The 54,346-nt window shown below is 61.5% G+C and carries 65 protein-coding genes, 1 tRNA gene and 1 riboswitch (2 of these 67 cut by a window edge); of the genes, 35 read left to right on the plus strand and 31 right to left on the minus strand.

The features are described from left to right. Positions 1-163 carry the 5' end (the start) of a DUF1489 family protein gene (locus BM216_RS15895; RefSeq protein WP_093000188.1) on the minus strand. Its footprint begins 275 nt before the window's first position, so the window shows 163 of its 438 coding nt (coding positions 1-163); its start codon is at positions 161-163; its stop codon lies beyond the left edge, outside the window. A gap of 73 nt (positions 164-236) precedes the next feature. Next, the gene (locus BM216_RS15900) at positions 237-1,637 is read right to left on the minus strand and encodes an L-serine ammonia-lyase (protein ID WP_093000452.1); all 1,401 of its coding nucleotides are present in this window, start codon (positions 1,635-1,637) and stop codon (positions 237-239) included. A 279-nt stretch (positions 1,638-1,916) separates the two neighbouring features. Here BM216_RS15900 and BM216_RS15905 point away from each other — a divergent pair, with 279 nt between their 5' ends. The 3 genes from BM216_RS15905 (at position 1,917) to BM216_RS15915 (ending at position 4,588) form a co-directional block, all read left to right on the plus strand. Then, positions 1,917-2,615: a DUF599 domain-containing protein gene (locus BM216_RS15905; RefSeq protein ID WP_093000189.1), complete on the plus strand. Its 699-nt coding sequence runs from the start codon at positions 1,917-1,919 to the stop codon at positions 2,613-2,615. A 35-nt stretch (positions 2,616-2,650) separates the two neighbouring features. Further along, positions 2,651-3,643: a heparan-alpha-glucosaminide N-acetyltransferase gene (locus BM216_RS15910; protein WP_093000190.1), complete on the plus strand. Its 993-nt coding sequence runs from the start codon at positions 2,651-2,653 to the stop codon at positions 3,641-3,643. Positions 3,644-3,808: 165 nt separating this feature from the next. Further along, positions 3,809-4,588, plus strand: a complete 780-nt coding sequence (locus BM216_RS15915; RefSeq protein ID WP_143102779.1) for a hypothetical protein — start codon at positions 3,809-3,811, stop codon at positions 4,586-4,588. A gap of 5 nt (positions 4,589-4,593) precedes the next feature. On the opposite strand, the gene BM216_RS15920 is transcribed toward BM216_RS15915, so the two are convergent. Next, positions 4,594-4,980, minus strand: coding sequence for a MerR family transcriptional regulator (locus BM216_RS15920; RefSeq protein WP_093000192.1), 387 nt, complete (start codon positions 4,978-4,980; stop codon positions 4,594-4,596). A gap of 94 nt (positions 4,981-5,074) precedes the next feature. Then, the gene (mgtE, locus tag BM216_RS15925; RefSeq protein ID WP_093000193.1) at positions 5,075-6,490 is read right to left on the minus strand and encodes a magnesium transporter; all 1,416 of its coding nucleotides are present in this window, start codon (positions 6,488-6,490) and stop codon (positions 5,075-5,077) included. Positions 6,491-6,664: 174 nt separating this feature from the next. On the opposite strand from mgtE, the gene BM216_RS15930 reads away from it, so the two are divergent. The 3 genes from BM216_RS15930 to BM216_RS15940 all read left to right on the plus strand — a co-directional run bounded on the left by BM216_RS15930 (position 6,665) and on the right by BM216_RS15940 (position 8,099). Next, a complete protein-coding gene (locus tag BM216_RS15930) occupies positions 6,665-7,156 on the plus strand; it encodes a peptide deformylase (protein ID WP_093000453.1) in 492 nt (163 codons plus the stop codon). 66 nt (positions 7,157-7,222) lie between these two features. Continuing rightward, a complete protein-coding gene (locus tag BM216_RS15935) occupies positions 7,223-7,474 on the plus strand; it encodes a BON domain-containing protein (protein WP_093000194.1) in 252 nt (83 codons plus the stop codon). Between the two features lie 127 nt (positions 7,475-7,601). Then, positions 7,602-8,099 carry a BON domain-containing protein gene (locus tag BM216_RS15940; protein ID WP_093000195.1) on the plus strand — a complete coding sequence of 166 codons (498 nt, stop codon included), beginning with the start codon at positions 7,602-7,604 and terminating at the stop codon, positions 8,097-8,099. Positions 8,100-8,110: 11 nt separating this feature from the next. On the opposite strand, the gene BM216_RS15945 is transcribed toward BM216_RS15940, so the two are convergent. Continuing rightward, on the minus strand, positions 8,111-8,533 hold the full coding sequence (locus tag BM216_RS15945; RefSeq protein WP_093000196.1) for an OsmC family protein: 423 nt from the start codon (positions 8,531-8,533) through the stop codon (positions 8,111-8,113). A 1-nt stretch (position 8,534) separates the two neighbouring features. Further along, positions 8,535-9,257, minus strand: a complete 723-nt coding sequence (lipB, locus tag BM216_RS15950; protein ID WP_093000197.1) for a lipoyl(octanoyl) transferase LipB — start codon at positions 9,255-9,257, stop codon at positions 8,535-8,537. 188 nt (positions 9,258-9,445) lie between these two features. On the opposite strand from lipB, the gene BM216_RS15955 reads away from it, so the two are divergent. Continuing rightward, a tRNA-Leu gene (locus tag BM216_RS15955) sits at positions 9,446-9,530 on the plus strand. 103 nt (positions 9,531-9,633) lie between these two features. Here BM216_RS15955 and BM216_RS15960 read toward each other — a convergent pair. Both BM216_RS15960 and BM216_RS15965 read right to left on the minus strand, forming a co-directional pair. Next, positions 9,634-9,933, minus strand: a complete 300-nt coding sequence (locus BM216_RS15960) for a hypothetical protein (protein ID WP_093000454.1) — start codon at positions 9,931-9,933, stop codon at positions 9,634-9,636. Between the two features lie 67 nt (positions 9,934-10,000). Beyond that, positions 10,001-10,540 carry an acyloxyacyl hydrolase gene (locus BM216_RS15965; protein WP_093000198.1) on the minus strand — a complete coding sequence of 180 codons (540 nt, stop codon included), beginning with the start codon at positions 10,538-10,540 and terminating at the stop codon, positions 10,001-10,003. Between the two features lie 174 nt (positions 10,541-10,714). Between BM216_RS15965 and BM216_RS15970 the strand changes: the two genes are divergently transcribed. The 9 genes from BM216_RS15970 to fghA all read left to right on the plus strand — a co-directional run bounded on the left by BM216_RS15970 (position 10,715) and on the right by fghA (position 17,202). Continuing rightward, positions 10,715-11,647: a DMT family transporter gene (locus BM216_RS15970; RefSeq protein ID WP_093000199.1), complete on the plus strand. Its 933-nt coding sequence runs from the start codon at positions 10,715-10,717 to the stop codon at positions 11,645-11,647. 85 nt (positions 11,648-11,732) lie between these two features. Then, on the plus strand, positions 11,733-12,440 hold the full coding sequence (locus tag BM216_RS15975; RefSeq protein ID WP_093000200.1) for a hypothetical protein: 708 nt from the start codon (positions 11,733-11,735) through the stop codon (positions 12,438-12,440). Between the two features lie 75 nt (positions 12,441-12,515). Then, a complete protein-coding gene (locus tag BM216_RS15980; protein WP_093000201.1) occupies positions 12,516-13,130 on the plus strand; it encodes a GNAT family N-acetyltransferase in 615 nt (204 codons plus the stop codon). Positions 13,131-13,240: 110 nt separating this feature from the next. Further along, entirely contained in the window at positions 13,241-14,368 is a 1,128-nt protein-coding gene (locus BM216_RS15985; RefSeq protein ID WP_093000202.1) for an S-(hydroxymethyl)glutathione dehydrogenase/class III alcohol dehydrogenase, read from the plus strand. Further along, positions 14,365-14,841: a GNAT family N-acetyltransferase gene (locus BM216_RS15990; protein ID WP_244530201.1), complete on the plus strand. Its 477-nt coding sequence runs from the start codon at positions 14,365-14,367 to the stop codon at positions 14,839-14,841. Before BM216_RS15985 ends, BM216_RS15990 begins: the two co-directional genes overlap by 4 nt. 99 nt (positions 14,842-14,940) lie before the next feature. After that, entirely contained in the window at positions 14,941-15,129 is a 189-nt protein-coding gene (locus BM216_RS15995; RefSeq protein WP_093000203.1) for a YegP family protein, read from the plus strand. A 51-nt stretch (positions 15,130-15,180) separates the two neighbouring features. Beyond that, on the plus strand, positions 15,181-15,627 hold the full coding sequence (locus tag BM216_RS16000) for a YaiI/YqxD family protein (RefSeq protein ID WP_093000204.1): 447 nt from the start codon (positions 15,181-15,183) through the stop codon (positions 15,625-15,627). Positions 15,628-15,656: 29 nt separating this feature from the next. Beyond that, the gene (locus BM216_RS16005) at positions 15,657-16,340 is read left to right on the plus strand and encodes a DUF1345 domain-containing protein (protein WP_093000205.1); all 684 of its coding nucleotides are present in this window, start codon (positions 15,657-15,659) and stop codon (positions 16,338-16,340) included. Between the two features lie 28 nt (positions 16,341-16,368). Beyond that, positions 16,369-17,202: an S-formylglutathione hydrolase gene (fghA, locus tag BM216_RS16010; RefSeq protein WP_093000206.1), complete on the plus strand. Its 834-nt coding sequence runs from the start codon at positions 16,369-16,371 to the stop codon at positions 17,200-17,202. A gap of 57 nt (positions 17,203-17,259) precedes the next feature. On the opposite strand, the gene BM216_RS16015 is transcribed toward fghA, so the two are convergent. The 6 genes from BM216_RS16015 to crcB form a co-directional block, all read right to left on the minus strand. Further along, entirely contained in the window at positions 17,260-17,655 is a 396-nt protein-coding gene (locus tag BM216_RS16015) for a DoxX family protein (protein WP_093000207.1), read from the minus strand. Positions 17,656-17,779: 124 nt separating this feature from the next. Then, entirely contained in the window at positions 17,780-18,280 is a 501-nt protein-coding gene (locus BM216_RS16020; RefSeq protein WP_093000208.1) for a hypothetical protein, read from the minus strand. Between the two features lie 54 nt (positions 18,281-18,334). Next, complete coding sequence (locus BM216_RS16025; protein ID WP_093000209.1) at positions 18,335-19,126, minus strand: ATP12 family chaperone protein; 792 nt, start codon at positions 19,124-19,126, stop codon at positions 18,335-18,337. A gap of 13 nt (positions 19,127-19,139) precedes the next feature. After that, the gene (locus tag BM216_RS16030; protein ID WP_093000210.1) at positions 19,140-19,787 is read right to left on the minus strand and encodes an HAD-IA family hydrolase; all 648 of its coding nucleotides are present in this window, start codon (positions 19,785-19,787) and stop codon (positions 19,140-19,142) included. Beyond that, a complete protein-coding gene (locus BM216_RS16035; protein WP_093000211.1) occupies positions 19,784-20,773 on the minus strand; it encodes an RluA family pseudouridine synthase in 990 nt (329 codons plus the stop codon). The genes BM216_RS16030 and BM216_RS16035 overlap by 4 nt, the downstream gene beginning before the upstream one ends. Positions 20,774-20,809: 36 nt before the next feature. Continuing rightward, positions 20,810-21,187: a fluoride efflux transporter CrcB gene (gene crcB, locus BM216_RS16040; protein WP_093000212.1), complete on the minus strand. Its 378-nt coding sequence runs from the start codon at positions 21,185-21,187 to the stop codon at positions 20,810-20,812. Between the two features lie 134 nt (positions 21,188-21,321). Here crcB and BM216_RS16045 point away from each other — a divergent pair, with 134 nt between their 5' ends. Further along, the gene (locus BM216_RS16045) at positions 21,322-21,600 is read left to right on the plus strand and encodes a hypothetical protein (protein WP_093000213.1); all 279 of its coding nucleotides are present in this window, start codon (positions 21,322-21,324) and stop codon (positions 21,598-21,600) included. A gap of 33 nt (positions 21,601-21,633) precedes the next feature. Here BM216_RS16045 and BM216_RS16050 read toward each other — a convergent pair whose 3' ends face one another. The 3 genes from BM216_RS16050 to BM216_RS16060 all read right to left on the minus strand — a co-directional run bounded on the left by BM216_RS16050 (position 21,634) and on the right by BM216_RS16060 (position 24,416). Further along, on the minus strand, positions 21,634-22,815 hold the full coding sequence (locus BM216_RS16050; protein WP_093000214.1) for a GNAT family N-acetyltransferase: 1,182 nt from the start codon (positions 22,813-22,815) through the stop codon (positions 21,634-21,636). A 159-nt stretch (positions 22,816-22,974) separates the two neighbouring features. Next, positions 22,975-23,982, minus strand: coding sequence for a copper chaperone PCu(A)C domain-containing protein (locus BM216_RS16055; RefSeq protein WP_093000215.1), 1,008 nt, complete (start codon positions 23,980-23,982; stop codon positions 22,975-22,977). A 71-nt stretch (positions 23,983-24,053) separates the two neighbouring features. Then, a complete protein-coding gene (locus tag BM216_RS16060) occupies positions 24,054-24,416 on the minus strand; it encodes a hypothetical protein (RefSeq protein WP_143102781.1) in 363 nt (120 codons plus the stop codon). Between the two features lie 183 nt (positions 24,417-24,599). Continuing rightward, a riboswitch (glycine riboswitch) is annotated at positions 24,600-24,688 on the plus strand. 161 nt (positions 24,689-24,849) lie between these two features. Between BM216_RS16060 and gcvT the strand changes: the two genes are divergently transcribed. From gcvT to BM216_RS16100, 8 genes are all read left to right on the plus strand, one after another. Continuing rightward, a complete protein-coding gene (gcvT, locus tag BM216_RS16065) occupies positions 24,850-25,986 on the plus strand; it encodes a glycine cleavage system aminomethyltransferase GcvT (protein ID WP_093000217.1) in 1,137 nt (378 codons plus the stop codon). 20 nt (positions 25,987-26,006) lie between these two features. After that, positions 26,007-26,369, plus strand: a complete 363-nt coding sequence (gcvH, locus tag BM216_RS16070; RefSeq protein ID WP_093000218.1) for a glycine cleavage system protein GcvH — start codon at positions 26,007-26,009, stop codon at positions 26,367-26,369. Further along, the gene (gene gcvP, locus BM216_RS16075) at positions 26,366-29,230 is read left to right on the plus strand and encodes an aminomethyl-transferring glycine dehydrogenase (protein WP_093000219.1); all 2,865 of its coding nucleotides are present in this window, start codon (positions 26,366-26,368) and stop codon (positions 29,228-29,230) included. Before gcvH ends, gcvP begins: the two co-directional genes overlap by 4 nt. A gap of 219 nt (positions 29,231-29,449) precedes the next feature. Then, positions 29,450-29,659 carry a cold-shock protein gene (locus tag BM216_RS16080; protein WP_093000220.1) on the plus strand — a complete coding sequence of 70 codons (210 nt, stop codon included), beginning with the start codon at positions 29,450-29,452 and terminating at the stop codon, positions 29,657-29,659. A 212-nt stretch (positions 29,660-29,871) separates the two neighbouring features. Beyond that, positions 29,872-30,114: a 30S ribosomal protein S21 gene (gene rpsU / locus BM216_RS16085; RefSeq protein WP_093000221.1), complete on the plus strand. Its 243-nt coding sequence runs from the start codon at positions 29,872-29,874 to the stop codon at positions 30,112-30,114. A gap of 93 nt (positions 30,115-30,207) precedes the next feature. After that, complete coding sequence (locus BM216_RS16090) at positions 30,208-30,438, plus strand: hypothetical protein (RefSeq protein WP_093000222.1); 231 nt, start codon at positions 30,208-30,210, stop codon at positions 30,436-30,438. A gap of 219 nt (positions 30,439-30,657) precedes the next feature. Further along, positions 30,658-30,915 carry a hypothetical protein gene (locus BM216_RS16095; protein WP_093000223.1) on the plus strand — a complete coding sequence of 86 codons (258 nt, stop codon included), beginning with the start codon at positions 30,658-30,660 and terminating at the stop codon, positions 30,913-30,915. A gap of 178 nt (positions 30,916-31,093) precedes the next feature. Beyond that, complete coding sequence (locus tag BM216_RS16100; RefSeq protein ID WP_093000224.1) at positions 31,094-31,354, plus strand: hypothetical protein; 261 nt, start codon at positions 31,094-31,096, stop codon at positions 31,352-31,354. A gap of 77 nt (positions 31,355-31,431) precedes the next feature. Here the strand turns inward: BM216_RS16100 and BM216_RS16105 are convergent, their stop codons facing one another. Further along, positions 31,432-31,830 carry a RidA family protein gene (locus BM216_RS16105; protein WP_093000225.1) on the minus strand — a complete coding sequence of 133 codons (399 nt, stop codon included), beginning with the start codon at positions 31,828-31,830 and terminating at the stop codon, positions 31,432-31,434. Between the two features lie 159 nt (positions 31,831-31,989). On the opposite strand from BM216_RS16105, the gene BM216_RS16110 reads away from it, so the two are divergent. The 4 genes from BM216_RS16110 (at position 31,990) to BM216_RS16125 (ending at position 35,222) form a co-directional block, all read left to right on the plus strand. Next, the gene (locus BM216_RS16110; protein WP_093000226.1) at positions 31,990-32,589 is read left to right on the plus strand and encodes a TetR/AcrR family transcriptional regulator; all 600 of its coding nucleotides are present in this window, start codon (positions 31,990-31,992) and stop codon (positions 32,587-32,589) included. Positions 32,590-32,683: 94 nt separating this feature from the next. Beyond that, positions 32,684-33,607 (plus strand): DMT family transporter, encoded by a 924-nt coding sequence (locus tag BM216_RS16115; RefSeq protein ID WP_093000227.1) that lies wholly within the window; start codon positions 32,684-32,686, stop codon positions 33,605-33,607. Positions 33,608-33,695: 88 nt separating this feature from the next. Next, positions 33,696-34,820: a metallophosphoesterase gene (locus BM216_RS16120; RefSeq protein WP_093000228.1), complete on the plus strand. Its 1,125-nt coding sequence runs from the start codon at positions 33,696-33,698 to the stop codon at positions 34,818-34,820. Between the two features lie 144 nt (positions 34,821-34,964). Beyond that, positions 34,965-35,222, plus strand: coding sequence for an acyl carrier protein (locus tag BM216_RS16125; protein WP_093000456.1), 258 nt, complete (start codon positions 34,965-34,967; stop codon positions 35,220-35,222). 287 nt (positions 35,223-35,509) lie between these two features. On the opposite strand, the gene prmB is transcribed toward BM216_RS16125, so the two are convergent. Beyond that, positions 35,510-36,436, minus strand: a complete 927-nt coding sequence (gene prmB / locus BM216_RS16135; protein WP_093000230.1) for a 50S ribosomal protein L3 N(5)-glutamine methyltransferase — start codon at positions 36,434-36,436, stop codon at positions 35,510-35,512. Between the two features lie 165 nt (positions 36,437-36,601). Here prmB and BM216_RS16140 point away from each other — a divergent pair, with 165 nt between their 5' ends. Beyond that, a complete protein-coding gene (locus tag BM216_RS16140; protein ID WP_093000231.1) occupies positions 36,602-37,396 on the plus strand; it encodes a pseudouridine synthase in 795 nt (264 codons plus the stop codon). A 64-nt stretch (positions 37,397-37,460) separates the two neighbouring features. Here BM216_RS16140 and BM216_RS16145 read toward each other — a convergent pair whose 3' ends face one another. Both BM216_RS16145 and dusA read right to left on the minus strand, forming a co-directional pair. After that, the gene (locus BM216_RS16145; RefSeq protein WP_093000232.1) at positions 37,461-39,818 is read right to left on the minus strand and encodes a bifunctional diguanylate cyclase/phosphodiesterase; all 2,358 of its coding nucleotides are present in this window, start codon (positions 39,816-39,818) and stop codon (positions 37,461-37,463) included. A 121-nt stretch (positions 39,819-39,939) separates the two neighbouring features. Then, complete coding sequence (gene dusA / locus BM216_RS16150; protein WP_280141684.1) at positions 39,940-40,974, minus strand: tRNA dihydrouridine(20/20a) synthase DusA; 1,035 nt, start codon at positions 40,972-40,974, stop codon at positions 39,940-39,942. A 28-nt stretch (positions 40,975-41,002) separates the two neighbouring features. On the opposite strand from dusA, the gene BM216_RS16155 reads away from it, so the two are divergent. Both BM216_RS16155 and BM216_RS16160 read left to right on the plus strand, forming a co-directional pair. Then, on the plus strand, positions 41,003-41,503 hold the full coding sequence (locus tag BM216_RS16155; protein WP_093000234.1) for a hypothetical protein: 501 nt from the start codon (positions 41,003-41,005) through the stop codon (positions 41,501-41,503). A 153-nt stretch (positions 41,504-41,656) separates the two neighbouring features. Further along, on the plus strand, positions 41,657-43,252 hold the full coding sequence (locus tag BM216_RS16160; RefSeq protein WP_093000457.1) for a GMC family oxidoreductase: 1,596 nt from the start codon (positions 41,657-41,659) through the stop codon (positions 43,250-43,252). A 41-nt stretch (positions 43,253-43,293) separates the two neighbouring features. Here BM216_RS16160 and BM216_RS16165 read toward each other — a convergent pair whose 3' ends face one another. Further along, positions 43,294-43,596, minus strand: a complete 303-nt coding sequence (locus tag BM216_RS16165) for a hypothetical protein (protein ID WP_093000235.1) — start codon at positions 43,594-43,596, stop codon at positions 43,294-43,296. Positions 43,597-43,824: 228 nt separating this feature from the next. Between BM216_RS16165 and BM216_RS16170 the strand changes: the two genes are divergently transcribed. Next, positions 43,825-44,511: a fumarylacetoacetate hydrolase family protein gene (locus BM216_RS16170; RefSeq protein WP_093000236.1), complete on the plus strand. Its 687-nt coding sequence runs from the start codon at positions 43,825-43,827 to the stop codon at positions 44,509-44,511. A 24-nt stretch (positions 44,512-44,535) separates the two neighbouring features. Further along, a complete protein-coding gene (locus BM216_RS16175; RefSeq protein WP_093000237.1) occupies positions 44,536-45,063 on the plus strand; it encodes a gamma carbonic anhydrase family protein in 528 nt (175 codons plus the stop codon). Here BM216_RS16175 and BM216_RS16180 read toward each other — a convergent pair whose 3' ends face one another. Genes BM216_RS16180 through BM216_RS16190 form a run of 3 tightly spaced genes read right to left on the minus strand, consistent with a single transcriptional unit; the run spans position 45,064 to position 47,295 of the window. Further along, complete coding sequence (locus BM216_RS16180; RefSeq protein WP_177230816.1) at positions 45,064-45,480, minus strand: Fur family transcriptional regulator; 417 nt, start codon at positions 45,478-45,480, stop codon at positions 45,064-45,066. It lies immediately after the preceding gene. 8 nt (positions 45,481-45,488) lie between these two features. Further along, a complete protein-coding gene (gene znuB, locus BM216_RS16185; protein ID WP_093000458.1) occupies positions 45,489-46,316 on the minus strand; it encodes a zinc ABC transporter permease subunit ZnuB in 828 nt (275 codons plus the stop codon). Then, positions 46,309-47,295, minus strand: a complete 987-nt coding sequence (locus BM216_RS16190) for an ATP-binding cassette domain-containing protein (RefSeq protein ID WP_093000239.1) — start codon at positions 47,293-47,295, stop codon at positions 46,309-46,311. Before BM216_RS16190 ends, znuB begins: the two co-directional genes overlap by 8 nt. A 98-nt stretch (positions 47,296-47,393) precedes the next feature. On the opposite strand from BM216_RS16190, the gene BM216_RS16195 reads away from it, so the two are divergent. After that, the gene (locus BM216_RS16195; RefSeq protein ID WP_093000240.1) at positions 47,394-48,371 is read left to right on the plus strand and encodes a zinc ABC transporter substrate-binding protein; all 978 of its coding nucleotides are present in this window, start codon (positions 47,394-47,396) and stop codon (positions 48,369-48,371) included. Positions 48,372-48,468: 97 nt separating this feature from the next. Here BM216_RS16195 and BM216_RS16200 read toward each other — a convergent pair whose 3' ends face one another. From BM216_RS16200 to BM216_RS16225, 6 genes are all read right to left on the minus strand, one after another. Beyond that, complete coding sequence (locus BM216_RS16200) at positions 48,469-48,825, minus strand: RcnB family protein (RefSeq protein ID WP_093000241.1); 357 nt, start codon at positions 48,823-48,825, stop codon at positions 48,469-48,471. 151 nt (positions 48,826-48,976) lie between these two features. Continuing rightward, the gene (locus BM216_RS16205; protein WP_093000242.1) at positions 48,977-50,593 is read right to left on the minus strand and encodes a glycoside hydrolase family 43 protein; all 1,617 of its coding nucleotides are present in this window, start codon (positions 50,591-50,593) and stop codon (positions 48,977-48,979) included. A 79-nt stretch (positions 50,594-50,672) separates the two neighbouring features. After that, positions 50,673-51,722 (minus strand): L-glyceraldehyde 3-phosphate reductase, encoded by a 1,050-nt coding sequence (gene mgrA / locus BM216_RS16210; RefSeq protein ID WP_093000243.1) that lies wholly within the window; start codon positions 51,720-51,722, stop codon positions 50,673-50,675. Between the two features lie 70 nt (positions 51,723-51,792). Further along, complete coding sequence (locus BM216_RS16215) at positions 51,793-52,926, minus strand: Gfo/Idh/MocA family protein (protein ID WP_093000244.1); 1,134 nt, start codon at positions 52,924-52,926, stop codon at positions 51,793-51,795. Between the two features lie 27 nt (positions 52,927-52,953). Beyond that, positions 52,954-53,718, minus strand: coding sequence for a sugar phosphate isomerase/epimerase family protein (locus BM216_RS16220; RefSeq protein WP_093000245.1), 765 nt, complete (start codon positions 53,716-53,718; stop codon positions 52,954-52,956). A gap of 22 nt (positions 53,719-53,740) precedes the next feature. Further along, positions 53,741-54,346 carry the end of a beta-mannosidase gene (locus BM216_RS16225; RefSeq protein ID WP_093000246.1) on the minus strand. The gene runs 1,863 nt beyond the window's last position, so the window shows 606 of its 2,469 coding nt (coding positions 1,864-2,469); its start codon lies beyond the right edge, outside the window — the gene reads right to left on this strand; it ends in the stop codon at positions 53,741-53,743.

Below are 54,346 nucleotides of genomic sequence, written 5' to 3' on the forward strand. Positions count from 1 at the left end.
TGTCGAGCAGCTCGTCGATGCGTTTCGGCACCATGCGGGTCGTATGGATGCTGTGCGGTTCAAGGCCGGCGGCCATCGCGGTGAGCGATCGTTCGGCCACCCAGTCCCGGAGGTCCTGGATGCTGTCTGCGCCGACGCAGAGCTTGATCAGATGAAGAGCCATGGCTTTGCTTGAAGACCCGCAGGCCGCATGCGTCAAGTGCCGATAAACGGCCTGTCCACAGTGACGAGGCCGATCAGCACTCCACGACATTGACGGCAAGCCCGCCGGTCGAGGTTTCCTTGTATTTCTCGCTCATGTCGTTGCCGGTCTGGCGCATGGTCTCGATGCAGGCGTCGAGCGGCACGAAATGGGTGCCGTCACCCTTGATGGCAAGCGATGCGGCGGTGACCGCCTTCACCGCGCCGAGCGCGTTGCGCTCGATGCAGGGGACCTGGACGAGACCGGCGATCGGATCGCAGGTCATGCCGAGATGGTGTTCGAGCGCGATTTCCGCGGCGTTTTCGATCTGCTCCGGCGAGCCGCCCATGACGGCCGCCAAGCCTGCCGCAGCCATGGCCGCAGCGGAGCCGACTTCGCCCTGACAGCCGACCTCGGCGCCGGAGATCGAGGCATTGTGCTTGATGATGCCGCCGACGGCAGCGGCGGTCAGCAGGAAGTCGTGGATGTCCGCGCGCGTCGCATCCTCATGGAAATGCAGGAAATATTTGAGCGTTGCCGGAATGACGCCGGCAGCGCCGTTGGTGGGTGCCGTTACGACCCGTCCGCCGCCCGCATTCTCCTCGTTGACCGCCATGGCGTAGACACTGAGCCAGTCGTTGGCGAGAAGCGGATTGTGGCGGTTGCTGCGCCATTCCTCGTTCAGCCGGTCATGGATGGCGCGGGCGCGGCGCTTGACCTTCAGCCCGCCCGGCATGATGCCGTCGACCTTCAGTCCGCGATCGATACAGCCGCTCATCGCGCCCCAGATCGAATCGAGCCCGTCTTCTAGCTTCTGCTCGCTCATCCGGGTCAGTTCGTTGGCGCGTTTCATCTGGGCTATGCTGAGGCCTGCGCCATGGGACATATCGAGCATCTGCTTCGCGCTGGCGAAGGGATAGGGCACCCGCTCCCCGCCGCCGGCATCCTTGCTGGCCCGCATGGCGGCAAGCTCGGTATCGGTGACGACGAAGCCGCCGCCGATCGAATAATAGACCCGCTTCAGAAGCAGCCGGCCGTCGCGGTCGAGCGCGGAAAAGCTCATGCCGTTGGCATGGCCGGGCAGCGGCTGCTTTTTATCGAATATGAGATCGGTCTTCGGCTGGAAGAAATAGGAAGGATGACCGGGCGGCGTGACACGGCCGGTGCGCTCGACCTCATCGATGATCTCGTCCATCCGGTCGGGATCGACTGTGTTCGGCGCTTCGCCCATCAGGCCGAGGATCACCGCCCTTCCCGTGCCGTGGCCGATACCGGTGAAGGCGAGCGATCCGTGCAGCGAGGCCTGCAGGCCAGCCACATGGGTGCCGGCCGGACGCGGCCATTCGTCGGAGAGGATGAGATCGAGGAAGCGGTTCGCGGCCGACATCGGCCCCATCGTGTGGGAGCTGGACGGACCGATGCCGATCTTGAAGACGTCGAAGACGGAAAGAAACATGGGGCTTGTGTCCAGAATGCCGGTGGCCGGAAGGCCGATCGAATTGATGTAACCTATGCCAAGTGAGCGTGGCGTCATGGTGGCGGGCCGACACGGCCTTTGATGCAAACGACATGAAGCGCAGCTAGCCTATGCGTCGTTGCAGGCGGATATTCAAGACCACAAATCTTCCAGTGCCGGTTGTCACCTCGAGGGCTGCGCCTAGCTCTAGCCTTGCCCCTTGCCGTCAAAGCGGAAACCGCGCAAGACGGAAAGCCTTTCGAATCTGGTGGAGGACACATGACCGTTGCCGACTATGTTGCCTTTGCAGTTTTCGTGATTGCCTGGGTGACCTATTCCTGGCTGACAGCCGGCTCCGGAGCGCGCTTCTTCCCGCGACTGAGCCTCAACCGCGCCATGGCCGAGAGGCGCAAGCACTGGATCTACAATTCGCTGCGCCGCGACCTCAAGATGATCGACACCCAGATCCTGGCCGGCCTGCAGAACGGTACCGCCTTCTTCGCCTCCACCTCGATCTTCGCCATCGGCGGCTGTTTCGCCCTGCTCGGCGCCACGGAACAGGTCGAGGCCGTCTTCCGTGACCTCGCCTTCGTCGCCTATGCCGGTCGCACCGCCTTCGAACTCAAGGTCGTCGGCCTGACCTTCCTGTTCGGCTATGCCTTCTTCAAGTTCGGCTGGTCCTACCGACTGTTCAACTACTGCACCATCCTGTTCGGTGCGCTGCCGATGATGCACGACACCAATGCCGATCGGGCAGCCGCCGAGGCCGCCGCCGACCAGGTGGTGCGAATGAATGCAATCGCCGCCAGCCATTTCAATTCCGGTCTGAGAGCGCTGTTCCTGTCGGTCGGCTATCTGGGCTGGTTCGTCGGGCCCTATATGTTCATGGGCATGACGATCTTCATCATCGTGGTCCTGACCCGCCGTCAGTATTTTTCCGAGGCGCGGCTGGCGATCATGGAAGCCAACAAGCACTAACCCTGCGGTCCCCAAGCGAATATCCAAGGCAGTCCATGACCATTGCAGCAGACAGTCAGGCCGCGGCTCAGAAGTCGCCCCGTATCCTCCTTATCGATACGCTGCGCGGCATCGCGCTGATCGCGATGGCCACCTACCATCTCACCTGGGACCTGGAATTTTTCGGCTATCTTGACCCGGGCACGGCGACGCAGGGCTTTTTCCGCATCTATGCCCGCTCGATCGCGAGCTCGTTCCTGTTCCTTGCCGGCGTCAGCCTCGTGCTGGCACACGGCCGGACCATCCGCTGGCCTTCGTTCTGGAAGCGTCTTGCCATCGTGGCCGGCGCGGCGCTGGCGATCAGCGTCGCCACCTATGTCGCCTTCCCGCATGAGTGGATCTATTTCGGCATCCTGCACAATATCGCAGTGTCGAGCGTCATCGGCCTTCTCTTCCTCAGGCTGCCGCTGACCAGCGGCATTCTGGTGCCGTTGCTGATCGTCGCGGCAATGATCGCCAATGCCAGCATCGCGCCTGGCATTCTCTCCTCACCCGCCTTCGACACGCGGTGGTTGAGCTGGCTGGGCTTTGCCGAACTGCCACCGCGCTCCAACGACTACGTGCCGCTGTTCCCCTGGCTGGCGGCCCTGCTCGCCGGCGTCGCCATCGCCCGTATCGCGCTTGCCCGCGGATGGAATTTCAGGCTGGCGGACATCCAGCGCCGCGATACGCTGCTGGCCAAGGCAGGGCGTCACAGCCTGATCGTCTATCTCGTGCACCAGCCGGTTCTGATCGCGCTTGTTTACCTCGCCTCGCTGGTAGCGCCGCCGCCAGCGGTCGATCCGCGCGAAAGCTACGTCTCGAGCTGTCAGATGAGCTGCGTCAAGGAGGCGGACGAGGCGACCTGCCGGCAATTCTGCGGCTGCACCGCCGATGCCCTGATCAGCCAGAACCTGATGACGCCGATGCAGAGCGGCACGATCAGCGCGCAGGATGACCGCATTCAGATGATCGCCCAGGAATGCTCGATCAGCCTGCCGCAGCAGTGATTGCGGGCTAACGCTCGAAATGTTTTACAGGATCTCCGCGGGAGATGCGCTGGTCACGGACGACGATCCGCTGGAACGTAGGGAGGCGGTCGAGTACTTTTTTCGCTGGCCGAACATGGCCGTTCTCTTCGAGGTCTCTATCTGCAGCAACGGTTTTAAGAAGCAGTGATCATTTTCAAACGCCTGCAATGGCCGCTAGTCATAGCCATATTGTTTTCGGTTATTTTTCTGGCGCACAATTCTGGAGCAGAAATGCCGGACGAAAATTACGCCGATATCATCGCTTTTGCGTCCGATTTTTCGGGCAATGATACTGCTATCGTTGAAAAGGTTCGGGAGATGGCGGCAAATCCGCCGAGCGATGTGGAGACCGTCGGCTTTTACGGCGCCGAAGACTATCCGCCGCGTGACCGGCTGTTTCTCGCCACGGTCAGTTTGCTCGACAACACGAAAAAGCTGTACTCGATCGAGGACAAGTACACCTCGGAGATTTTCTTGATCTGGCAGGAGGACGGCGTTCTCAACGAGGACGGCTTGCCCCCGGCTGCCAAGGCCGTCTTCCGGCCCATGCTCGTTGGCGAGCAGCCTCCAGGACCGATAGAGCGCTATCACGATCTGGTCTGGGAAAAATATGCCGAGGCGACGAAGGAGCTGGAGCACTACATGGCAGATCGCGGTCGGGTCCTTCTCTCGATAGATGCGACCGATGGCGACACGATGTTGTTTGCACTGGTATCGTCCGAGATTGCCACGCGTTGGCGGGACAGGGCCTTTAGCGAACACGAAGGATATCGCGCCGGCGTGCGTTCGCCGATGTGGGACCGTTTCTGGATCTATCTCAATTATTCTACCCGCGGCCTCATGGCGGGCGAGGATCGTAAAGGTCTTCCTCCCGGCACCCAGGAACGTGTCAATTCGATCCCTTGGGCGAACGGGGCTCCCTGAGAAGCTCAGGTGCCGACGCCGATTTCGGCGAGACGTGTCAGGCAGGCTTCCTCGACATTGTCGAGTTCAACGAGCGTCTCGTCGATATCCTTGCGCTTCTGGCGCAGTTCGTCACGCTTCTCGTCGACGCGCTTCATCAGCAGCTTGAGTTGGCCGAGTTCGCCAGGCGGTTCCTTGTAGACCTGGATGATTTCGCGGATTTCGGCGATTGTGAAGCCGATACGGCGGCCGCGCAGAATTTCCAGCAGCAGCCGGCGATCAGCAGCGCGGAAGAGACGCGTACGGCCGCGGCGCTCCGGTTGAAGCAGGCCCTCATCCTCGTAGAAGCGCAGGGTGCGGGTCGAGACGCCGAATTCCCGGGTGAGTTCGGTAATGCTGTAATATTTATCCACGTCTTTATCCTGCTGCTGCGAGCGGGAAAAATAATTGACTTTTACGTAACAGTCAAATCATGCAATGGCGGCCTTATCCGGCCTGCCCTCGCTATCAGTGCAGCAGCCAAAGCGTGGCGAGGCCCAGAAAACTGACGAAGCCAGTCATGTCGGTTATGGCGGTGACGAAAACCGCGGAGGAAACCGCCGGGTCCGTCCCGGCCCTGTCGAGCAGCATCGGGATCATCATGCCGGCCATGGAGGCGGCGATCATGTTGATGATCATCGCCGAGGCGATCACCATGCCGAGCTGGATATCTCCGAACCACCAGCCCGCGACCGAGCCCACGACGGTGCCGAACAGCATGCCGTTGATGATGCCGACGCCCGCTTCGCGCCGCACGACGCGCCAGGCATTGTGGATGTCGAGGTCGCGGGTGGCGAGCGCCCTCACGGTAACCGTCATGGTCTGGGAGCCGGCATTGCCGCCCATGCCAGCCACGATCGGCATCAGGATCGCAAGCGCCACGATCTCCTCGATCGTTGCTTCGAACAGGCCGATCACCGAGGCGGACAGGAAGGCCGTCACGAGATTCACCATCAGCCACGGCACGCGTGAGCGCGACGTATCCTTGACCGAGTCGGAAAGCTCTTCGTCGCCGACGCCGGAGAGGCGGCGAAGGTCTTCTTCGGCCTCTTCCTGGATCACGTCGACCACGTCGTCGATGGTCAGCACCCCGACGAGCCGGTCGTTCTCGTCGACGACGGCGGCGGAGAGCAAGTCATACTGTTCGAAGATCTGTGCCGCCTCTTCCTGGTCCATGTCGGCCGGGATCGGGTGATTGGTCTCCCGCATGATCGTCTCGATGCGGATCTGCCGCTTGGTGCGCAGGATCCGGTCGAGGTCGATGACGCCGAGCAGCCGGAAGGTCGGGTCGATGACGAAGATCTGGGAAAAGCTCTCCGGCAGGTTCTCCTCGTCGCGCAGGTAGTCGATCGTCTGGCCGACGGTCCAGAAGGGCGGCACGGCGACGAATTCCGTCTGCATGCGGCGGCCGGCCGAGCTTTCCGGATATTCCAGCGCGCGCCTCAGCCGCACCCGTTCGGTAAACGGCAGTTGCGCCAGGATCTCTTCCTGGTCCTGCCGGTCGAGGTCTTCGAGAATGTAGACGGCGTCGTCCGAATCGAGATCGCCGATCGCAGCCGCGATCTGCGAGTTCGGCATCTGCTCGACGATCTCGAGGCGGATCGCCTCGTCGACCTCGGTCAGCGCCGTGAGGTCGAAGTCCTTGCCGAGCAACCGCACCAGTGCCTGGCGCTGCTCGGGCAGGATAGATTCGAGCAGGTCGCCGAGTTCGGATTCGTGCAGCCTGGCCACGTATTGGCGAAGGTAGAGCACGTCGCGATCGGCGATTGCCGCACCGACTCGCGCCAGGAAATCCGACTTGATCGCACCGTCTTCGGAATAGATGTCGTGCCCGTCGTCGCCGGCCTTGCTGCGGATGAGGGTGTCGTCCTGGATATCGCTCATCAACCGCCCTCGCCTCGCATGCCGGCCGTCACCGCATGGCAACGGAAAGCATATAGCCAACAATCAGATAGCATGAAAGACTGAAGCGCTCCGATCGGTTCCATCGGATCATCTTTCAGGGCAGCTTTCCAAGCTCCCGTGAATGTTTCTGCACCAACATGAAGAATGGACGAAATGGCCATCCGCCCGATCCTCAAATACCCTGATCCAGGCCTTTCCCTACCCTGTGAACCGGTTGCCGAATTCGATGGAGACCTGGCAGCACTTGCGCAGGATCTGCTGGAGACCATGCGCGCGGCGCCGGGCGTGGGGATCACGGCTGCGCACATCGGCGTCCTGCGTCGGCTCTTCGTCCTCGAACTGTCGCCTGCCGACGGCCCGCTATATTACGTCAATCCGGAAATCCTGAGCCTTGGCGACGAGACGATCCGCCACATGGAAGGCAGTGTCTCCATGCCCGGCGCAACCGACGAGGTCGAGCGGCCGCGTCAGCTGCGGGTGCGATATCAGGATCTCGACGGCAATGTCGTCGAAGAGGATGCGCGAGACTTTCACGCCGTCTGCATCCAGCACGAGATCGACCAGCTGGACGGCATCTTCTGGCTCCGCCGCCTGTCGCGGGTAAAGCGGGAGAGGCTGGTGCGCAGGTGGCAGAAGGAAAAATAGTCGCGGGCATAGAACCCCTGCCCCGCTCGTGCGTTGTCCGTCCATGGTTACGAGAGGAGCAAGACCATGACGGAAACATCCAAGATTGAAGGCAATGACCTTGGTAGTGAAGTCGCAGCCCGCCTGTCGGCGCTTCCGGACGTCGACGTTTCGGCGGTCGAGGCCCGGCTCGACGGAACGACGGTGGTTCTCGAGGGATCGGTCGATACCGTGTTTTCGGCAAGAAAGGTCGTCTTTGCAGCCGAAACGATCGACGGGGTGCATGACGTAGAAAACCATCTGACCCTGACCGGCAAGACGGACGACCGCACCCACTAGCCGTTTTACGCGATGCTGTCGGCCGGTGCCTGGATTGCCGCCGGACGTTTCGTCCCAATGAAGATTCTGCCCCAAGTATTTTGCGCTGAGTGAAGGCTCTGCCGAAAGTGAACACAAGGAGGCTGCCATGCCGCTGAAGAAAGGCATAGACGACGTTTCCCGCGAAGAGGATTTTCGCGATTTCGATGACCGCAATATCGATGAAGGCTGGCCCTATGCCGATCAGCCCGGCGCCGCGTCAGGCCCGGTCGACAACGCCGCCTACGGCAATTCCGGCGCCAATACCGAGAAAGACCGCAATCCCGGCTTTCTCCTCGACGATGCCGGCGCCGACGGGCTGGAGGAGCCACTGAAAGACAGCCTTCGTCCCGGCACGATGGGACTGGAGGATTCCGACGATCTGGAGGAGCGCATCACCGACACGATCGACGGCCTCGGTATCATCGACATGGACCTGATCGACGTCCATGTTGATCGAGGCATTGTCACGGTCGAAGGTGAAGTAGACGACGCGCCAACGGCCCACCAGATCCTGCGCCAAGTGCAGGCGGTGAAGGGAGTGCGTAAGGTCGTCAATCACCTGCGTCTTGTCGGAGTGGACGGCAGTATCCCCGACGACGACTGATCTGCCGGGGGTTAGTCGACTTCGATCGAGATGGTCGGCGGTGTGTGCAGCGTATTGCTGACGGTGCAGATCTCCTCCGCCATCTCGACGATCTGGAAGCGTTCGGCTTCGCTGAAGTCGCCGTTGATCTTGATCCACGCGGAGAAGCGCTCGATCCGGTACGGTTCGTACGCCGACTTCTGACCCGTGACATCCGCCGTGACACTTTCGAATCGGTCGAGGATCCCAAGCTTGCTGGCGGCGATCCGGGCGCTGAGCGCAAGGCAGGCGGAGAGCGAGGCGAACATCAGGTCGAGCGGATTGAAGCCTTCCTCCGAAGCGCCGGTGACAACGGTCACGCGCCCGTCAGTGCGGCTGGTCACCAGTGGGTGACCGTTTCTCTTGAGCTCCGCCTGGGCGCCGATCGGACGCGACTTGATCTTCACATCGATCATGTCACGCCGTCTCCACGACAGTCGGGCCAAAAATCTCCTCGAATGCCTGCCGCAGCCGGACATCGACATCCTGCATCATCACCAGCATGCCGAGATCGACGAGGCTGGTGACGCCGTAATTGCTGATTCCACAGGGCACGATGCCGGAGAAATGCGAGAGATCGGGATCGACATTGATCGACAGGCCGTGGAAGCTCACCCAACGGCGCAAGCGGATTCCGAGCGCAGCGATCTTGTCTTCCGCCATGCTGCCGTCGAACAGGCGCGGCTTCTCCGGCCGCTGCACCCAGACACCGACTCGGTCCTCGCGGCGTTCGCCGCGTACGTTCATCAGGTCGAGCGTCCGGATGACGAGTTCCTCGAGCGCGGCCACATAGGCGCGCACGTCCTGGCGCCGGCGTTTCAGATCCAGCATGACATAGGCCACCCGTTGGCCGGGACCGTGATAGGTATATTCGCCGCCGCGGCCGGTCGCGTAGACCGGGAACCGGTTCGGTTCGATCAGGTCGGCCGCATCGGCGCTGGTACCGGCCGTATAGAGCGGTGGATGTTCGAGCAGCCAGACGAGTTCGCCGGCGCGGCCGTCGGCGATATCGGCCACCTCCTGCTCCATCGTCGCCATGGCCTCTTCATAAGGCACGGGACAGTCCGTGATGCGCCAGCGCACGGGCGGGGAGCCCGAAGCGGGCAGCATCAGATGGTCGAGATCGGTTCGTGTCAGCATGATAGCCTTCTGGCAACAAGATCGGAGCTTGGCAAGACGCCTGCCTTTCCGGCCCTTTGTGGCGTCGTTTTATATAGGGGCTGTGGGTTCCTGTTTTTATCCTTCAAAAAACTGTCACGACACACTTGTGCAGCCCAAATCCTTTTGCTAGATGCTCCCTCGCCGACGCAAATCGGCTCTACCACGATGCGGTCGTGGCGGAATTGGTAGACGCGCAGCGTTGAGGTCGCTGTGGGGCAACCCGTGGAAGTTCGAGTCTTCTCGACCGCACCAAATAAACCCGGCTTCGGCCGGGTTTTTTCTTTTCTGCTAAGCGGTTGCGATCATTTCTTCATGTCGATTGCGAAAATCCGATCGGCTAGCTGTCGCCACAAGATCAGGCGTTGCGGGATCCTTCCACAGCCAGTGACTGGATGACGAGACGGCAATTGTCATTGCCCTGCGGCAGGAGCGTGATGGGATCCACCAGACCAACGCTGACGCCAAGGCCGTTGGCCAGCGCCCAGCCCCAGTTGTCCTGGGCATAACGCAGAAGCTGCGGGCCTTCGACGGAGATGCAGGCCCTGCCCGCCTCGATCAGTTCCTGCGATGGAACGCCCTGAAGACGCTGCGTCATCTCCGCCTGAAGCGGCGTCACCACGAAGATGGCGAATAGATAGCTGATGAATTCCGACACCATGATCTCCTGCGTTCTGACAGGCAGATAGGTACGGCAGATCAGGCGCGCCAGAGACGCGCGCGATTCAGAATTTTATGCCGACTGCCAGTCCCGCATGAGTAAGCCCGTCATTCGGGCCATCGCAGATATCGGCGTGGGACGAGTGATCGGCCGTGGCCACCAGATTGACCCTGTCGCTCAGGCGAACTCCAAGAGCGACCTGCTCGCGGAACAACAGCCGGCAGCCGAGACGCGGACCATCGCCGCCGTCGAGATTGCCGTTGTGGACAGTTCCGCCGAACCCGGCCTCGGCAAAGAATTTATCGCCGAGCGGCAGGTGCCAGTTCAGGCCCGCATAGACCTGGTCGGTCGCGTCGGCGCCGCCCGAGACGCCGAGTTCGACGCGGGGTGCCATGAGAACGCCGGCAAGACCGGGATCGGCCGGCCCGAACGGCGCGAAATAGACTTCCGCCGATCCGACGATCCCCTGATCCTTGGAGCTGTCGCTGTCGATCAATCCGCCGGCTCCGAACCGGACTTCGTCGACGAGGTCGCCGGCGATGGCGAATGTGACTTGGGATGAAGCCAATGTCATGGCGAGCGCGAGCGGCAGTGTGAGCTTCATGAAATCCCCTCGAATCAACAGGAAAACTGTCAGCGCAAAACCACCGCGTGTACAGGTGTAAAACACACGGGCAGGCTCTCTGCATCGTCCGGCTCACGGGTTGTGGCGCCGGTGCGGCTTGAACGACACAATCGGCTGTGATTGAAGGGGGCCGGTCCTTCGAGAGTGATGCCCATGCCCGATTCTTCCCCGCAAAATCCGATCAAGGGCATGGCGATCATGGCCGGCTGCATGGTCGTGCTGCCGATGATGGACGCGATCGCCAAATACATGGCGACATTCGAGACCATGTCTCCGGGCCAGGTCACCTTCTATCGATTTTTCTTCCAGTTCCTGGCGCTGCTGCCCATCGCCTTCTTCGTGCCCGGTGCACTCCGTGGCGGAAAGCGCCCCTGGATGAACCTGCTGCGCGGCGCGCTGCATGCGGCGGCGAGCCTGATGTTCTTCATGGCGGTCAAATACATGCCGCTGGCGGACGTCTTCGCCATCTATTTCGTAGAGCCCTTTATGCTGACCATGATGTCGGCGATGTTCCTCGGCGAGAAGGTCGGATGGCGGCGGTGGCTTGCGATCGTCATCGGCTTCGGCGGCGCGATGATCGTCATACAGCCGAGTTATGCGATCTTCGGCTGGACGGCGCTTCTGCCGGTCGTCTGCGCCTTTCTCTATACGCTCTATCTCTTCCTCAACCGGGCAATCGGCGACGCCGATTCGCCGCTCACCATGCAGTTTGTCGCCGGCGTCGGCGGCACGCTGTTCATGACCGCGGCACTCTTGCTCGGCCATTTTGTCTCTCTGGTCGAATTCGAGGCCTCGCTGCCCGCATCCGGCATGGGACTGCTGCTCCTCGTCGTGCTCGGCAGCATATCCGGCTATGTCCATCTGCTCGTCGTGCGTGCCTTCCGCATGGCACCTCTGTCGCTTCTGGCGCCCTTCCAGTATTTCGAGATCATTTCCGCAACGGTGCTGGGTTATCTGCTGTTTGCCGATTTCCCCACCCTGTCGAAATGGCTGGGCATCGCCATCATCGTCGCCTCCGGGCTGTTCATCATCTGGCGCGAGCGTGCCAGGGTGAAACAGATTTCCGCCGAGCCGCCCGTCGGCTAGGGAGCGTTAACCGCGCTCCTTTGCTGCCTCTCAACTTCTGACGATTATGGGCCATATCCAGTTTCATGATGAAACGGAGAGACAGATGGGCGGCATCCGCTTTTCTTTTCCGGCAAGTGTCATCGCCGGAAAGGGCCGTATCGACAGGCATGATTTCCTGATCCTGCGCAAATATACGTTTGCGGACGGAATAAGCACGTATGACGATGCCCTTCTGATGCTCGCACTCAACGACATGTGCCCCGCCCGCTGTGATGAGTGGCCGACCTATTTCATCGAAACCCTCAGCGCCTTCATTGTCGACGGCAGTTCGCCGACCGGGCGCATCGACCTGCTCAAGTCGGCCTGGCTCATCCAGACGCTGGCCGTCGATGGGGCCGTTGACGACCCGCTGCATCTGGAGTTCCTGCTGCACGCAATCGAGCGCGCCGGCTCCTGTCCCGAAATCCTGTCTGCGTTTGCGCTCGACCAGTTGCGTCTCGCCTTCTGTGATGAACCGTGTGGCGCCTATCGCATGGGCCGGCCGCACCGGAACGGCATCGCTGCGTATGATATCGCCTATGTCTGGCGGATCCTCAGAAACGCGGTCGATGGTGGGCGACTGTTTCTTTCTCCCCTTGAGGCATCGATCCTGAACATGATCAACGGCCTGGTCGAGGATCGCGACAACCATCCCGGCTGGGCGGATATCATGGAGCATGTCTCCGGCGGACGCGGCGCAGACAGCCTTCGCCGCCGCCCCTGGCTGCGGACGCCGGATATGCTCCTGTCGCGACATCCGCAACTCGTCTGATCGCAACCCGCTTTTCTCGACCGGCAGCCATTCCGGTTCGGTTGACATCGCCATGGCAACGCGGTCCAAGGACCTATGCAAACATCGAATCCCACCCTCCCGCTCGGCTATTCCCCCATTCCCGCGGGCAAGCTTGCCAACATGGTCACCTGCCTCGAAATGCACGGCCGACCGCCGGCACGATCGCAGCCGCCGGCATCCGGACTGAGGGTCGAGCGCTGGGCTGCGCCATCGGTGGACGATTACCGCGATCTTTACAGGCGCGTTGGCGAGGAATGGCTGTGGGTCTCCCGCCTGGTCATGCCGGATGAGGAATTGCATGCGATCCTGACGGACCCGCTGGTCGAGGTCTATGTGCTGACCGACGGCGAGCGTCGCCTCGGCCTGCTCGAACTGGATTTTCGCGAACATGACGAATGTGAGATCGCCTTCTTCGGTATTGTCGCGGAAGCGATCGGCCAGGGCTCCGGGCGCCTGCTGATGAACGCTGCGATCGAACACGCATGGTCTAGGCCGATCAACCGCTTCTGGGTTCATACCTGCAATTTCGACCATCCGGCCGCCCTCGCCTTCTATCAGCGCTCCGGCTTCAAGCCCTATGCCTTCATGGTCGAGGTTTGCGACGACCCGCGCCTCGATGGCCGCATGCCGCGCGAGGCTGCTCCACACGTGCCGCTGATCGAAGCGTGATCGGCTGACGTCTTTTTGCGGCATGACACGTCCGGTTCCGGCTTGAGCCGATCCGCCGGACCGTGCAAAAGTCCGCGCAGATTCTAATTGATTGATAATGGAGAGACACGATGGATGTCCGCGCCGCAGTAGCCGTACAGGCAGGCAAGCCCTTGGAAGTGATGACGGTTCAGCTCGATGGCCCGCGTGCCGGCGAGGTTCTGATTGAGGTCAAGGCGACCGGCATCTGCCATACCGACGACTTCACCCTGTCGGGCGCCGATCCGGAAGGCCTGTTTCCGGCCATTCTCGGCCATGAGGGTGCGGGCATCGTCGTCGATGTCGGCCCGGGCGTCACCTCGGTGAAGAAGGGTGACCATGTCATCCCGCTCTACACGCCGGAATGCCGCGAATGCTATTCCTGCACTTCGCGCAAGACCAATCTCTGCACCTCGATCCGCGCGACCCAGGGCCAGGGCGTGATGCCCGATGGCACCTCGCGCTTCTCGATCGGCAAGGACAAGATCCACCATTACATGGGCTGCTCGACCTTTGCCAATTACACGGTGCTGCCGGAGATCGCGGTCGCCAAGGTCAACCCGGACGCGCCCTTCGACAAGATCTGCTATATCGGCTGTGGTGTCACGACCGGCATCGGTGCGGTGATCAACACCGCCAAGGTCGAGATCGGTTCGACGGCGATCGTCTTCGGTCTCGGTGGCATCGGGCTGAACGTGCTGCAGGGGCTGCGGCTCGCCGGCGCCGACATGATCATCGGCGTCGACATCAACCCCGACCGCAAGGCCTGGGGCGAAAAGTTCGGCATGACGCATTTCGTCAATCCGAAGGAAGTCGGCGACGACATCGTGCCCTATCTGGTCAACATGACGAAGCGCGGCAACGACCTGATCGGCGGCGCCGACTACACGTTCGACTGCACCGGCAATACCAAGGTCATGCGCCAGGCGCTCGAAAGCTCGCATCGCGGCTGGGGCAAGTCGGTGATCATCGGCGTGGCGGGTGCCGGTCAGGAGATCTCGACGCGTCCGTTCCAGCTGGTGACCGGCCGCAACTGGATGGGCACGGCCTTCGGCGGCGCGCGTGGCCGCACCGACGTGCCGAAGATCGTCGACTGGTACATGGAAGGCAAGATCCAGATCGACCCGATGATCACCCACACCATGCCGCTCGACGACATCAACAAGGGGTTCGAGCTGATGCATTCGGGCGAAAGCATCCGCGGCGTGGTGGTCTATTGAGCAGCACGGCCACATCCGAAACGGCGGCTTATACGGTCGACGTGAGGAGGCTCGACGAGTTCTCCGCACGCGACCTCTATGCCATGCTGAAAATGCGCGTCGACGTCTTTGTCGTTGAGCAGATCTGCGCCTATCCCGAACTCGACGGCAACGATCCCGATTGCTTGCATCTGCGGCTTCTCGACGGCGATGATTTGCTGGCCTGCGCCCGCCTGTGGCGGCCGACGCCGGACGTGCTTCCCCGCATCGGCCGCGTGGCGGTATCGCCCGATCATCGTGGAAAGCGTCTCGGCGAGGCGCTGATGCGCGAGGCCATCGCCGAATGCGGAAAAGTCTATCCGGGCGAACAGATCGAAATCTCCGCCCAGGCGCACCTGCAGAAATTCTACGGCTCGCTCGGTTTCGAGCCGACATCCGAGGAATATCTCGAAGACGGCATTCCCCATGTCGACATGGTAAGGCGGGCCGGCTGATCCTTTGGTCGATGGATCGCCAAACACGACCATCGGCTCGCTTGCCATTCGACGCGCTCGATCTATCTTCGCCTTGGGAAGCTAAGAAAGGAAAAGAGCATGTATAAGTTCGAAGTCTACAAGGACAAGGCAGGCGAATTCCGGTTCCGTTTCAAAGCGAACAACGGCCAGAGCATGTTCTCGTCCGAAGGATATACCGCCAAGGCATCCGCCATGGCCGCGATCGAATCCATCAAGAAGAATGCGCCGGGTGCAACGGTAGACGACCAGACGACGGCAACGGTTTGATGTGCTAATTCGCCTTCCTGTGAACTCTAAACCGCAAGAAGGCGAATACCGTTGATCTATGTCGATGCCGATGCCTGCCCGGTAAAGCCGGAAATCCTGAAGGTCGCGGAGCGCCACGGCCTCGAGGTGACGCTTGTCGCCAATTCCGGCCTTCGTCCCTCGCGCGATCCGATGGTGAAGAACGTCATCGTGTCGGGCGCGTTCGACGCCGCCGATGACTGGATCGCCGAGCGCGCCGGCCCCGGCGATGTCGTCATCACCGCCGACGTGCCGCTCGCCGGCCGTTGCGTAGCCGCTGGTGCATTCGTCACGGGCCCGACTGGCCGCATCTTCGACCAGGCCAATATCGGCATGGCGACGGCCATGCGCGATCTCGGGCAGCATCTGCGCGAGACAGGTGAAAGCAAAGGCTACAATGCGGCCTTCTCGGCGAAGGACAGGTCCGCCTTCGTTGAAACCCTGGACCGGCTCTGCCGCCGCGCCAAATCAGGCGCATAGAAGGATTTCGCAAGGTTTGGAGGCCGCCGATGGCGACGCATGATCACGGCGGAAAGACCCGGTTCCGGAAGGTGAACTGGCGCCATCATCGCCACGGGCCTTTCTTCGTCGCGGCCATCATTGCCGTGGCCTCCCTGCCCGTCCTGCTGTGGCTGCTGCCGGACCTCGCGGCGGCACTCACAGCCATCCTCTTCTTCGTCATCTATCTCGGCCTCATGGCGCTGAGGATTCCCGGTCTCGACGCGGATCGTCTGGAGGCGAGCGGTCAGAATACCGACGAGCCGGCGCCGATCATCCTCGCGGTCACCCTTCTCGCTGCGATCGCTGCCCTGGTCACCCTGTTCGAAGCCCTGAACGACAAGCAGAGTACCGGCGTGCTGGATGTGGCTGTCGGCTTTGCCGCCGTCATCCTTGGCTGGTTCTCGATCCACATGATGTTTTCCGTCCATTACGCCCATCTTTATTGGCGTCCGGGCGACAAGGACGACGGCGTTTCCATCGGCGGGCTCGATTTCCCCGGCACCGACCGGCCTGGCGCCTGGGATTTTCTCTATTTCGGCTATGTGATCGGCATGACGGCGCAGACCTCGGATGTCGGGATCACGGCAACTGACATGCGCAGAATCAACCTTCTGCATTCCGTTGTGTCTTTCTTTTTCAACACGGTGCTGGTAGCCGCTGCAGTCAACGCGGTCGTTTCGCTGGCGACCTGACCAACCTGAAAACCAAGGAGCGAAGCCGATGAAGATCATCTCCCAGAATACCGCCTTCGGCGGCATGCAGGGCGTCTTCGCCCATGATTCCGAAGCCTGCAAGGTCGAGATGACCTTTGCCGTTTTCGTGCCGCCGCAGGCGATCAGCGAACCGCGTCCGGTTCTCTGGTACCTGTCGGGTCTGACCTGCACCCATGCCAATGTCATGGAGAAGGGCGAATATCGCCGGCTGGCCGCCGAGCTCGGCCTGATCATCGTCTGCCCGGACACGAGCCCGCGCGGCAATGACGTGCCGGACGAGCTGACCAACTGGCAGATGGGCAAGGGTGCCGGCTTCTATCTCGATGCCACGGAAAAGCCCTGGGCCGATAACTACCAGATGTATAGCTACATCACCGAGGAATTGCCGAAGCTCGTCGGCGAGCAGTTCCGCGTGGACATGAGCCGCCAGGGCATTTTCGGCCATTCGATGGGCGGTCACGGCGCCATGACGATAGCGTTGAAAAATCCCGATCGCTTCAAGAGCTGCTCGGCTTTCGCCCCGATCGTTCAGCCGTCGACGGCCGACTGGTCAGCTCCTGCGCTTGAAAAATATCTCGGCGCAGATAAGTCCGCCTGGAGACAATACGACGCCTGCGCGCTGGTGGAAGATGGCGCCCGATTCCCCGAATTCCTGATCGACCAGGGCAAGGCCGACAGTTTCCTCGATAACGGCCTGCGCCCATGGCTGTTCGAAGAAGCGGTGAAGGGAACCGATATCGGCCTGACGCTCAGGATGCACGAGCGTTATGACCATTCCTACTATTTCATCTCGACCTTCATGGAAGACCATCTGCGCTGGCACGCCGAGCGGCTCCGGTAATCCTTGACCGGGAGAAACAGCCGGCGGACTGGCCGCCGGCTGGACCTTCATAAAGCTTCAGACCTTGCGGCGGTTATCGACGGAGAAAGCGCCCGCTCCCGCAAAGACCAGATAAAGGAAGACGAAGCAGAACAGGATGGCGGCATCGCCGCCGTTCGGCGCTGGCCAGAAGCTGCGCGGCGCGTGCGCCATGAAATAGGCGAACGCCATCTGGCCGGAAAGAATGAAGGCCACCGGCCGCGTCAGGAAGCCGATGGTGATCAGGATGCCGCCGATGAACTCGAGAAGCGCGGCAAACAGCATTAAGGTGGATAGCGGTCCGCCCTCGCCCTGCGGCACTGGAAAGGCGAACAATTTCATCGTGCCATGCTCGATGAACAGCAGGCCGGTCATAATTCTCAAGGCCGCGAGACCTTGGTCTCTATAGGCCGCCAGACGATCGAAAAATCCCATTTAGCTCTCCCGGGTTGCGATGCGCTCCAGCGATAAACTTGAGTAGGATTCGCCAGAAATCACATTTATGGCATCGGTCGCTAATATGCGATAGCCGGACTTTTGTCCCTGTGGATCAACGCTTCTAGTGCCGCTGGCTTTCTGAAAGTGCGGTCAGGACGGCACTGCGACGCGGGTCTTTGAGTTGGAATTCCGAAGCGATCCGGTCGGCGATCTTTTCCGCCAGCACTCTGTTGCCGCCCTCGGCGACGAAACGCAGCACGGACATTTCGAACGATCCCTCGGCGATCGGCTCGCCGGATCCGACCGAGACGGCCTTGACGGTAACGGTAGCGGAATAGCGGGTGCCGAGAAGCGCCGGCGTGCGTTTCGCCTCGCCGATCCTCACGGTCAATATCGTCCGTGGAAGCATGAAGGAACGCGTGGTCGCCTGTATGGAGGCGTCGACAAGGCTGTCGGTCCAGGCGATGAGGTCCGTCGGGACGTCGGGCTGGGCGGTAACGAAGGCGCCGCGCACGTCATAGAGCATCCGCTCCGCGGCATTCTCCTTCTCCGGCATGCGAAAGCCCGTCAGCAGCACCAAGGCCAACGAAACAGCTACGACACGCGATGAGACAAACAACATGCAGGCATCCGGAACAACGAGCCTGCATGTTGCGGTGTTAGGGTTAGGGAAGCCTTAAATCGCTGGGCTCAGCGCGTGAAAAACGGCGGCGGCCGCCTGCAATTCGTCATGGCGCTGCTCGCGACGGTGCTGCGCTTCCGCATCCGTGCCCCACTGCTCGCTCGTCCAGTCCTCATCGAGATGCGCGAGATGCCATGCCTCGTCGGCCGAGAGCCGGCCGTCGGCGAAGGCGAGCGCCAGGATTGCCGAGCCCGTCAGCGTTGTCACGGTGTGGAGAACGGCAAGCTCGATCGGCGTGTCGTATTTCCTGAGTGCCGACGAGAAGGCGGCGGTGGCGTCGCGCGGCTGCTCCTTTGGCATCACGCCTTCGATCAACTCGAAACGTGCGCCATGCTGCTCAGCGATCCAGTCGAGGATCGGATCCCATTGCTGTTGCTGGCGCAGCACCAGATTTTCTGGGTTTTCCGCACGGTAGCAAAGCATGTCGCTGGAGGAGAAGCGCAGAATGTCCTCGAACACGGCCTGCGGCTCGGTGGCAATGCCGTCGATCGCGGTATTGACCAGTCGCGTGATGGGCATGGTGCGGGGATCGATCACGTCGACCTGGCTCGCCCATTCGTCGCGCAGCAGTTCGGCGAGCCGCGGCGTCGGTACGGCAAGCGAGTTCTTCGCCGGCGTCTTCACCGGCCGCCCGTCGAGATGCACTGCATGACCTTCCTCGCCCTCGACGACCGATACCTCGGTGTAGAAGCGCTTCGGCAGCGGCTTCTGCATCTGGATCTGCGCACGGCGCGTCGGATCTGGATGGCTCATCGCCTCGGACGGATCGGGAAACAGTTCACGCATGCTTTTTTATTCCTTAGCCGATATGGGCCAGTATCTCGCTCGGATGATTGACGATGGCATCGGCGCCGGCTTGTTTCAGCTCCTCGACCGAGGCATAGCCCCAGGAGACGCCGATCGCGGTTGCGCCTGCTGCCTTTGCCATCTGCATATCGTAGATGGCGTCCCCGACGACAAGGGTATCGGCCGCTCGCATTCCGGTTTCGTCGCAGCATTCCGTCACCATTGCCGGATGCGGCTTGGACGGGCAGTCGTCGGCTGTGCGCGAGGCGATGAACTTGAAGCCGTGGGTCCGCTTGACGCTGTCCAGGCCGCGGCGCGACTTGCCGGTAACGGCGCCGAGAAGGATCTCGTCGCGTGCCTCGAGCGTGTCCATCAGTTCGCGGATGCCGTCGAACAGCGGCTCGCGATAATCGAGATCGGCGCGGACGACGGAAAACAGCGACTTGTAATAGGCCATCATCTCGACCGCCTCGTCATCGACATGCTGCTTGCCCTGCATGCGGGCGATCGCGATGTCGAGCGTCAGGCCGATGATCGCCTTGGTATCCTCGAAAGACGGCTCGGGCTTGCCGAAATGCACGAAGGTGCGCCGCATGGTTTCGTGGATCAGGCCCGCGCTGTCGACCAGCGTGCCGTCGCAATCGAAAAGAACAAGCTTCATTCGTCGTCGTCCCTTGCACCGTTTTCCATGTCGAAGCCGAGCAGGTTCCAGCTCTGCACCATGTGCGGCGGTAGCGGCGCCGTCACCTTCAGGCGTCCGCCGGATGGATGCGGGATATCGATATGCCGCGCGTGCAGATGCAGCTTCTTCTGGATGCCGCCCGGGAACGGCCAGTTGATGTCATCGTCGAAATATTTCGGATCGCCGATGATCGGGTGACCGATGGAGAGCGCGTGGACGCGCAGCTGGTGAGTACGGCCCGTATAGGGTTCCATCTCCAGCCAGGCGAGCGCCTGTGCTGCGGTTTCCAGCACGCGGTAATAGGAAATGGCGTGGTCGGCCCCCTCCTCGCCGTGCTTGGCGATCCGCATACGGTCACCGTCCGGTGTCTGTTCCTTGACGAGCCATGACGAGAGCTTGTCCTCACGCTTGCGCGGCACGCCCTTGACCAGCGACCAGTAGGTCTTCTTGGTATCACGCTCGCGAAACGCCGCAGTCAGCTTCTGCGCCGCACCGCGGGTGCGGGCGATGACGAGAACGCCGGATGTGTCGCGGTCGAGGCGGTGGACGAGCCTGGGCTTCTCGCCTTTCGGGCTGAGCCAGGATTCGAGCATCTGGTCGATATGGCGGGTCACGCCGGAACCACCCTGGACGGCGAGGCCTGCCGGCTTGTTCAGCACGATCACCTTGTCATCCTCATGCAGGACCATGCGCTGCAGCAACTCGTAGTCGCCGGCATGCTTGAGGTCCTTGCCGGCGATCGGCCCCTTCTTGGCGTCGGTATCGATCGGCGGCACGCGCACCATTTGTCCGGGCTGGACGCGCGTGTCCGTCTTCACGCGGCCTCCGTCGACGCGCACCTGTCCGGAACGGAGCAGTTTCTGCAGCGGGCCGAAGCCAAGACCCGGGTAATGGATCTTGAACCAGCGGTCGAGGCGCATGCCTGCCTCGTCCGCTTCGACGGGGATATGCTCGATGCCTGCCATCAAAGCTCTTTCTTATATCTCAATGATGGGCGGTCTTTAGAGCATTGCCCGCCCGAGCGCCAGCCCGCCGAAAACGGCAAGCAAGGAGATGACGACGCTCGCTGCAATATAGAGCCCGGCCTCCATGGTCGCGCCGCGCTCAAGCAGTGCGAGTGCATCGAGGGAGAAGGCCGAAAAGGTAGTGAAGCCGCCGAGAAAGCCGGTCACCAGCAGGAGGCGCATTTCCGGCGAAGCGTTCAGACGTCTTGCGATGACTTCGGTGAGGAGCCCGATGGCGAAACAGCCGACGATATTCACTGTCAATGTTCCCCATGGGAAAGCCGGTCCGAAGCGACGCAGCGTCCACGCTCCGACGAGGTATCGGCAGACCGATCCCACCGCTCCGCCGAAAGCAACGATCAGCATGTTCATCATCTATTCAACTCTTGGATGTGGAAAATCTTGATAATCCGGCGAAAAACGCCATCTCGTTAAAATGCGCGGGTTTTGCTTAAATTCCGGACAAGAAGGCCAACCTTAAATCTGTAAGATCGAAGGTAGAGAAGCCTATGACCCAGATAGTAGCCATATCCGCCAACACGGCGGCGATGAACATCGAAGCGCTCCGCACGCCGCGCCGTATCTCGGTGAAGGACCAGGTGCAGGATGTCAAGGCGGATGCGGAGAAGAATGCCAAGCGCGCCCAGAACGTCAGCGACCCGCATGCGCTGGACGCCATGGTGCCCGCTGTCACCATCGGACTGGAACTGATGACCACGGGCCGGCAGCCGCAACAGCACGTTCCTGTCCGCCAAGTCGAGGCCGCATATCGCGACCTGGAAGACTGACATCCTCTCTCTGATGGAAACGCGCTCTCGTCATCAGATGCCGAGCGCGACAAGCCCGACGGTCTGCATTCCTGGCGCGAGCTTCCGCAGCCCGAGAGGCATCGCGAAATAGATCCTTTTCGCAAGCGGGCGGATGATCGAGAGCCACGCACCGGCGTAAAGCCGTCCCTTCCAGGAGAAAGGCAGACTATATCCCTGGAGCGGCACGACTTTGTTGGTCCAGGACTGCTTGTAGTCGCCATCGCCGCCGAGCAGGTCATAGCTATCCGCACCGTTGTCGATCAGCCAGCAGACGGTCATCTCCATCTGCACCTTGCCGGGCGAAAGGTTCCTGAGCGCCCAGTCGAAGGCGCCAAGATAGGCGTAGTAATGACCGCTTCTGAGGAAGCCGAGTTCCATCGCGACGGGCTTGCCGCCGACGGCAAGCACCGAAAGACAGGCGCCGTTCAGCGTCACGGGATCGCCGGTTAGCGTCGCCAGAAATGCTTCGAACCCCGCAAAGGAAAAGCCACTGCTCGTCCGGCCTGTTTCGCGAAGCCATGTGCGCTTCATCGCGGCGCATTCCCGCACCAAGTCGGCAAAGCGGCTGTCGCAGGGCCATATCACCTCGAAATTCAGCTCGCCGCCCCGCGCCAGATGGTTGCGGCGGCGGTTGCGATTGCGCTTCTTCAGCTTGCCGCCCTGCGAGCGGTAGTCTTCGGAACCGGAAAACTGCGTGAGGTCCAGCACGGCGCTTTCACCGCCATAGCCGGGGATCGGGGGCTTTGCCGCAAACAGCGGGATGAGCGGCGAATGTTCCGGCACGGGATAGAACAGGGCGACGTCGCAGTCGGGCTCCTGCATGATGCGGGCCAGAAGCTCGTGGGTCGTCTCGTCCGACATATGGGCGTCGTCGTAGAGAAGATTGCAATATTGCGAATGGGGCGCCCCGAGATTCTGGAGGACGCGGATACCGCCGTTCGTCTGGATCATCAGCGGCCAGACGGCAGTCAACATGTCGCCCCTCCATACCGTCTTGATCCTGAAGCGCGGCGCCTGGGGCATATCGGCAAAAGCGGCGATCCAGCCGCGACACCAATCGAATGTCTGGAAATAGGCGAGACGGTCGCCGCAGCGGGCCTCGAGGTCACGCCAGGCGGCAGCTATCGCATCGATCTCGGCAAGTGTGGTGAAGCGCCAGAAATGCAGCGCAGCCTCGTCTATTGCGCCCGACATGTCACCCTCCGGAGAACCAGCCCGTCAACCAGACTGAAATTTAGCGAAAGGAATTAAACGAGAGATTACGGAAATCGCCCGACTTGCCGACATTCAGTCGCAATTTCGTGGGGCGAGGACACCCTCACCCCAATTCTGACCATCTGCCGTCGACGCGCGTTACTCGTGCCCTGTACCGGTCGTTCCCGCGGCCTTGACCGGCAGCAGCACCTCGACCGGGCCCGCCTTCTCGAAGGTGAGCGTGAGCAGGACGCTGTCGCCCGCCTTGAACGGCGCCTTCACCTTCATGAACATGAGATGGAAACCGCCCGGCTTCAGCTCGACGGTTCCGCCTGCTGGAACGGCGACGCCGTCGTTGAGCTTGCGCATGCGCATCGTCTCGCCCTGCATCGCCATTTCGTGGATCTCGACCGTGCCGGCGGAAGGCGATGTTGCGGAGACCAGCCGGTCATCGATGGCACCCTTGTTTGTCACCGTCAGGTAACCGCCGCCGACCGGCTGGCCCGGCAGCATTGCCCGGGCATAGGCGCTGGTCACCGTGATATCGCCGGCCGTATAGGTGCCCGCATTCTCAACCTTGGCCTCCGCGGCGCTCGTGCTCGCGTCCATGTGCATGGCCGAATGGTCGTGGCCAGCCTGCGCCGCGGTATCCGCCGCCACGACCCGCAAGGTCGGTGCCGGGCTTTTCAGAGTATGCGGATCGGCGCCATCCTTTGCCACATCGGTCCATGCCTCCTGCTTGTCACCGCAAAGCTGCACGGTGGGAAATGCCAGGTTTGCCCCGGCCTCGATGCCTGAAACTTTGCCTTGGATGTTGAACGTGTCGTAGAAGGCATCCGCCAGTTCTCCGCCCTTCCAGCGGATCTCGACCGGGCCGGACGTGACCTTGTCGCCGTGATTGTCATAGGTTTTCGCATAGGTGCCGGTGATGATCTCGAGCTGCCAGCCGGGCTTGGGCTGCGGCTTGGCGAACACGAAGCCCTCGGGAAGCGAGATTCGCACCTCGTTGGTCGGCTGGCCGTCGCAGCCATGCGGAACCTGCAGCGCGATGACCGTGGTTTTCTCTGCGGTCACGTTCGGAGTGGCGAAACTGACATGCGCCTCGGCCTGCTGCCAGCCTGCGCTCAGGCAAAGGCCGGTAACGGCCAGAATCATCTTGGTCTTCATTCTCATCCCCATGCGGTGACAGCCCTGCTGTGCGACCGCTCTCGTCATTCGTCGATGGTCGAAATATCCGGTCAGACGTGGGATGGCGGGCCGCGGGATGTCGCCCTGTCGATGGTGAGCGTGTCGGATGGTGGCTGGCGAGGCAAGGCCGGCCTTGCGATGTCCCAGCGGGGCTCAAGTATCCAGCCGTTTGAAACAGGAGCGGGAAGCGCCACCGGGCCGGCCAGCATGCAGTGATCGCAGTGGATGGCGGCCGTGCCGGGCTCGTGCCTGGAGTTCTCCGAGCAGATGACCGCAAACGTGCCATCCGGCAGGCGATAGACTTCGGAAAACGCATCGGCGGACGGCGCTGCGTGACCGGGCTGGGTGGACCAGCCGATCAGCGACAGGATCACGATGCAGGCAATCTGCATCATCCTGGACGCGTGCCGCATGCGTTTCAAATCCCTTGTCCTCCCCTTGTCACACCTGGATAACGCAAATCCCGAGCGGGTACAAAGACTATGCGCGTGCCTATCGTCCTTGAATCAGATCAAGCCGCAGCCGTTCTGCGACGGAAATCATGTTCGGCGCGACATTCTGCCCTTGCCAAAGCAACCGCTCCAACGATAATGAGCCGCAGACCCGTTGGGAGAAGCCGCTTCGATGCGGTGCCGAAGGAGCAACCGCCCCGGAAACTCTCAGGCAAAAGGACCACGGGAAGACTGCAGGAACTCTGGAGAGAAGCTTTCCGTGAAGGGGGCTCGCCGAAGGGATAACAATCTCAGGCGACAAGGACAGAGGGGGCTCGAAACGGTGCGGAAACGCGCCAGATATTGAGCCGGCGCGCGACCTGGTATCCAGGCCCGCCAAACCTGGAGGCGTCTTTTGGACGATCAATCGGTTCTTCACACGACCCCGCTGCACGCATTGCATCTCTCGCTCGGTGCGAAAATGGTGCCCTTCGCCGGATATGACATGCCAGTGCAATATCCGCTCGGCGTGATGAAGGAACATCTTCACACCCGTGCGGCCGCCGGCCTGTTCGACGTGTCCCATATGGGCCAGGTGATTGTGAAGGCAAAGTCCGGTTCCTACGAGGACGCCGCCCTCGCACTCGAAAAGCTCGTGCCCGTCGATATTCTCGGCCTGAAGGAAGGCCGTCAGCGCTACGGCTTCTTCACCGACGCGAACGGTGGCATTCTCGACGACCTGATGATCACCAATCGCGGCGACCATCTGCTGGTCGTCGTCAACGCCGCTTGCAAGGATGCCGACCTCGCCCACATGAAGGCGAACCTGCCGAATTGCGACGTGACGCTTCTTGACGACCGCGCTCTCGTCGCCCTGCAGGGACCCCGCTCCCAGGCGGTGCTGGCCGAACTCTGGGCCGGCGTTTCCGGCATGAAATTCATGGACGTGCGCGAAGTGCCGCTGCACGACGTACCCTGCATCATCTCCCGGTCCGGTTATTCGGGCGAGGATGGCTTTGAAATCTCCATTCCTGCCGACAAGGCGGAGGAAATCGCCAAGGCTTTGCTCGGGCATCCCGATTGCGAGGCGATCGGTCTCGGCGCGCGCGACAGCCTGCGTCTCGAAGCCGGCCTGTGTCTCTACGGAAACGACATCGATGCGACGACCTCGCCGATCGAGGCCTCGCTTGAATGGGCAATCCAGAAGGCACGCAAGGCCGGTGGTGATCGCGAGGGCGGTTTCCCGGGCGCCGAGCGCATCCTCGGCGAATTGGCAAACGGCACCACCCGCCGCCGTGTCGGCCTGAAGCCCGAAGGCAAGGCGCCGGTGCGCTCTCATGCCAAGCTTTACGCCGATGCCGAGGGCAAGACCGAACTCGGCGAAGTCACCTCCGGCACCTTTGGACCGTCGGTCGAAGGACCGGTTGCGATGGGTTATCTGCCGGTCAGCCATGCCTCTGCCGGTACCACTGTTTATGCGGAAGTGCGCGGCAAATACCTGCCGATGACCGTCGCCGCCCTGCCCTTCATCACGCCCACCTACAAACGCTAAAAATCTTCCGGAGAGAACCCATGCTGAAATTTACCGCTGAACACGAATGGCTGAAACTTGAGGACGGTGTTGCCACTGTCGGCATCACCGCCCATGCCGCCGAGCAGCTCGGCGACCTCGTCTTCGTCGAACTGCCGGAAGTCGGCGCCGAACTGACCAAGGACGGCAATGCCGCGACCGTCGAGAGCGTCAAGGCCGCTTCCGACGTCTATGCGCCGCTCGATGGCGAAGTAACCGAAGTCAACCAGGCGATCGTCGACGATCCGTCGCTCGTCAATTCCGATCCGCAGGGCGCTGCCTGGTTCTTCAAGCTGAAGCTGAAGAATGCTGCAGACGCCGATGCGCTGATGGACGAAGCAGCCTACAAGGACCTGATCGGATGACCGACAGCACCGATTTTCACTTCACCGACTACAACCCGTATGACTTCGCCAACCGGCGTCACATCGGCCCCTCCCCGACTGAGATGGCCGACATGCTCAAGGTCATCGGCTACAAGTCGCTCGACGCCCTGATCGATGCCACGGTGCCCTCCTCCATCCGCCAGCAGAACCCGCTGGCCTGGGGTGCGGCACTGACCGAACGCGAAGCGCTCGACAAGATGCGTGAGACGGCCAACAAGAACCAGGTCCTGACCTCGTTGATCGGCCAGGGCTATTACGGCACCGTCACGCCTCCCGTCATCCAGCGCAATATCCTGGAAAACCCCGCCTGGTACACGGCCTACACGCCTTACCAGCCGGAAATTTCGCAAGGCCGTCTCGAAGCGCTGCTGAACTTCCAGACGATGATCTCGGACCTGACCGGCCTCGACGTCGCCAATGCCTCGCTGCTTGATGAGGCGACCGCCGCTGCCGAAGCCATGGCGCTCTGCCAGCGTCAGGCGAAGACCAAGGCGACCGCCTTCTTTGTCGACAAGGCCTGCCATCCGCAGACGATCGCACTGATCGAAACGCGCGCCGCACCGCTCGGCTGGAGCGTTGTCATCGGCGACCCGATGACCGATCTCGATCCGGTCGACGTCTTCGGTGCGATCTTCCAGTATCCGGGCACGAACGGCGAAGTCCGCGACTTCACCGGCCTGATTTCCCGCCTGCACCAGACCGGTGCGGTCGCTGCCGTCGCCGCCGACCTCCTGGCCCTGACACTTCTGAAGTCGCCCGGCGAAATGGGTGCCGACATCGCCATCGGTTCGTCGCAGCGTTTCGGCGTTCCGGTCGGTTACGGTGGTCCGCATGCCGCCTACATGGCCGTCAAGGATGCGCACAAGCGCGCCATGCCCGGCCGTCTGGTCGGCGTTTCGGTCGATGCCCGCGGCAACCGCGCCTATCGCCTGTCGCTGCAGACCCGCGAACAGCATATCCGCCGCGAAAAGGCGACGTCGAATATCTGCACCGCGCAGGTCCTGCTCGCCGTCATGGCCTCCATGTACGGCGTCTTCCATGGCCCTCAGGGCCTGAAGGCGATTGCCCAGGCCGTGCACAAGAAGGCCGTGCTGATGGCCAAGGGCCTGGAAAAGCTCGGCTTCACCATCGAGCCGGACACGTTCTTCGACACGATCACCGTCGATGTCGGCCACATGCAGGGCCTCGTCCTCCGCGCAGCCGTCGCCGAGGGCGTCAACCTGCGCAAGGTCGGCGAGACGAAGATCGGCATGTCGCTCGACGAGCGCACACGGCCCGCGACACTGGAAGCCGTCTGGCGCGCCTTCGGCGGTGACTTCAAGGTCTCCGATTTCGAGGTCGAATATCGCCTGCCGAACGCGCTTCTCAGAAAATCGGATTACATGACTCATCCGATCTTCCACATGAACCGCGCCGAAAGCGAGATGACCCGTTACATCCGTCGCTTGTCCGACCGTGACCTCGCGCTCGACCGGGCGATGATCCCGCTCGGCTCCTGCACGATGAAGCTGAACGCGACGGCGGAAATGCTGCCGATCACCTGGCCGGAATTTTCCGACATCCATCCCTTCGTTCCGCAGGATCAGGCGCTGGGCTACAAGGAGATGATCGACGATCTGTCTCAGAAACTCTGCCAGGTCACCGGTTACGACGCCTTCTCAATGCAGCCTAATTCCGGCGCGCAGGGTGAATATGCGGGTCTTCTGACCATCCGCAACTACCACATTGCCAATGGCGACACGCATCGCGACGTCTGCCTGATCCCGACATCCGCGCATGGCACCAACCCGGCCTCGGCCCAGATGGTCGGCATGAAGGTCGTGGTCGTGAAAGTGCGCGACAACGGCGATATCGACCTCGACGATTTCCGCGCCAAGGCCGAACTGCATGCCGCAAACCTCTCCTGCTGCATGATCACCTATCCTTCGACGCATGGCGTGTTCGAGGAGACGGTGAAGGAGATCTGCGACATCACCCACAAGCATGGTGGCCAGGTCTATCTCGACGGCGCCAACATGAATGCCATGGTCGGCCTGTCACGCCCCGGTGATATCGGCTCGGACGTCAGCCACCTCAACCTGCACAAGACCTTCTGCATCCCGCATGGCGGCGGCGGTCCCGGCATGGGCCCGATCGGCGTCAAGGCCCATCTGGCGGCCCATCTCCCCGGTCATCCCCAATGGGACGGCCGTGAAGGCGCGGTTTCGGCAGCTCCGTTCGGCTCGCCGTCGATCCTGCCGATCTCCTGGTCCTACTGCTTGATGATGGGCGGCGAAGGCCTGACGCAGGCGACGAAGGTAGCGATCCTCAACGCCAACTACATCGCGGCTCGCCTCAAGGGCGCTTATGACGTGCTCTACAAGTCGGAAGCCGGCCGCGTGGCGCATGAATGCATCATCGATACCCGACCGCTCAACGCCTCTGCCGGCGTGACCGTCGACGATGTTGCAAAACGCCTGATCGACTGCGGTTTCCATGCCCCGACCATGAGCTGGCCGGTCGCCGGTACTCTCATGGTCGAGCCGACGGAATCGGAGACCAAGGCCGAGCTCGACCGCTTCTGCGAGGCGATGCTGGCGATCCGCGAGGAAGCCCGTGCCATCGAGGATGGCCGGATGGACAAGACCAACAACCCGCTGAAGAATGCTCCCCACACGGTGGAAGACCTCGTCGGCGAATGGGATCGTCCTTACTCCCGCGAGCAGGCCTGCTACCCACCGGGCGCTTTCCGCGTCGACAAATACTGGTCGCCGGTCAACCGCGTCGACAATGTCTATGGTGACCGCAACCTCGTCTGCTCCTGCCCGCCGCTGGAAGACTACGCCGAAGCGGCCGAATAGGCGCTGCTCCGGAACAGTTTGGAAAGGCCGCCGTCGTGCGGCCTTTTCTCTATTTTTCGACTAGCCCTTGCTTATGTCCAATTGTTCTCTATTTTAGGTTACATCGAACTTTGCTAGCGACTCGTCCGCTGCCTCAAGGCGCTTTCTGATTTTCTCTCATCGTCGATCTAGCGCCGGCCGTTTGGGCCGGTAAATTGCAGCGATTGAAAGGAAATCGTTATGAATACGGGTACCGTCAAGTGGTTCAACAGCACCAAGGGTTTTGGTTTCATTCAGCCGGATAACGGCGGCCAGGACGTTTTCGTCCACATCTCCGCAGTGGAGCGCGCAGGCCTCCGCTCGCTGAATGATGGTCAGAAGATCAGCTACGAAATCGTCCAGGACAAGCGTTCGGGCAAGAGCTCCGCTGACAACCTGCGGGCTGAATAAGTTTGTTATTGCGCCGCGCGACCACGGATGTACTGGCGCGCAGGGTGCAATGACTGTGGAAGGTCGGGCTTCATCTCCCGGCCTTTTGTTTTTTCCGGAATAGTCGTAATGCCATGGCCGGCATCCCTTTTCGCCCGCCCCGGGTGATCCTGGGTCAAGCCGATACCGACTGGACCCACGAGATAGCGGCCTCACCGCATTAGGAGATTTTTTTGCAGGTATTAGTCAGAGACAACAATGTCGATCAAGCCCTTCGCGTTCTGAAGAAGAAGATGCAGCGCGAAGGCATTTTTCGCGAGATGAAGGCGCGCAGCGCCTACGAGAAGCCGTCTGAAAAGCGCGCCCGTGAAAAGGCTGACGCCATTCGGCGCTCGCGCAAGCTCGCGCGGAAGCAGGCCCAGCGCGAAGGACTGCTGCCGGCACCAAAGAAGAAGGTTATCGCGCGCGGCCGTTAAGGCTCCGATCGATTGCCGCGGTCGAATGGGGATGTGCAGCCGCACACCCCGCCGCTTCGCGATATCCCGACCGGGATCGCCAGGGAGGACGATATGACAGCGACCAAGGACCAGTTCTTCAAGCCTGGCAAGATGTCCGCACAGGCCAAGGCCGAGCAGACCAACTCTGTGGTGCGGGATATTCTCGACGCAGAGGTGTCCGCACGGGACAAGAAGACGGAAAAGCTGCGCGCTCTCCGCCTTGCCCAGCAGGAAGAGGATGCTGCGAGGAAACTCGCCGAACCTGCCCAGAAGAAGCGAAGCCGCGCATCCGCGACCAAATAGCACTGGCTGTTTGGCGAGGCCGTTCTGGCCTTAATCCAGGCATTTTATCTTGCATTTGAACCATTTCGGGCCTTCTGCGTTATGAGCCCAAGGCCGATTGCGTAAGGGCGCTCCCTTTGCAGTCCATGGGTGTCATGTCATTCGAGACACTCGCCGCCTTTCCTTCTCGGCAACAGGACGCCGGGTTGCGGGAGGGTAGGGTTTGCATGTGAGGACAGAATGCTTCAGGACAATACTTCGTCGACAATGGTGCTCGCTTCGGATGACCTCGAGCTCTTGCAGAAATTTCTCGAGGCGTGGTGCGAGGAAAACGATGTCGACCCTAATAGCGACCAAGCGCGGTTCATAGCCTCGGGGCTTTTCAACTGGTACCAGTTCGAACTTGCCGATCGCGCGCTGATGAAGACGGAACCTCCGGAAGAGCTTCCGGAATCAACCGAACTGAAGCAATTGCTGCGTCAGCTTGCGGCCGCCTGATAAGGCGTCCCTTGGTCGTTATCCCCTTGTTATTGGCAGGTTATCAGCGACATTTTCGTCGCTTGTTCCGCGAGCGATTGCCCTGACTTAGATACTTCCCCTATCAGTGCTTCTGCCTACTGCCCTTTGTGAGGGGCTGCAGGTTTTAAGTGATAAGCATGCATGAGGAAGTACCGTTTTGAATAATGCATCATCAAAGAAAATCAGCCCGCTTGTCGGCGGGATTGTTGCTGCTGTCGTCATCTTCGGGGCAGCTCAGCTCTTCTACACCATTCGCGGCCCGGTCTATGCCGATCCCAGCAGTGATCCCGGCACGGTCACGGTTCGCCCTATCGTCAAGGACGATGGCGTGAAGAACATGACCACGTCGGTTGTCATCGCGCTGGCCGGTGGCGTCATCGTCGCCCGCGCGCTCCGTCGTCGCAACGCCCAGGCCTGAGCCTGACCAATATAAGCTGAAATTTGAAGGCTGGCCGCGCCTGCGGCCAGCCTCGGTTCTTTTAAAGTCCGTGCTGACTATGCCGCCTGCGGGATGCGGGCGATGACCTTGATCTCGAAATCGAAACCGGCGAGCCAGTTCACGCCGATGGCCGTCCAGTTCGTATAGGGCTTTTCGCCAAGCATCTTCATGCGCACGGCCTGGACCGTATCGAACTGGTTCTGCGGATCGGTGTGGAACGACGTCACATCGATGATGTCGCTGAAATCGGCGCCGGCTGCCTTCAGCACGGCGGCGAGGTTGTTGATGGCGAGTTCCACCTGCTTTTCGAAATCCGGTTCCGGCGTGCCGTCCTCGCGGCTGCCGACCTGGCCGGAAACGAACAACAGGTCGCCGGAGCGGACCGCCGCCGAATAGCGGTTGGTCTCGTAGAGATCCTGGCGGCCGGCGGGGAATACAACGTCACGTTTGGTCATGTTTCTGCTCCTGTCTGACCGGGAGGACATTTCTTCTCGATGCCCTGCCCTTCACGTTTTGAAGCGAGCTTGATATACGCTTCGTATGTAGACATATAGTTAGCATACGTCGCGTATGTCAATGCACATACCGAGCGTATGTTACCCAGGAGATTGATGATGGTTGCCAGAAAGCGCTCCGAAATGATGGAGGAAACGCGCGCCAAGCTCATGCAGGCGGCGCGCAAATCCTTCGCGGAAAAGGGCTATGCGGCGTCGTCCATGGATGATTTCACCGCTGCGGCCGGCCTGACGCGCGGCGCTCTCTATCATAATTTCGGCGACAAGAAGGGCCTGCTGCAGGCGGTAATCGACCAGATCGATGCCGAGATGCTGGCCCGCATGCGTTCAGCGGCAAAGGCCAAGGGCGGAAGCCTGTGGGAGATCTTCGTTGCCGAGGGTGTCGCCTATATCGAGATGGCGATCGAGCCTGAAATCCAGCGGATCGTCATGCTCGACGGCCCCGCAGTGCTCGGTGATCCGTCGCAGTGGCCGAACCAGAATGCCTGCCTGCGCACCACCACCGAGACCATCAAGGCATTGATCGAGGAAGGCACGGTGAAGCCGGTCGATGCCGAGGCTGCCGCAAGGCTGATCAACGGCGCGGCCCTCAATGCCGCACTATGGATTGCTGCTGCCGAAGATCCGCAGGATGTGCTGGCCAAGGTGGTAGACGCTTTCCAGCAGCTGGCGAGCGGCCTGCTGCGGGACGATCGGTGAAGCAGTGGACGGCAAGGTGGTGGCAGGCGGGTCTCCATCTTGCCTTTTCGTGAGACCTGAGCGATAGCGGGCGATCAATTTCAGGTGAAATCCCGTGTTCCTCTCCGAAGCGCTGGCCATTGGCTCGGCTGTCTGCATTGCCTTGAGCTCGATGTTGATCAACGAGCTGAATGGCCGCGTGCCGCTGATGCGGCTGGCCCGCTGGCAGCTCACATCCGCATTCATTCTGACCGCTCTGGCCGCCACGATCGTCGGCGGCTGGTCGACGCTCGGCTGGTGGCAGATGGAGGCGTTGATCGGCTCCAGCCTTGCGGGGATCGTCATCGCCTCCACCACCTATTTCGCCGCGATCTATGTTGCCGGGCCGCGTGTGACCGCCCTGCTCTTCTCGCTCGCATCACCTTTCGCATTGCTGTTCGGCTATCTCGCCTTCGGCGAGACGATCACCGGGCTGCAGGGGCTTGGTGTCGTCCTGATCCTTGTCGGCATTGTCATCGCGATCGGCGTGCGTCGCCGACGCCCGCCGCCGATGATCCCGCTGGCTGACGGTGAGCCGATCGAGTCACCCGCCCCACCGGCGCAGGCTCCGTCATTGATCGGCATCATGCTCGGTGTCGTCACCGCCTTGGGACAGGCGCTCGGAAGCCTGCTCGCTCGACCGGCCATGGCCTCCGGCGTCGAGCCGTTCACCGCCATGGCCGTGCGCTCCGGCTTTGCGGTGATCATCTTCTGGGCGATCCTTGCTCTGCCGGCGCTTCGCCGGGATACCGCGCCTTTCGCCCGGCGGGATCTCGGACTTGCCGTCACCGCCGCCTTCTTCGGCACGGCGCTGGGCATGTCGCTCCTGATGGCGGCGCTGGCAATCGGCAATGTCGGCATCGTCTCGACCCTGTCTTCGATGACGCCGATCGTCATCCTGCCCATGGTCTGGCTGAAGAGCAGACAGATGCCCAGGGCGTCGGCCTGGGGCGGTGCGGCGCTCGCAATCGTCGGCACCGCGCTGATCAGCCTGAAGTAAGCGCGATCAAAATCACGTCAGGTGGTTGAGATGATTGGCGGTTTCGGACATGTGGGATGCCAACGTCCCTTCCGCTGGTAGTCCCCCCGTGTTTCATCTCGTCAAAGCCCTGCTCTGCCTCTATGTCGTCACCCGCTTCATCCTGCCGCTGCCCTGGCCGAAATGGCTGAAGGGGCTGATCGCGGTCGTGCTGATGGTGGTGTTCCAGCACAGCCTGATCAGCCTTCTCGTCTTCGGCACGATGTTCTCGCCGGAGGTGCCGCGTGTGGTGATGATCGCGGTCAACTGGATGGCAGGCTCCGTGCTGCTGTTGGCTGCCTTCCAGCTGGTCGCCGACGTCATCATGCTCGCGGTTGCCGCCGTGAGGCGTCGCCGCGTATGGATGCCTGCGAAATTGCGTTACGGCATCGGCGCGGTCGCGCTGTCGCTTGCAGCCTTCGCCGTCAGCCAGGCGATCCGCGTGCCGCCGGTCAAGGAGGTAGAGATCCGGGTGCGTGACCTGCCGCGCGAGTTCGATGGCTACCGCATGATCCAGTTGACCGATCTGCACATCAGCCGCCTCTTCCAGGCGCCCTGGGTCGAGGAGACGGTAGCCAAGGCCAATGCCCAGAAAGCCGATCTAATCGTCATTACCGGCGACCTGATCGACGGCGATCTCCAGGCCCGCGCCCGCGATGTCGCTCCGCTCGCAAAGCTCACCGCAGCAGACGGCGTCTATACGATCCCGGGCAATCACGAATATTATTTCGGCCATGACGGCTGGATGGCGCAGTACCAGGCGCTCGGCCTCAGGACGATCTCGAACGGCCATGTCGTCCTGCAGCGCGGCGATGCGAAGCTGACGCTTGCCGGCGTCAATGACCTGGCCGCGACCCGCTTCGGCCTGGAGGCTCCGGATATCGGCAAGGCACTGGCCGGGGCGCCGCCTGAGGCCCCCGTCATCCTCCTGAACCATCAGCCGCGCGAGGCGCGGGCCATGGCTGCGGCCGGAGCCGACCTGCAGCTTTCCGGCCATACCCATGGCGGCATGATCAAGGGCTTCGACAGGCTCGTCGCACGCTTCAACAACGGCTTTGTATCCGGCCTCTACGATGTCGATGGAATGCAGCTCTACGTCAACAACGGGACGGCGCTGTGGATCGGCTTCGCCTTGAGGCTCGGCGTCCCCTCGGAGCTGACGGTGATCACGCTGAGGTCCGCCGACACGCAGTAGTGAGGGTCGAAAGTGTGCGGCCTTGACGGCGCCGGTCTCGACATTCCGTCAGGACTAACTAACTATTCAGGTATCGTCGTGAGGGAAATGAGCTGCGACGCTGAGAGATATCTTACGCTCTCGCTCACAAAGGCTGGAATGAGCATGAGTGAAACCGCAGAGCGTACCAGACAGATCATCGCGGAATATCTGGATGTCGATCCGGCCGAAGTAACCGGCGAGTCATCCTTTGCAGAGGATTTTGATCTGGATTCCCTGGCGAAGATGGAACTCGTCATAGCCTTCGAGGAGGCGTTCTCCATCGAGGTCGGCGACGACGCGCTGGATTCGATCCTCACGGTCCAGGATGCCATCAGCGTCATCGAAGCCGCCAGATCCGAACTTCCCACCCTCACGACGTGACGTCCTCTTCGTCTTGATCTCAGCCAAGGAAAGCGATCACCTCACCGGCGATGCGCGGCCGGGGAACCTGCGCGGCCGTTGGCAGTTCGGTGGGAAGGAGGAGATCGTCATGCACAGCACACCCAGACGAAATCACGATCTGGCATTCTATATCGGCCTCAACGCCGCGCTCGTGATCCTGATCGCCTCGGCCGTCTTCCTCATCTGGCCGCTCTGACAGGGCGCAGACGTTCGCGATAGCATATCCCGAACCCGCCCCACCTCAAGCGAAGACTACCTGACTGGAGTTATCCCTGACCGGTGACGCCGAGCGCCTCGGCGGAAATCCAGAACACCGCGTCCTGCGATTCAGCTGTTTCCAGCCAGAAAAAGTCCAGATGCGGGAATTCCTCTTCCAGAATTTCGCGGCCCGAGCCGATCTCGCAGATCATCCCGCCTTCCGGGTTCAGATGGTCCCCTGCCTCGGCAAGGATCTTGCGAACGAGATCGAGACCATCCTCTCCGCCGTCATGCGCCATCGCCGGCTCCGCCCGGTGCTCGGGAGGGAACCCGTCCATCGAGGCGTGGTCCACATAGGGAGGGTTGGTGATGATGAGGTCGTAGGTCTTGCCCTTCAGCGGTCCGAACAGATCGCCGCGATAGAGCGAGACCTGCTCGTCGACCTGATGGTCGGTGACGTTGATCTTCGCGACTTCCAGCGCATCGGCGGACAGGTCGACGGCATCGATTACCGCATTGGGGAAGAATTTTGCCGCCAGCACCGCGAGGCAGCCGGAACCGGTGCAGATATCGACGGCACTTTCCACCGCGAAGGGGTCGGGCAGATAGGCCGAGCCCTGCTCGCCGAGATATTCTGAAAACAGGATTTCGCCAATATGGGAGCGCGGGACGATAACCCGCTCGTCCACATGGAAGCGCACGCCCTGGATATAGGCGTGGCCGGTAATGTAGGAGGTCGGCTTGCGCGTCGTCACGCGTGTCTCGATCCGCTCTGCAAGCAGCTTGCGCTCGCTCGGCAGCAGGCGTGCGTCCAGGAAGGGATCGAGCGCATCGATCGGCAGGTTGAGCGTGTCGAGCAGCAGGAAGGCCGCATCGTCGCCCGCCGTGGTCGTCCCGTGGCCGAAGCTGAGCTCTGCCTGGTTGAAGCAGGAGATCGCATAGCGCCAGTAATCGCGCAGCGTCACGAGTTCGCGGATGATGTCGTCCTGGCTCAACTTGTTCTCACCTTCGTCGCCGCTTGCGGCATGGTCCTGTCTGTCCGCCGAAGCATATTTGGGCTGGACGGCCCTGCCTTTAGAATGGCAAGGGCGAACGGGTCAACCGATACCGAAGCCAGCCGCCATCATCAACAGGCTTCATCGGAGCATGAGGGAAGAGCGATGAAGGATAAAAGCAGGAGCCGTGGCCCGTTGGGCCGGCAGAAGGCGCAGGACGCGCCGGGAGGCAAGCGCGCCACCCTGCCCCGTGCGCTCTCGAAGCTCGGCTTTTGCTCCCGCACACAGGCGGAGGAGCTGATCCGCGCCGGTCGCGTGACCGTCGCTGGCCGTGTCGTGAAGGATATCGAAGCCTGGGTCGATCTCGAGGGCGCCGGGATCGCCGTCGACGGCACGCCAGTGCAGGCCGAAGAGCCGATCTATCTCATGCTCAACAAGCCGCGTGGCCTCGTCACCACCCGCCACGACCCGGAAGGGCGACCTACGGTATTCGATTGTCTCAAGGGCTTCGATCATGCGCATCTCTCTCCGGTCGGGCGATTGGACAAGGCAAGCGAAGGCCTACTGCTCTTCACCAATGACACGCAGTTCGCCAATGCGCTGATGGACCCTCAGACGCATGTCGCGAAAACCTATCATGTTCAGGCCGACAGCATCGTCGACGAGGACGCCATGCAGGCGCTGGTGCGCGGCGTGTCGCATGACGGCGAGATGCTGGCGGCGAAAAAGGCGAGCAGGCTGCGCGAGGGGGAAAAGAATTCCTGGCTTGAGATCGAGCTCGACGAGGGCAAGAACCGCCAGATCCGCCGCATGCTGGAAGTGCTGGATATCGCGACCCTGCGGCTCGTGCGCGTTGCCATCGGCAATCTCGTGCTTGGCGACCTGGAAAAAGGTGCCGTACGGCCACTGACCGCGGACGAACTCGACGATCTGCGCCGCCTGTCAACCCGCGGGCGCTGAGACGCGTCTCCGTCTGGAGACATCGCATCCGAGGTCGCGAGGTCGGTTGTCGCGTTGGGGTGCCCTAGCCTCTCTTGCGCAAAGGCGGCGTCTGCCGGAGGCCGGACAGGATTTCGACCTCCTTGGCACTCTGCGGTTTTCCGAGCAGAAAGCCCTGCAACTGTTCGATCCCGTCCTCGATGACCATCCGCTGCTGGCTGAAGGTCTCGATCCCTTCCGCCACGACCGGTAGTTCCAGGCTCTTGCCGAGGCCGATGATGGCGCGCACGATCGCCCTCGCGCTGTCATTTTCCTCCATCGAGTTGATGAAGCTGCGATCGATCTTGATCTTGTCGAACGGGAAGCTATGCAGGTTGCTGAGCGACGAGTAGCCCGTGCCGAAATCGTCCATGACGACATGGACGCCGAGCGCCTTCAGCCGCAGCAAGATGGCGAGTGTCTTGTCGCGATCCTTCAGCAGCGAGGTTTCGGTGATCTCGAGTTCGAGGCGATGCGGTTCCAGGCCGCTTTCGGCGAGCGCAGACGTCACCACTTCGACGAGGTTCGGGAAGCGGAACTGCACCGCAGAGACGTTGACGGCGACGGCGAGACCGTTGTCCCACTGGCTGGCCGTTCGGCAGGCCTCCCGCAGAGCCCATTCGCCGAGCGTGACGATGATGCCCGTCTCTTCGGCGACGCCGATGAAGACCGCCGGCGAAACCTTGCCCAGTTCCGGGTGGGTCCAGCGCATTAGCGCCTCATAGCCGGTGCAGGCGCCCTCGGTGGTATCGAAGAGCGGCTGGAAGACGAGGCTGAGCTGCTGGCGCAGCACGGCATGGCGCAGTTCGCTCTCGATCATCCGGCGCTCGCGCAGCTCCGCGTCCATCGCGGCCGAATAGAAGGCGGCGGTGCCCCGGCCGGAGAACTTTGCGTTATAGAGCGCCATGTCGGCGGCATTGCGCAGGTCATGCGCCGTCTCTCCGTCCTCCGGATAGATCGCCACGCCGATGCTGACGCCGACCGCCTTAGGATCCAGTGTGACGTTCATTTCCTGACGGAACGTGTCGAGGATGCGTTCCGCCAGCATGCTGGCGCCCATCGGCTGGTCGAGACCCGTCTGGAGAATGATGAATTCATCGCCGCCGATGCGGGCCGGCGTATCCGCCGAACCGACGCAACGACGCAGGTTATCGGCGACATCGACAAGCACCCGGTCGCCTTCCGCATGGCCGAAGACATCGTTGACCACCTTGAAGCGGTCGAGGTCGAGCGCCAGCACGGCGCAACGCTCCTTGGTCCTGGCCGCATCCTTCAGGGCAGTTTCCAGCCGTTCGCTGAACAGTGTCCGGTTGGGCAGGTCGGTCAGCGCGTCATGGCGTGCCATATGGGCGACGCGACGCTCTGCGATGCGCTTCTCGGTAAGATCGCGCACGGCAAGCACTTGGCAGGCACGGCCGCGATATTCGATCGTATGAACCGCAACTTCGAGAAAGACTTCGCGATGCGCCTTGAGCGGAACCGCCTCGACGGCACCCGTTCTCTGGTCTGCGAGCGACAGGCCGTCGGCGGCGACCAGAAGGTGATCCGGACTGCGGCCGACAACATCCCTGTCCTGAAGGCCGATCATTTCGGCAAAGCGGCCATTGGCCTCGATGATGACGCCTTCGCGCACGACCGCGAGGCCTTCAAGCGTCGCATCGGCAAAGCCACGCAGGTCAGTCAGGTAACGGTCGACGAAGCTTGCGGCGACGGTGGTCAGGATGATGACGCTCATGACGATGGAGATCGCGCCGATAAGCCATGTCCTGCCGCTACCGTCGAGCGATGCTGCCGGCAGAGATGGATCCGGAACGAGCTCCGTCGCCGACATTGCGGTGAAATGCAGGATGCAGATGGCCAGCACGCCGGCAAGCACCGCGGATGTAAGAGCCGCCTTGCCGCGGCGGTGCATCGAAAGGCGGAAGGCGAAGGTGAAGAGTGCGAAAGACAGGAGAGCGCCGGCGGGAATGGCACCCAGCTCGTAATGGGTCGTGGCGGCGGCACGGATTGCCGCTGTCCCGGTGAAATGCATGGCCGCGACGGTCGTGGTCGCCATCAGCCCCGCCAGGACATCGCTCGCAATCGTTCCCTTCTCCGCAATCTTCAGGCTGGCCCAAAAGCCGACCGCTGAAATCCAGGCGGAGACGATCGTGATCAGCAGATCGAACTCGATCGCCACCGTTCCCTGATACGCCAGCATCGCGACGAAATGGGTCGCCCAGACGGAGAGCCCGCCGGTGATCGCGGCAATGACCAGCCAGACGCGTCGTCGCTGCTGGCTGCACTCGACGGCGCGTCGATGGATGAGGAAAAAGGCGAACATTCCGATGATGCATATGACCGCGGCCAGCGCGACAACGCTTCGATCATGCTGGATGGCAACGCATTCGAGAACCTTGAACATACGAGCTACCAATTCACGCGGTGATTGATTTCACCGACTTCTGCGAAAAGCAGCTTAAATTCCTGTATTTAAGAAAGCAATAATATATGAAGGACGATCGAACTCCGCCGTGGCGCAGGTTTCAGGCCGTCGCCTTAATCGTGTTCCGGTCGAGATCGACAGCCGCAAAGGCCGCCGAAATGATCTCGACACCCGCCCCCGGACGGGTCGCTTCGGACGAGAGGATCTGGCGGAAGCGGCGAGCTCCGGCAAATCCCTGAAACAGGCCAACCATGTGACGGGTGACATGATGCAGGCGTCCGCCGGAGGCGATAACACCTTCCGCGTATTCGATCATGGTGTCGCGCAGTGCCAGCCAGTCGAAATCGCTCGCGTCCACGCTGGCAGCTCCCCTGCCCGAAAGCATCGCATCGACGCCGGTCAGCAGGCCGGTATTCTGGTAGGCTGCACGGCCGAGCATGACGCCATCCATCACCGCAAGGTGACCTTGGGCCTGCTCGAGATCCGAAATGCCGCCGTTGATGCCGAGGAACACGTTCGGGTTCTCGCGTTTCATGCGATGGACAAGATCATAGTCGAGCGGAGGAATTTCGCGGTTTTCCTTGGGCGACAGCCCCTGCAGCCAGGCCTTTCGCGCATGGATCCAGATTGCATCGGCCCCCGCCCCGATCATCCGGGCGAGAAAATCCGGCAGCACGTCCGCCGGCTCCTGGTCATCGACGCCGATGCGGCATTTGACCGTCACCGGGGCGGAGGAAACCTTCTTCATCGCGGCAATCAGATCGGCCACATGCCCGGGATCCCGCATCAGACAGGCACCGAACGTGCCCGATTGCACCCGGTCCGATGGGCAGCCGACATTCAGCCCGATCTCATCATAGCCATAGTCAGACGCGATGCGGATCGCCTCGGAGAGTTTGCCCGCGTCCGAGCCACCGAGCTGGAGCGCGACCGGATGTTCGGCGGGAGAGAAAGACAACAACCGCTCGCGCGGCCCGTGGATGATGGCATCCGCCACCACCATCTCGGTATAGAGCAGCGCACGGGAAGACAGCTGCCGGTGCAGAAAACGGCAGTGACGGTCGGTCCAGTCGATCATCGGTGCGACCGCAAAGATCTTTTCGCCGGATTTTAGCGCTGTCTCATAGAAATTCAATTCATTCGCTCCGCATCGGCGTTGCAGCATGTCAGGGACGTTCAGCCTCAAGACGCCGATGATGATGGATTGCTTCAGCAGGGGCCTTGGGCGCTCGACGTTGACGCGGTTCTATACAGTGCAAACCGTCGAAAAGGAAGGCTGCGAGCGCAGCGCGGCATTCTTCACGCCATTCGCATCCGGGCGCCGGAACTCCATCGCGCTTCTGCCGTTAATCACCCGCATCCTACATAATCAAGGAACCCCCATGGCACGCGATATTTCCGCCGAGATCGACCGTCTTACCAGCCAGCTCGCAGACCTTCGTTCCGCACTCGCCAAGCAGGTCAGCGCCTCTTCTGACGAGGCGTCGCGGTATGTCGTCCCGCGTGCCCGGCAGGTGGCTAAACATTTCCAGCATGGCAGCAGCGATCTGGCGAGCGTCGTGCGCCGCAATCCCCAGGCGACCACGGGCGCCATCGTTGGTGCACTTGCGCTCACTGCTGCGGTGGCCTTCATTCTCTCGCGGTCAAGCTCAGACCACAGCTGACAGCCGCGAGCGGCGGCACGTTCCCGATTGCCGCCGCTCTCGTCACCGTTCGAACGCTACAATCGCAGCCTTGCCGGCGGGTGTTGAAACAAACCCGTAACCCCTGAAGAATTGTCTGTAGCCCGAGCGAATAAAGAGCTTCTGGGTTGCATGATGGCGCTATCCGCAGATATCGACGGCGAGGATGAGCAAGGGCAGTCGTCGACCGGGATCCGGCGCGCCTATGACTTCATCGTATGCGGTTCCGGCTCCTCCGGATCGGTCGTCGCTCGCCGCCTGGCAGAAAATCCCGACGTGAATGTTCTCCTGATCGAAGCAGGCGGCACGGATGACCTGCCGGAGATCATCGACCCGCTGCAATGGCCGACGCTGCGCGGAAGCGCCCAGGAGTGGGGCTTTCGCGCGCTGGCAAATCCGCGATTGAACGGTCGCTCCATCCCCATGGCGATGGGCAGGGTGCTCGGTGGCGGATCCAGCATCAACGTCATGTCCTGGTCCCGCGGACACCGGGTCGATTGGGACGATTTCGCGGCCATCGCCGGCGACGCGGCCTGGAACTACCATTCGGTCCTTGAGATCTACAGCCGGATTGAAAATTGGCAGGGCGCGCGTGATCCTCGGCGACGCGGCACTTCGGGACCGATCTTTATCGACGTCATCCATAAGCCATCCCCGCTGGAATTTGCGGCCCTGCAGGCCTATGCCGAGGCCGGCATTCCGCAATTCGATGACCAGAATGGCATCATGATGGAGGGCGACGGCGGCGTTGCCCTCACCAATGTCTGCATTCGTGGCGGCGTCAGGCAGTCGATCTACCGCGCATATGTTCATCCGCTCTTGGGGAAACCCAATCTCACCATGGTGAACCAGGCGATCGTCACAAAAGTGGCCCTGGATGAAAATCGTGCCGAATCCGTCGAATTCCTCCATGGCGGGAGGCTGCACCGGGTTTCGGCGAATTGCGAGATCATCCTGTCGCTTGGAGCGATCAACACGCCCAAGATCCTGATGCTATCCGGTATCGGTGACGAGCGCGAACTTGCCCGCTTCGAAATCCCGGTCGTCCAGAACCTGCCCGGCGTTGGCCGGAATTTTCAGGATCACTTCATGGCGCCCTGTGTCTGGCAGGCGGGGCGGCCGCTAGAACGGCACGGCAACCTCGGCAATGTCACCGCCATCTGGAAGAGCAATCGAGACCTCGACCGGCCGGATCTTCAGTCCTTCGTGGTCACCGGTGGCTATGCCAGCCCCCAGGCGGCCCCGACGCCCCTGCCGCCGGATTGCTGGTCACTGACAAGTGCGGTGCTGCGCATAACCGAACCCGGCAGGTTGCGGCTGACAAGCAATGACCCGTTGCAGCCTGTCGAGATCGATGCCCATTTCCTGGCGAGCGGCGACGACCGGATGCGGCTGCGTACCGCCATCGATTTCAGTCGCGAGGTGGGAAATTCGAAAGCGCTTGCCGATTTCCGCAAGGCGGAAATCCTGCCCGGAGGATCGGATACGGAAACTATCGAGGCCTTCATGCGCAACGGCACGGTCAGCCATTCGCACCAGAGCTGCACGGCCAGGATGGGACGGGACGCGATGTCGGTGGTCGACAGCCGGCTGCGCGTCTACGGGATCGCCAATCTGCGCATCGCCGATGCGTCGGTCCTGCCGCGGGTGACAACGGGCAACACCATGGCACCCTGTGTCGTGATAGGCGAACGGGCCGGCGAGATCCTGCAGCAGGATTACCGGTTGTGAGTATCTGGACGGCCGCCCGATAGGCTGCCGCCCTCACCCGCTCAATGCACCGACGGCTCGTCTTCTTCTTCCAGGAAGCTCTCCAGCCCATCTCGTTCGGCGGTGGCGAGAAATTCCTCCCACGCATCCTTGTCGGTGGCGAAATTCTCGTCCCAGGTGGTGACGACGTCGGTCTGGCTGATGACCTCCAGCGTCCAGTCTCCGTTGGTCCCGGCTGGGCGGTAGATGTCGACGAGAATGGTGATCCCTTCATCCTCGAACTCGCCCGAGAATTCGGAATGCTCGAGCTGAGGTTCTTTGGGCTGCTTCGGCGTGGACTGTTTGGGCTTGGGCGGCTTGGACATGATGGAAGACTTTCACTTCTTGCTGCTCGGCATAGTCAGTGGCCGGAATTGCCGCCATGCGCAAGAGACTAGATCGGTCTGGATGGCGAAAATGGAGGTGCCCCGATCGTCCCCGTCCGGTGACAGTGAAATCGGCCGAAGGCGTACCGGGCCATCAGAAATGCACTAGGATTGCCAGGCGAATTGTTGGACAAAGGCGCCAGCATTTTTCAGTTCTTGAGGATACCCATGCGCGCCACCGTGATCCCTGCCCCCGAACCCGTGCTTCTCGACGTCATGGGCGAAACCGAACAGTTTCCGGTGCGCCGGGTCTATTGCGTCGGCCGCAACTATGCCGACCACGCGATCGAGATGGGGCACGATCCGTCGCGCGAGCCTCCCTTCTTCTTCCAGAAGAACGCCGACAACCTCTACCAGGGCGACAGTTTCCCCTATCCGCCGCTTTCGTCCTCCGTGCATTATGAGGTGGAAATGGTGATGGCGCTTTCTTCGGGCGGCGCCGACATTCCGGCCGAGGAGGCTTTATCCAAGGTTTATGGTTATGGTCTCGGCATCGATTTCACCCGCCGCGACCTGCAGGACCAGATGAAGAAGATGGGCCGTTCCTGGGAAGTGGCGAAGGCGTTCGAGAACTCGGCCCCCGTTTCCGCCCTCGTGCCTGCCGCGAAGATCGGCCATCCGCAGGACGGCGCGATCTGGCTCGACGTCAACGGCACCCGCAAGCAGGACGGCAACCTGAACCAGATGATCTGGAAACTGCCGGAAATCATCGCCGAACTCTCAAAACTCTTCGTGCTCGCCCCGGGCGACGTGATCATGACCGGCACGCCGGCCGGCGTCGGCCCGATCGTCAAGGGCGACAAGATCACCTGCGGCGTCGACGGCGTCGGTGAACTGTCCCTCACGGTGGTCTGAAACGAAAAGGCAGGGAGATACCGGATGCCGATCTACGCTCTTGGAGAATTCGCGCCGACACTCCCTGCACCCGATCGTTTCTGGGTGGCGCCGGATGCCAATGTCATCGGCAAGGTCGAACTTGGCGAAGATGTCGGCATCTGGTTCGGTGCGACACTGCGCGGTGACAACGAGCCGATTACTGTCGGTGCGCGCTCCAATGTTCAGGAAGGCGTGATGATCCACACCGATCCCGCCTTTCCGGTCACGATCGGCTCGGACTGCACCATCGGGCATCACGCGATCATCCATGGCTGCGTGATCGGCGACAATTCGCTGATCGGCATGGGCGCGACGATACTGAACGGCGCGAAGATCGGCAAAAACTGCCTCGTCGGCGCCAATGCGCTCATCACCGAAGGCAAGGAATTTCCGGATAACTCGCTGATCGTCGGATCGCCGGCAAAGGCGATCCGCGTGCTGGACGACGAAGCCGCGACAAAGCTTACCGCGTCGGCAGCCCGCTATGTCGAGAACTGGAAGCGGTTTTCCCGCGACCTGAAAGAAATCTGATCAGGCCGCGCATTTCTCGCAGACACCGCGGATCTCGATCGTCGTCTTTGACGGCTTGAAGCCCTTGCCATTGGCCCAGTCGTTCAGAAGATGATCGACTGCATGGTCGTGGAATTCCAGGACCTGATTACAGCTTTCGCAAATCGCGAAGGCGACCGTCCCATGGCCGTGGCCATGTCCAGCGCCGCAGCATTCGCTTTCCCGGTGGGCGCAGGCGACGAAAGCATTGAGGCTCTCCAGCCGGTGGACCATGCCGAACTCGGTGAGCTTGTCGAGCGCCCGATAGACCTGCAGCGGCGCGCGAAATCCGTGGTCGCGCAGCTTGTCGAGGATCGTATAGGCGCTCATCGGTCCTTCGGCGCGGTTCAGCGCGTCGAAGACGAGAGCCTGGTTCTTGGTCAGGGCCGGATTGACGATCGGTGCGTTCATCCTCGCACTCCCTTATTGGCTGCCCGCTCGACGGTATTGCGGCCGAAAGCGGGGACTAGACTTACGATGAAAAGTAGGAGTGCGGCGACCACAATGGAAGGGCCGGACGGCGTATCATAGGTGAGAGAACCGAAAAGACCGCCGATTACCGCCAGCGCGCCGATGAGCGAAGCGAAGACCGCCATCCATTCAGGGCTTGCTGAAAAGCGTCGGGCGGTGGCCGCCGGGATGATCAGCAGCGAGGTAATCAGCATGATGCCGACGATCTTCATGGCAATGGCGATGACCAAAGCCATCAGCAGCATGAAGAAAAGCCGTGCCTGCGCCGGCTTCATGCCCTCGGCCTCCGCCACGTCCTCGCTGACAGTAGAGGCGATCAGCGGCCGCCAGAGGAAAGCCATGGCCGCGACGACCAGCGCACCGCCGCCCCAAATCAGCGCGATATCCGACGGCGTGACCGCCAAGATGTCCCCGAACAGGAAGGCGATGAGGTCGATGCGGACCCAGGTCATGAAGGCGACCAGCACGAGGCCGATTGCGAGCGCGGAATGGGACAGAATGCCGAGCAGCGCGTCGGCCGACAGCGATTGACGCCGCTGCAGCAGAAGCAGCAGGCCGGAGACGAGAACGGCGACGCCGAAGACCGACAGAAGCAGGTTGACCTCGAAGAACAGCGACAGTGCCACGCCGAGCAGTGCCGAATGGGCCATCGTATCGCCGAAATAGGCCATGCGGCGCCAGACGACGAAACAGCCGAGCGGACCGGCCGTCAGCGCGACACCGATACCGGCGATGAGCGCGCGGATAAAGAAGTCGTCAAGCATGGCGGCCGCCCCCATTGTTCGGGGTTACATCATGATGGTGATGGGCGTGGTCGTTGTGTTCATGCTCATGGTGATGATCATGAGCTCCATGGTCATGGTCGTGAGCACCGTGATCGTGGTCATGGTCGTGAGCACCGTGATCGTGGTCATGGTGATGCCCGTCCTCGGGATGGCAGTGATCGGTGATCGAACCGTCCGAGTGACGGACACGGCCATCCGGCAAATGCGTATGATCGTGGTGGTGGTTATAGACCGCCAGAGACCGAGCATTGCCGCCGAAGAGTTTCACATAATCCGAGCTCTGGCTGACCATTTCCGGCGTGCCACGGCAGCAGACATGGCCGTTGAGGCAGATCACGGTGTCCGTGCCGGCCATGACCATGTGAAGATCGTGCGAGATCATCAGGATGCCGCAGCCGGTGGTGTTTCGGATCGTGCGGATGAGATCGTAAAGTGCCGCCTCGCCGGCGAAATCGACGCCCTGGACCGGTTCGTCGAGCACCATCAGGTCCGGTTCGCGGGCGATCGCACGGGCGAGCAGCGCGCGCTGGAACTCGCCGCCCGAGAGGTGGCGGACCTCAGAACCGGCGAGATGCGGGATGCCGGTTGCTTCCAGCGCGGCCATGATGTCAGGCTCTTTCAGCGGGCTCGTCAGCGTCATCAGGCGACGGACGGAAAGCGGCATGGTCCAGTCGATCGCAAGCTTCTGCGGCACGTAGCCGATGCGCAGATCGCGCTTGCGGGTGACGGACCCTTCGTCGGATTTCAGCACGCCGATCGCCATCTTGGCAGTCGTCGATTTGCCTGCGCCGTTCGGGCCGATCAGCGTCACGACCTCGCCGCGCGCAATCGAGAAATCGACACCGCGCACCAGCCAGCGGCTATCGCGCCGAACCCCGGCATTCGACAGCGAGACAAGTGTTTCAGCGCTATGAGCCTGGTTTTTCGGGGCAGAGGCAGCCCGGCTGTTCATCAGCATGATCGACGAATTTTCCTGTTGTCACCCGTCATGGCACACGTTATAGCATAACGCAATTGATGTAATAACATTACGTCAGCAAACAAGGAAGCCTGCCTATGAAACTTGCCGCCACCCTCCTCCTCTCCTCGGCCGCCATGATTGCCGCGCCGAGCGCCCACGCAGCAGCGCCTGACGTCGTCGTCTCGATCAAACCGATCCACTCGCTGGTCGCCTCGATCATGAAGGGCGTCGGCGAGCCGAAGCTGATCGTCGAGGGCGCCGCTTCGCCCCATACCTACAATATGCGGCCCTCGAATGCGGCGGCGCTGCAGAATGCCGACCTGATCTTCTGGGTCGGTCACGGCATGGAAGCATTTCTGGAAAAACCGCTGGAATCGCTGGGATCGAAGGCCACGGTCGTGACGCTTGAAGAGACGCCCGGTCTGACGAAGTACAAGTTCCGCGAAGGCGGCGTCTTTGAGCCGGAGGCTGAAGAAGAAGGTCATGACCACGGGCACGGCCATGATCATGCAGCCGAAGCGGGCGGCGATCACGATGATGGCGACCATGATCATGAGGGCAACGACGTCCATCTCTGGCTCGATCCGATGAATGCCAAGGTATTTGCGACCGAGATCGAAAAGCAGCTGGCCCAAGCGGATGCCGAGCATGCGGCGACCTACCAGAAGAACGCCGCGGACCTGATCAAGCGTATCGACGCGCTGGATGCCGAGATCAAGGAAACGGTGTCACCAATCAAGGACAAGCCGTTCATCGTCTTCCACGACGCCTATCAGTATTTCGAGCATCGCTACGGTGTGAAGGTTGCCGGCTCGATCACCGTCAGCCCGGAAACCATGCCGGGTGCCGAGCGGATCAAGGAAATTCACCAGAAGGTCGAGGATCTCGGCGCGACCTGCGTCTTCGCCGAGCCGCAATTCGAACCGAAGCTGGTGAAGGTGGTGACGGAAGGAAGCAAGGCGCGTTCGGGCGTTCTCGATCCGGAAGCCGGCGCCCTGACGGAAGGTCCCGATCTCTATTTCGACATGATGCGGGCGATCTCGACGTCTCTCAAGACCTGCCTGTCTCAATGAGGCAGAACGGGAAAGGCTGAAGGCGGAACAACCTCACGGCCATTCCCGATGCAGCGGGCCGGCGGGTGTACAGGACACCCGCCGGCTTTTTTTGTTTTTATCGGCCGGCAATGACGCTGGCGATGACGCCGCTGGCGATACCGACGAGCAGGAAGTCGTTATCGACCTTGACCCAATGCTGGCCACGCGGCGGAGCCGACAGGCGATAGCGGCGATAGTCGCGGACCTCTGCCATGCGGCGGCGCTCAGCGGCACTCATGCGATGGCCCTTCGACCAGCGCTGCTTGTGAACGACGACCTTCTTGTTGACGATGACGCGCTTATCCACGCGCTTGTCGACATGCTTTTCCACATGACGGCTGCGGTCATGGCGCCAGTCCTGCGCCTGGGCGGTGGTTGCGATCGGGCCAGCCAGAACGGTGGCGGCAACCAGAGCGATAACGAACTTCTTCATGGCTGTTTCCTCGTATTGAACACACCCCGAAATTAGGGCTCGCACGATGAACGCCATATGAATGCAAGATTAAATATGCGTAATGAAATTATGGACTTGCGTTAATCTCCTCGCAGAAAAAATTAATAATTTAGCAAGTCTTGAAGTTCACCTATGAGGGATTCGCCTCATAGGTGAACCGGCTGAAATCGGCATGCTTCGCCCGCCCTGACGTGTCGAAGGCGAACATGCCGACAAAGGCGCCGGTAAAGGATGCATGCTCGCCACGACCGCCCTCGTCGGAGATAACACCGGCATCGAGAACAGGCCCGATCGCTTCCCAGTCATTGGATCCGCCGGATCTCCAATAGAATTGCAGATCGTTGTCCATGACATCCATCGCAAGCTCCACCGGACCGTCGGGAACAGCAACGCCGCTCCCCGCCGGAAAGACCATGCGGGAATTCGGAAAGTCGCCGGGGCAGGAGAAGATCGTCACCACGCGACCGAGCTTTTCATGCAGCGTCACGACCAGGGCGTGGAACTTGTGGCGATTATAATAGTGGGTCAGGCCACAGGCCTGCTGGTAGGTGTCGGGATCGAATGTCTCCACCGCCGTCTCGGCGCGGAACCTGTGATGCTCCTGCCGACGGGCGACGAGAGACTGTTCGAACCACGAGCCGATGCTTTCCCGGCCGATCAGGCGCAGATAGCCCGGACGATCAGTGACGCTGAAGATGCGCTGCGGCTCGGGCGTGCGTAGCCATTGGAAATCGGCAGGAAGCGTCTTGCCGTCGAAGCGATAGTCGATCCGTGCTGGCTGAGCGATAGTCTCAACATCTGCTGGAGCCGGTACATCGACATCCGGCACCACACCGCCCTGGGCGAGATAGAGCCAGTCGTCCTGCCAGACGCATTTCTGCAAGCCCGTCTCGCGGCCGAGCGGCGAGCGGCGATGGGGCGCGAGCGGCCGGCTGCAGAGATGGGTGTGATAGAACTGACCGTCCGGCGTTTCCACATACTGCCCGTGACCGGAACGTTGAAGCACCGCATCGGGCGCGTCCTTCGAGGTGATGAGATGGGTGTTGGGGTGAAGCTCGTAAGGGCCTTCGATCGTCCGCGACCGCGCCATCGTCACCGCATGGTTATAGCCCGTGCCGCCTTCGGCCGTCGTAAGGTAGTACCAGCCGTTGCGCTGGAAGAGATGCGGCGCCTCGACGAGTCCGAGCGGGCTTCCGGGGAAGATGTTGGTGATCGGGCCTTTCAGCGCCCTCGCCTCTGCATCCCATTCCTGCAGCAGGATGCCGTCGAAGGCCGGATGCTTCGGTGCGCCGCCATAGCTTTCCGTGCGGTGGTTCCACTGCATGTTGACGAACCATTTGCGACCGTCTTCGTCATGAAACAGCGACGGGTCGAAGCCGGAAGAATTCACATAGACCGGATCGGACCACTCCCCTTCGATCGTCGGCGAGGTGACGATGTAATTGTGCGCATCCTTGAAATTGCCGTCGAGCCGTTTGACGTCGGTATAGACCAGCCAGAACAGGCCGTCGGCATAGGAGAGGCATGGCGCCCAGACGCCGCAGCTATCCGGGTTGCCGCGCATGTCGAGTTGCGCGGCTCGCTCCAGGGGACGCCTCACCAGCGTCCAGTTCACCAGATCGCGAGAGTGATGGATCTGCACGCCCGGATACCATTCGAACGTGGAGGTCGCGATATAGTAATCATCACCGACACGGCAGATGGATGGATCGGCGTTGAAGCCCGGCAGAATGGGGTTGCGGATCATGTAACTCCTCCCTGAGGTACGTAACTCAGACATATAAAGAAAAATGCCCGACGGGAAGCCGCCGGGTTGAGGCCGTGGCTTATTTGTTGCGTGCAGGGCCTTGGCGCTCGGCGGACGCCGCCCAGATGTTGATGTCGGCCTCCTTGGCGTGGACATCGATCTCGGCCAGTTCCTCGGCGGTGAAATCACGCTTTTCCAGCGCCTTGACGCAATCCTCGACCTGCTCCGGCCGGCTGGCACCGATCAGCGCCGTCGTCACGCGGTCGCCGCGCAGCACCCAGGCGAGCGCCATCTGCGCCAGCGTCTGGCCGCGGCGTTCGGCGATGGCGTTGAGCGCCTGCAGGTTTCCGACATTCTTCTCGTTGAGGAAAGCGGGGCGCAGAGACTTGCCCTGTGCGGCGCGGCTGTCGTCCGGAATGCCGCCGAGATATTTGGAGGTCAGCATGCCCTGCGCCAGCGGCGAGAAGACGATCGACCCGACGCCGAGATCTTCCAGCGTGTCCAGGAGGCCGTCTTCCTCGACCCAGCGATTGATCATCGAATAGCTCGGCTGGTGGATCAGCACCGGCGTGCCGAGATCCTTCAGGATCGCCGCCGCCTCGCGCGTGCGCTTGGAATTGTACGAGGAGATGCCGACATAGAGCGCCCTGCCCGACCGGACGATGTGATCGAGCGCGCCACAGGTCTCTTCCAGCGGCGTGTCCGGATCGAAGCGGTGCGAGTAGAAGATATCGACATAGTCGAGTCCCATGCGCTTCAGGCTCTGGTCGCAGGAAGCGATCAGGTATTTGCGGCTGCCCCAGTTGCCATAGGGACCGGCCCACATGTCGTAGCCCGCCTTGGACGAGATGATCATCTCGTCTCGCAGCCCGCCGAATTCTTCCTTCAGGATGCGGCCGAAAGCAGTCTCGGCGCTGCCCGGCTTGGGGCCGTAATTGTTGGCGAGGTCGAAATGGGTGATGCCGAGATCGAAGGCCTTGCGGCAGATATCGACCTTGCGCTGATGGGGCGTGTCGTCGCCGAAATTGTGCCAGAGGCCGAGCGAAATCGCCGGCAGCTTCAGGCCGGAACGGCCGCAGCGATTATAGGTCATGCTGTCGTAGCGGTTTTCCGCCGGGAACCAGGACATGATGAAAATTCCTCCAAATAATATACCCGGCGCCGAACCTCTCTTCAGCGCCGGGCGCATTCTTAGCGTCTCAGGCGAGAAGCGCCAGAGCCTCGTCTATGCCGAGCGCGGCCGGCTTGAAGCAGGTCGTCGTCGTCTTGACGAAATTGCCTTCGGCACCTGACTTCAGGATCGAGGTCATGACGTCGACGCCATGCAGCGCGCGGTCGATCGAGCACCTTATGTCGCGGCCCTCGATCAGTGCCATGGCCATGTCGGCAAGGCCCGCCGTGCGATAATTGGCGCGCGGCCCGTTCGGATGCTCCTGGTTGGCTTTGCCGAAGGGATGGTCCCAGTCCTTAAGCGGCTGGATATCCTTATCGCGGCCGCTTGCCTCGACCACGCCGCCGAAGAAGTTCGGGTCCGGGACGTAGATCGATCCTTCCGTGCCGTAGAGCTCCATGTTGGCATGGCGATGCGACCAGACATCCCAGCTTGCCGAGAGCGTGATCGTCGCCCCTTCGGCGAACTCCAGCAGCGCGTGGATGTTGGTCGGCGTCTCGACCGGGATGACCTGCCCCTTCAGCGGCTCGCTTGTGATCGTCCGCGTCGGATTGGCCATCGAGGTCAGGGCCGCGACCCGCTTTACCGGGCCGAGGAAGTTGATCAGGTTGGCGATGTAATAAGGGCCGAGATCGAGGATCGGGCCGCCGCCATTGAGGAAGAAGAAGCCCGGGTTCGGGTGCCACATCTCCATGCCGGGGCTCATCACGTGGCAGGTGCCGGAGGTGATGCGCCCTATCCTGCCCTCGTCGATATAGGCACGGGCCAGCTGATGCGCGCCGCCGAGGAAGGTATCGGGCGCGCAGCCGATGGCGAGGTTCTTCTCGCGACCGAGCGCCTGCAGCTCCTTGCCCTGATCCAGCGTCACCGTCAGCGGCTTTTCCGAATAGACATGCTTGCCGGCCAGCACGATCGCCTTGGAGACGGCGAAATGCGCATCCGGGATCGTCAGGTTGACGATCACGTCGAGTTCGTCATTGGCGAGAAGTTCATCGACTGTCTGCGCCTTGACGCCGTATTCCGCGGCCTTCGCCTTTGCCGCCTCGGGATTGAGGTCGGCGCAGGCGAGAACCTTGATCCCCTTGAACAGCGGGGACAGCGAGAAATAGGTGGTGGAAATGTTGCCGCATCCCAGGATGCCGACGCCAAGTTCCTTGGTCATGAGAAACTCCGTTCGAATTCTCGAAAATCAATAGGTCTTGAAGGAGGCCATGGAGCGGGAAGCGAGACGCTCGATGTCCTTCGGGTTGTCGTGTTCCAGAACGTAATACTTCGCCGAGGTCTTGGCCTTCAACGCGGAGATCAGATCCTTCCACGGAACCGTGCCGTGACCGATATCGGCCCAACCGTCCTCGTCCGTGTTCTCGCCGGCCGGAGCGATGTCCTTGACGTGGACGGCAGAGATCTTGTGACCGTATTTCTTGATCCAGGCGAAGGGATCGGCGCCGCCGCGGATGACCCAGGCGATATCCGCCTCCCAGGTGAGATCAGGGCCGCCGTCAAAAATCTGCTCCTGTGGCGTTGAGCCGTCCGGTAGTGCCTTGAATTCGAAGTCGTGGTTATGCCAGCCGAATATGTAGCCGGCATCCTGATAGCGCTTGCCGGCTTCCTGCAGACGCTTGCCGAAGGCAAACCATCCTTCCGCGTCCGTCGGGCGCTGATCGGCGACCAGATGCGGGCAATAGATTGCCTTCACGCCGAGCGTTTTGGCGATCAGCAGCGCCTGATCCGGTTCCTTTTCCAGAAGGTCGAGACCGAAATGGCCGGTCGGCATGGTCAGGCCATTGGCATCGAGTTCGGCCTTCATCGCGCTGAGGCCTGCCTCGTCCAGCGTCGCATAAAGCGCGCCATAGCCTTCGACTTCCTTGTAGCCGTGGCTTGCCACGAGTTTCAGCACGTCGGACAGCGGCGGGAAATTGCGGGCGCTGTAAAGCTGGAAACCTAACGTCGTCATATCATCCTCCTTGAAATGAAACTCAGCCTGCCGACTGGCAGGAGTAAAGGTCGTAGATGCGGAAAGTCGGGGGAGCCGCCTCCGCCTTGCCCGCCGTCTCAACTGGCGTGAAGCGCACGAGCCGGTTCTCGCCGGCCGCAAGGTCGAAGGCATTGTCGGAATAGCGGCCGGGCACCTCGCTCTCGATCAGCACGAAGAGCGCAAGTCCGCTCGACTGGACGAGAATGTCGAAAGCGCCATCACCGGTCGGAGACACCGAGAATTCGAGGCCGGGCGGTTCAAGCTCCAGCGACTTGTAGGTATCCATGACATGATGCCCTTCACCGCCCGAGCCGTTCGAGGCGGTAAAGCTCCAGGCGAGCAGGCAATCAGCGGGAATCCTGTCCGAAGCGAGTGTAAGCGCCGTCACGGCCGCATCCGGCCCGCAGACGGCTTCGATGCTCTCAAGCGAATGCCGCTCGCCCGTCAAAGTAAGGATCGAGGCGTTGATCGTCACGGTCACATCGTCCAGCGTATCGTTGACCAGCGACAGACGGATCTCCCTGCCGTCCTGCGATGGAATGGCGGCCACTGTGACCGGCTGGAAGAAGCGCCGGGCCATATAGTGCAGCACTTTCCAGCCGCCGCC

Source organism: Rhizobium sp. NFR07 (genome assembly GCF_900111905.1).
Classification (GTDB): domain Bacteria; phylum Pseudomonadota; class Alphaproteobacteria; order Rhizobiales; family Rhizobiaceae; genus Neorhizobium.

Excerpts from the sequence above, each read along its gene's own strand:
- BM216_RS15900 (WP_093000452.1), bottom strand. The coding sequence starts at position 1,637 with ATGTTTCTTTCCGTCTTCGACGTCTTCAAGATCGGCATCGGTCCGTCC.
- BM216_RS15905 (WP_093000189.1), top strand. The coding sequence starts at position 1,917 with ATGACCGTTGCCGACTATGTTGCCTTTGCAGTTTTCGTGATTGCCTGG.
- BM216_RS15910 (WP_093000190.1), top strand. The coding sequence starts at position 2,651 with ATGACCATTGCAGCAGACAGTCAGGCCGCGGCTCAGAAGTCGCCCCGT.
- mgtE (WP_093000193.1), bottom strand. The coding sequence starts at position 6,490 with ATGAGCGATATCCAGGACGACACCCTCATCCGCAGCAAGGCCGGCGAC.
- BM216_RS15930 (WP_093000453.1), top strand. The coding sequence starts at position 6,665 with ATGGCCATCCGCCCGATCCTCAAATACCCTGATCCAGGCCTTTCCCTA.
- BM216_RS15935 (WP_093000194.1), top strand. The coding sequence starts at position 7,223 with ATGACGGAAACATCCAAGATTGAAGGCAATGACCTTGGTAGTGAAGTC.
- BM216_RS15940 (WP_093000195.1), top strand. The coding sequence starts at position 7,602 with ATGCCGCTGAAGAAAGGCATAGACGACGTTTCCCGCGAAGAGGATTTT.
- BM216_RS15945 (WP_093000196.1), bottom strand. The coding sequence starts at position 8,533 with ATGATCGATGTGAAGATCAAGTCGCGTCCGATCGGCGCCCAGGCGGAG.
- lipB (WP_093000197.1), bottom strand. The coding sequence starts at position 9,257 with ATGCTGACACGAACCGATCTCGACCATCTGATGCTGCCCGCTTCGGGC.
- BM216_RS15965 (WP_093000198.1), bottom strand. The coding sequence starts at position 10,540 with ATGAAGCTCACACTGCCGCTCGCGCTCGCCATGACATTGGCTTCATCC.
- BM216_RS15970 (WP_093000199.1), top strand. The coding sequence starts at position 10,715 with ATGCCCGATTCTTCCCCGCAAAATCCGATCAAGGGCATGGCGATCATG.
- BM216_RS15975 (WP_093000200.1), top strand. The coding sequence starts at position 11,733 with ATGGGCGGCATCCGCTTTTCTTTTCCGGCAAGTGTCATCGCCGGAAAG.
- BM216_RS15980 (WP_093000201.1), top strand. The coding sequence starts at position 12,516 with ATGCAAACATCGAATCCCACCCTCCCGCTCGGCTATTCCCCCATTCCC.
- BM216_RS15985 (WP_093000202.1), top strand. The coding sequence starts at position 13,241 with ATGGATGTCCGCGCCGCAGTAGCCGTACAGGCAGGCAAGCCCTTGGAA.
- BM216_RS15995 (WP_093000203.1), top strand. The coding sequence starts at position 14,941 with ATGTATAAGTTCGAAGTCTACAAGGACAAGGCAGGCGAATTCCGGTTC.
- BM216_RS16005 (WP_093000205.1), top strand. The coding sequence starts at position 15,657 with ATGGCGACGCATGATCACGGCGGAAAGACCCGGTTCCGGAAGGTGAAC.
- fghA (WP_093000206.1), top strand. The coding sequence starts at position 16,369 with ATGAAGATCATCTCCCAGAATACCGCCTTCGGCGGCATGCAGGGCGTC.
- BM216_RS16015 (WP_093000207.1), bottom strand. The coding sequence starts at position 17,655 with ATGGGATTTTTCGATCGTCTGGCGGCCTATAGAGACCAAGGTCTCGCG.
- BM216_RS16020 (WP_093000208.1), bottom strand. The coding sequence starts at position 18,280 with ATGTTGTTTGTCTCATCGCGTGTCGTAGCTGTTTCGTTGGCCTTGGTG.
- BM216_RS16025 (WP_093000209.1), bottom strand. The coding sequence starts at position 19,126 with ATGCGTGAACTGTTTCCCGATCCGTCCGAGGCGATGAGCCATCCAGAT.
- BM216_RS16030 (WP_093000210.1), bottom strand. The coding sequence starts at position 19,787 with ATGAAGCTTGTTCTTTTCGATTGCGACGGCACGCTGGTCGACAGCGCG.
- BM216_RS16035 (WP_093000211.1), bottom strand. The coding sequence starts at position 20,773 with ATGGCAGGCATCGAGCATATCCCCGTCGAAGCGGACGAGGCAGGCATG.
- crcB (WP_093000212.1), bottom strand. The coding sequence starts at position 21,187 with ATGATGAACATGCTGATCGTTGCTTTCGGCGGAGCGGTGGGATCGGTC.
- BM216_RS16045 (WP_093000213.1), top strand. The coding sequence starts at position 21,322 with ATGACCCAGATAGTAGCCATATCCGCCAACACGGCGGCGATGAACATC.
- BM216_RS16050 (WP_093000214.1), bottom strand. The coding sequence starts at position 22,815 with ATGTCGGGCGCAATAGACGAGGCTGCGCTGCATTTCTGGCGCTTCACC.
- BM216_RS16055 (WP_093000215.1), bottom strand. The coding sequence starts at position 23,982 with ATGAAGACCAAGATGATTCTGGCCGTTACCGGCCTTTGCCTGAGCGCA.
- BM216_RS16060 (WP_143102781.1), bottom strand. The coding sequence starts at position 24,416 with ATGCGGCACGCGTCCAGGATGATGCAGATTGCCTGCATCGTGATCCTG.
- gcvH (WP_093000218.1), top strand. The coding sequence starts at position 26,007 with ATGCTGAAATTTACCGCTGAACACGAATGGCTGAAACTTGAGGACGGT.
- gcvP (WP_093000219.1), top strand. The coding sequence starts at position 26,366 with ATGACCGACAGCACCGATTTTCACTTCACCGACTACAACCCGTATGAC.
- BM216_RS16080 (WP_093000220.1), top strand. The coding sequence starts at position 29,450 with ATGAATACGGGTACCGTCAAGTGGTTCAACAGCACCAAGGGTTTTGGT.
- BM216_RS16090 (WP_093000222.1), top strand. The coding sequence starts at position 30,208 with ATGACAGCGACCAAGGACCAGTTCTTCAAGCCTGGCAAGATGTCCGCA.
- BM216_RS16095 (WP_093000223.1), top strand. The coding sequence starts at position 30,658 with ATGCTTCAGGACAATACTTCGTCGACAATGGTGCTCGCTTCGGATGAC.
- BM216_RS16105 (WP_093000225.1), bottom strand. The coding sequence starts at position 31,830 with ATGACCAAACGTGACGTTGTATTCCCCGCCGGCCGCCAGGATCTCTAC.
- BM216_RS16110 (WP_093000226.1), top strand. The coding sequence starts at position 31,990 with ATGGTTGCCAGAAAGCGCTCCGAAATGATGGAGGAAACGCGCGCCAAG.
- BM216_RS16125 (WP_093000456.1), top strand. The coding sequence starts at position 34,965 with ATGAGTGAAACCGCAGAGCGTACCAGACAGATCATCGCGGAATATCTG.
- BM216_RS16140 (WP_093000231.1), top strand. The coding sequence starts at position 36,602 with ATGAAGGATAAAAGCAGGAGCCGTGGCCCGTTGGGCCGGCAGAAGGCG.
- BM216_RS16145 (WP_093000232.1), bottom strand. The coding sequence starts at position 39,818 with ATGTTCAAGGTTCTCGAATGCGTTGCCATCCAGCATGATCGAAGCGTT.
- BM216_RS16155 (WP_093000234.1), top strand. The coding sequence starts at position 41,003 with ATGTCAGGGACGTTCAGCCTCAAGACGCCGATGATGATGGATTGCTTC.
- BM216_RS16160 (WP_093000457.1), top strand. The coding sequence starts at position 41,657 with ATGGCGCTATCCGCAGATATCGACGGCGAGGATGAGCAAGGGCAGTCG.
- BM216_RS16165 (WP_093000235.1), bottom strand. The coding sequence starts at position 43,596 with ATGTCCAAGCCGCCCAAGCCCAAACAGTCCACGCCGAAGCAGCCCAAA.
- BM216_RS16170 (WP_093000236.1), top strand. The coding sequence starts at position 43,825 with ATGCGCGCCACCGTGATCCCTGCCCCCGAACCCGTGCTTCTCGACGTC.
- BM216_RS16175 (WP_093000237.1), top strand. The coding sequence starts at position 44,536 with ATGCCGATCTACGCTCTTGGAGAATTCGCGCCGACACTCCCTGCACCC.
- znuB (WP_093000458.1), bottom strand. The coding sequence starts at position 46,316 with ATGCTTGACGACTTCTTTATCCGCGCGCTCATCGCCGGTATCGGTGTC.
- BM216_RS16190 (WP_093000239.1), bottom strand. The coding sequence starts at position 47,295 with ATGCTGATGAACAGCCGGGCTGCCTCTGCCCCGAAAAACCAGGCTCAT.
- BM216_RS16195 (WP_093000240.1), top strand. The coding sequence starts at position 47,394 with ATGAAACTTGCCGCCACCCTCCTCCTCTCCTCGGCCGCCATGATTGCC.
- BM216_RS16200 (WP_093000241.1), bottom strand. The coding sequence starts at position 48,825 with ATGAAGAAGTTCGTTATCGCTCTGGTTGCCGCCACCGTTCTGGCTGGC.
- BM216_RS16205 (WP_093000242.1), bottom strand. The coding sequence starts at position 50,593 with ATGATCCGCAACCCCATTCTGCCGGGCTTCAACGCCGATCCATCCATC.
- mgrA (WP_093000243.1), bottom strand. The coding sequence starts at position 51,722 with ATGTCCTGGTTCCCGGCGGAAAACCGCTACGACAGCATGACCTATAAT.
- BM216_RS16215 (WP_093000244.1), bottom strand. The coding sequence starts at position 52,926 with ATGACCAAGGAACTTGGCGTCGGCATCCTGGGATGCGGCAACATTTCC.
- BM216_RS16220 (WP_093000245.1), bottom strand. The coding sequence starts at position 53,718 with ATGACGACGTTAGGTTTCCAGCTTTACAGCGCCCGCAATTTCCCGCCG.